Source organism: Rosettibacter sp. KY25 (assembly GCF_057554405.1).
On sequence record NZ_BAAJAO010000012.1, the window covers coordinates 1 to 57,671 of the forward strand.

The window sequence follows — 57,671 nt, forward strand, 5'->3', positions numbered from 1 at the left end:
CCAAAATTTTTTTACAAAACAAATTTACATTTTATGGATTATATCATAAAGAAATTTTTAAACAAGTTTATTTAAAAGGTTTTCTTAATTTTGTAAATAAAAATTATTGTTAATAACAATTAAGGATTAAATATGAGTATTCTTCTTGATAAGAAAACAAGAGTGCTGGTTCAGGGTATTACTGGCAGCGAAGGTTCTTTCCATACACGACAAATGATTGAATATGGAACTAATGTAGTTGCTGGTGTTACTCCTGGAAAAGGTGAGCAAAAGTTTGAAGATACCGACATTCCAATTTTTAATACTGTATCTGAAGCTGTTAAAGCTACAAAAGCAAATGCTTCTGCAATTTTTGTCCCGCCAGCTTTTGCTGCAGATGCAATCCTCGAAGCTGCAAATTCAGGAATTAAATTGATTGTGTGTATAACAGAGGGAATTCCAACTAAAGATATGATTGCAGTTTATAATTCATTAAAAGGAAAAGATGTTAGATTGATTGGACCAAATTGTCCAGGGATAATATCTCCAGGTAAAGCTAAAATAGGAATAATGCCAGGATTCATTCACAAAAAAGGAAAAGTTGGGGTTGTATCTCGTAGTGGAACTTTAACTTATGAAGCCGTTAAACAATTAACCGATTTAGGAATTGGACAATCAACATGTGTTGGGATTGGCGGTGACCCTGTAATTGGTTCTCAATTTATTGATATTATAAAATTGTTTAATGAAGATCCTGATACCGAAGGAATTGTAATGATTGGAGAAATTGGAGGAAGTGCAGAAGAAGAAGCTGCTGCTTATATCAAAAAATATGTTAAGAAACCTGTTGTTGGTTTTATTGCAGGAAGAACTGCTCCTCCAGGAAGAAGAATGGGTCACGCAGGAGCAATAATTTCGGGCGGTAAAGGAACTGCAGCAGAAAAAATGGCAGCAATGAAGAAAGCAGGAATTTATGTAGTTGAAAGTCCAGCTGAAATTGGTATTACAATGAAAAAAGCACTTGAAGCTCATAAAAGTAAATTGTCATCTAAAAAAACTCTTTCTAAAAAGAAAGGATTGAGTAAAAAAAATAAATCAACAAAAAGACAAGTCAAGAAATAAATAATTTCGAAACAAATTAAGGAGATAAAATTGAACAACAGAACACTTGCAATTCTAAAACCGGATTGTGTGAGAAAAAATTTAATTGGAAAAGTAATAACACACATACAAGAAGCAGGATTTAAAATACTTGCAATGAAAATGGTTAAATTAACACCAGATGCAGCAAAAGGATTTTATGAAGTTCACAAAGAACGACCATTCTTCAATGATTTAATTGCATATATGACATCTGGTCCTTGTGTACCAATTGTTCTCGAAAAAGAAAATGCAGTTGAAGAATTCAGAAAATTAATTGGAGCAACAGACCCTGCAAAAGCAGAAGAAGGAACAATAAGAAAGTTGTATGCAGATAACATTCAGGAAAATATTGTGCACGGTTCTGATTCCAATGAAAATGCAGCAAAAGAAATTTCTCACTTTTTTTCAAGAAAAGAACTTCTTGAAATAAACGGCTGGAATAATTAATATATTTTTTAATTAAAATAGAGTTGAAATGAAAAAAACATATTTATTATTGATAATAATTTCCATAAGCTTAATTTTTTCTTGCGGGAAAAAAGAAGAAAAACAAAATGGAGAAATCGCAAAGTCAAAACTTGAAAGTATCGACTTGAAAGGGGAGAAAGTTTTTTTGCGTTATAAATTTGAGAAAGGGGATAAATTCAAATATAAGCTTACAACAATTACATCCTCACAAGAAAGTGTTCAGGCAGATTCTCTTATGCAAGCTAAATCAATTCAAACAACTACTTATGTTTTTGATGTAGAAGTAATCGATGTTGATGCAGATAAAACTGCAGAACTAGGCATTACTATATCTTCTCTTAAACTTGATGCAGATATTAATGGACAAAAAATTAGTTTTGATTCAAATAAACAATTGACTGATGAAGAAAAACAAAAATTTGGTGATTACTTATCTCTTCATAATACACCATATCGTGCAAGAGTAAGCGAGCTTGGAGAAGTAGTAGAAGTATTTCGCCTGGATAAAATGATTGACAAATTAAATTCTTTGCAACCGCAAAAACAAAATTTAACGGCAGAACAAAAAGCACAATATGCAAAAAGTTTAGGCGATGCTCTTATTCGTCCAATGACTCAACTTTTATTCAGAGAACTTCCTCAAAAATCACTGGCTAAAGATTCCACATGGGAAAAAAATTATCCAGGTCAATTGAGTGTTTTCAAAATTGATAATACGATTACTTACAAAGTTGAAGATTTTGTAAAATTAAATGACCACAGAGCTGCAAAGTTGAGTGCAAATCTATCTTGTACTTGGACTGGAAATAAAAAGGGAGAAGAAAATGGCATCAAGTATAATTTTAGTGACCCTAAAATTACTGGAACAGGAAATATTTTGTTTAACATTGACAAAGGAATGTTAATTCGTGCAGAGACTGGAACAAGTGTAGAACTGACTGCCAATTTAGAATTGAAAGATGCAGCTCAAAAAGTCAAAAAAACTGTACGAAAAGATATTACTACAAATAAAAATATAATTGAATTGTTGTAGGATTTTGAGGTAGGGGACGCAGATTTCGCAGAGTTAAAATAATTTTTTAATCTGAGCAAATCTTAAATAATCTGCGTCCCATAATTAATCAGCAAAACGTTATTAGTTTTATTCCTTTTCAACACTTCTTGAAAAAATATAATCAATATTTTTGAGCATTAAATTTGGATTAAAAATTTCATCAAGTTCTTTTTCAGTTAAGTATTTCATTACAGTATTTGAAGTTAATAATTCATCTTTAAGATTTTTTGATTTATCCTGCCAGACATTCATCGCAGAACTTTGAACAATCTGATATGCATCTTCTCGAGTCATTCCTTTTTCAACAAGTTTCAATAAAACTGTTTGAGAAAAAATTAATCCTCTTGTGAGATTCAGATTTTTAATCATGTTTTCAGGATAGATAATTAATTTGTCAATTAGATTAGTTGCGAGATTTAAAATATAATCCAGAGCAATGCAGCTGTCAGGAATGATAATTCTTTCAACAGATGAATGAGAAATATCTCTTTCGTGCCAGAGAGCAACATTTTCCAAAGCAGCAATTGAATTTGCACGAAGAAGTCTTGCAATTCCGGTAATTCTTTCGCTGATAATTGGATTACGTTTATGAGGCATTGCAGAAGAACCTTTTTGTCCTTTTGAAAAATATTCTTCAGCTTCGAGTACTTCAGTTCTTTGTAGATGACGAATTTCAACTGCAATTTTTTCTAATGATGTTCCAATAATTGAAAGTGTTGTAAGAAATTCTGCATGTCTATCTCTCTGAACAACTTGAGTAGCAACAGGTTCAGGTTTTAGTCCTAACTTTTCACAAACATATTTTTCAACTTCTGGGGATAGATGTTCAAATGTTCCAACTGCGCCTGAAATTTTACCAACACTTATAACATCAATTGCTTTCTTGAGCCTTTCAATATTTCTTTTTGTTTCTTCGAACCATAAAGCGAATTTTAATCCCATTGAATATGCTTCTGCATGAATACCATGACTTCTTCCAACGCAAATTGTTCTTTTATGTTCAATAGCTCTTTTCTTCAAAACATTTTTCAATTCAATTAAATCATTTAGCAGAATTTCTCCAGCGGACTTCATTTGATATGCAAGTGCAGTATCAAGCACATCAGAAGAAGTCATTCCATAATGAATGTGGCGCGAAGCAGGTCCAACATTTTCAGCTACATTTGTTAAGAATGCGATTACATCGTGTTTAGTTGTTTCTTCAATTTCTAAAATTCGATTAATGTCAAATTTTGCTTTTGATTTAATTTCTTCAAAATCTTCTTTTGGAATTTGGCCAAGATTATAACGTGCTTCGCAGGCAAGTATTTCAATTTTAAGCCAGGTTTCGAATTTAAATTGGTCTTCCCAAATTTTTCCCATCTGGGGTCGAGTGTAACGAGGTATCATCTTCTCTCCAATTTCATTTTTTTTGTAATGTAATTGTTGTCTCTTAAGATTTTTACTTCGATTACGTCATCAGGTCTAAATTCTTGAAGAATTCCGATTAATGTGTTCTCGTCATTAACTTTGAAATTATTTATTCCAAGAATAATATCATAAACTTGCAGACCAGCTTTTTGTGCAGGAGAATTTTTTGCTACTTGTGTAATTATTACACCACGAGAACTTTTAAGATTGTAAGCCTTTGCAATTGAAGGGTCAATAGTTTGAACACTTAATCCAGTCCAAAAGTCTCTATCAATTTTTCCTTTTTCTTTTAACTCTTTTATGATTCTTTTGATTTTATTAACTGGAATTGCAAAACCTACACCTACATTACCAGACGAACCTTGAGCTGTATAAATTAATGTGTTCATTCCAATCAATTCACCATTGGCATTTACAAGCGGTCCGCCGCTGTTGCCTGAATTTATTGCAGCATCAGTTTGAAGCATATCAACATAATATCTGTTATTAGCTGCACCAAGATTCATCCCTTTTGCAGAAATTACTCCAACAGTTACAGTTGGCTGGTCATTAATATCAAATAGTCCAAAAGGATTTCCCAGAGCAATTACCCATTCACCAATTAAAATATCATCTGAATTTCCCAATTTTATATATGGAAGATTTTGAGCATCAATTTTAAGCAAACAAATATCTGATATTTGATCTGTTCCAACAATTTTTGCTTCGTATTGCGAACCATCCGTTAATGTAACAATTGCTTCGACAGCATTTCCTGCAACATGGTCATTTGTTAATATGTAACCATCAGGAGAAATTATTGCACCAGAGCCAAGTCCTCGTATTTGCTGATTATAAACACGGTCGCCAAAGAACTGTCTGAAAAATGGGTCAATAGAAAAAATGTCTCGATACTGTCGAATTTCAATAACATTAATTCCAACTACAGCAGGACTAACCTGAGCAACAGTTTTTGTAATAATTGTTTCTCTTCCATTTGAAATGTCATTATTAATTTTTTGAGTTTGCGAAATTGTAGTAGCATTAACATTGTTGTTTAGAATTGAACTGAGATAATCACCTTCTGAAAAATGTTTTCTCAACAGTAATGCATAAAGAGCAGAAGTTAATATTAAAGTAGTCAACGATGACAATACAATAATTTTAGTTTTATTCATCTTCATCTTTCCTTGATTTTATACTTTGTTGTAAAAAATATTCTTTAATTGGTTTAATATGTTTAATGAGAATTATTAATAACATTATTGAAACAAGTATACTGAATTCAAGATTTGAAGCAGCAGGTGGATTTGTATATTTATTCATAATTTCGGATGAAGAAAATGACAACGCACCTGTAAGCAATGTTGCACTGAAATTTCCAAAATGAATATTTCTTCTGAATGCATAAGAGATAAGCCATAATAAAATCCATATACCTAAAATTGGAATAGATAGAATTAGAGCTCCTCCGGCTGCAGTTGCCAATCCTCTTCCTCCCTTAAATTTTATCCAAAAAGAAAAACAATGACTCAATACAGCTCCAATAAGTGCAACCATCATTATTGAAAATTCATCTTCAAATAAAAACTTTGCTAAGTAGACACTTAAAAAACCTTTCAGTAAATCAATTATAAAAATCAACAAGCCAATTAATTTTGATTTCGTAATGTCGTAAGAATTCATTGCTCCAACATTCCCTGTGCCCTCTTGTGTAATATCAATGTTCTTTAATTTTTTTAGAATCACATATGCTGTTGGGAACGAACCAATGATAATTCCAATTAATGCACTTAAGATATAATTCATAATTTTATTCCATATTTTGAAAACAAATTTAATAAAAATTAGGTATTTAATTTTTTTTCAGGTTGATTAAACAACTTAATGCTGTCACATTAATTCTAAAATTTTATTTCTTCTTTTTAATAAATTGCAAAATATTACAATCAACTTTTATGAAATAAAAATTTCTTAATGAATATTATTTCTTTACAGATTAAATAAAATTATTAAATTTGATTTTACAAAAAATAAAAACGGAGTAAGTAAATGGTTAAATATATTGGCAGGTTTAATGTAATACCTTCGCTGCCTGCAAAATTAGAACCTCTTCGTGAAATAGTTTATAATTTATACTGGACATGGCATTATGATGCTATTGAACTTTTCAGAAGATTAGATTCAAAATTATGGGAAGAAACTTATCATAATCCTGTTTTGATGCTGGGAAGAATTAGTCAGGAAAGATTAAACGAAGTTGAAAATGACGATAGTTTTGTTTCTCATATGAATAGAGTTGCAGCTCAATTAAAAATTTATCGAGAAGAAAAAACCTGGTATCAAAAGAATTTTAATTACGATAAAGAAAATGTAATTGCATACTTTTCTGCTGAATATGGTTTAACAGAATCACTTCAAATTTACTCGGGTGGACTTGGAGTATTGGCTGGGGACCATTTGAAATCTTCAAGTGATTTGGGTTTGCCTTTAGTTGGTGTCGGTTTATGTTATAAAGAAGGTTATCTTCAACAATATTTGACTAATGATGGCTGGCAGCAGGAAAGATATGAAATCACAGATTTCTACAATCAGCCAATGACTTTGGTAATGAACAGTGATAAAACTCCACTCAAAATTGAATTAAGTTTTCCGGGAAGAACAGTTTATGTTCAAATTTGGAAGATAATGGTTGGAAGAGTCCCATTATTTTTGCTTGATACAAATGTTCCAGAAAATAATGAAGAAGATAGAAAAATAACCAGAACACTTTACGGTGGAACAATTGAAACAAGAATTCAACAGGAGATTGTTTTGGGAATCGGTGGTATTCGTGCATTACATGCTATGGGAATTAAACCTCTTGTATGTCACATGAACGAAGGTCATTCCGCATTTCTCGCACTTGAAAGAATTCGTATTATGATGCAACTTTATAATTTGTCATTCGAAGAAGCTCGTGATATAAATTTTTATTCTAATGTTTTTACAACTCATACTCCTGTTCCTGCCGGCATTGATATATTCCCAAATGAATTGATGGAAAAATATTTTGGTTCTTATTATCGAAATGAATTGAAAATAAGTGATAAAACTTTTTACAGTTTAGGAACAATCATTAAAGATAAACCACCAAGCAATTATAACATGGCACATCTTGCAATGAATATGGCTGGATTTGTAAATGGTGTAAGCAAACTTCATGGAAAAGTTTCGAAGAAAATGTGGCAGGCAGGTTTTGTTGATATTCCTTTTGATGAAATTCCAATTGATTATGTTACAAATGGAGTTCATACTCATTCGCATCTGTCAAATGATATGCAGGAATTATTGTATAGATATCTTGGCGAAAAATTTATGCGTGACCCCTCTGATAGTGAAATCTGGAAAAGAATAGATGAAATTCCAGATGAAGAATTGTGGCGAACTCATGAAAGAAGAAGGGAACGTCTTGTTGCTTTTGCAAGAAGAAGGTTAAGACAACAAATAATTGAAAAGGGCGGTTCTATTTCAGAAATAAATGCTGCCAAAGAAGTTCTTGATGCTCAATCATTAACAATTGGTTTTGCAAGAAGATTTGTTGCTTATAAAAGAGCTACTCTTATTTTCAGAGATATAGAAAGATTAGCAAGTATTTTATGCAACCCTGATTATCCTGTCCAAATAATTTTTGCAGGTAAAGCTCATCCAAGAGATGAAGAAGGGAAAAAAATTATTCAAGAAGTTATTGCAATGACTAAAGAACCACATTTAAGAAAAAAAATTGTATTCATTGAAAATTATGATATGAATGTTGCTCGTTACATGGTAGAAGGCTGTGATGTTTGGCTGAACAATCCAAGAAGACCACTCGAAGCAAGCGGCACATCTGGTATGAAAGTAATTGCTAATGGCGGATTAAACTTTAGCGTACTCGATGGTTGGTGGGACGAAGCTTACGACCACGATGTTGGCTGGAAAATTGGCAATGGAGAAGAGTATGATAATCCCGGCTATCAAGACGAAGTAGAATCAAGATTAATTTATGAAATTCTTGAAAAAGAAATTGTTCCGCTTTTCTATAATAGAGGCGAAGATAAACTTCCACGCGGATGGATTTCAATGATGAAAAATTCAATGAAAAAACTCGGTCCAATTTTTAATACTCATAGAATGGTTCAGGAATATGCTCGAAAATTTTACTTCAAAGCTTATGAAAAAAGAATTTACTTGATGTCTAATAACTGGAAAAAAGCAAAAGAATTTACTGCATGGAAACAAAAAGTAATTGATAATTGGAGTAAAGTAAAATTTGTTAGCATTTCTGAAGAGCAGAAAGGCATCGACTTAATGGTAGGGAATAAGTATCAAATTACAGCAGAAGTAGAACTTGGAGATTTGAATCCAAATGATGTAGATGTTCAAATCTACTACGGAAAAGTTGATAACGGCTCCGAACAATCTAATAATTATGTTAATATGACTTATGTGCCAAAAAAACAAAAAACAAGTGTCTATACTTACAAAGGTGAAATTGAATGTAAACATACTGGACAATTCGGATTTACTCTAAGAATTTTGCCTAAGCACGAATTGCTCATTAATCAATTTGAACTTGGATTAATTCGCTGGGCTTGATAAATATGCTGCTTGAAACATTAGACTTAAAAACAAAAGACATTTTAATTTATTCCAAGAACCAGTTCAATTTTAATGATAATTTCAAAATCATTTATAAAAATGAAAAAATAAAAAGACCTCATCCTATCAGCTATTTTGATGTATGCAATTATATTAAGGACCCTTCTCCAAAAAATTTGATTGTTTACAGATTATTGACAAATGTTCAAAATCTTGATGCTTATTCAACTAAGTATGGTTACTTCATAAAAATTGATGATAAAATTGAATTAATTTATTTCGACCCAATTTTTGCAATCAAGGATTTGCGGCATCTTCAGTTTAATTTTGACCCACACACATTTCGATTTAGAATCCAGCAAGTTGGATTAACTTCGATTACTAAATGGGAAAAAGAACCAAACTTTGCAGAAGTTTATAGCTTTGACTTAAAAGCAATCGAAGCTCAAAATCAAAACGATAAAATATTTGCTGATGCAATATTTGCACTTGACCCAAATTATATCGATGAAGAATATGTTGATTCTGATTTTGTTGTTAAACCAAAATCAAATTCAACAATTGAAACAGATTTAAGAAGAAATGAATTGAATAATATAAAAGAAGAAATTCAAGAAAGTGTAAAGCAACAAATTAAACCTGAAAATTTTAGTAAACCAAATTCTCCATCTCAAGATGAAGTGCATGCTTTGAGAGAAGAAATTATATCACTTTTAAGACAGGCACTTGTGATTCCTGAAAATCAACATAAAGGGAATAAATTTGAGAGTGATAAAACAATTGAAGAAAAAAACACATCGCCTCGCGTAGAAAATCTTTTTGATTTATTTAAAACTACTTTGAAATCGGAACAACTTGATAAACGCAAGCGGGAAAATATTATTCTTCGATTCGACAAATTATAATTTTTTATTGATAGAAAATTTTTTTATAATTCAACCACAAAAATGAAAAATATTCTGAAGGGCATACTTTAGAGTGAATGTTTCCCAAAATTAATAGCATTGTGAAGAATCATCCTCAGAGATTATTTTCTTTACAAAAAATTTTTTGAATTATATAAAACTATCTAAGTAGGGAACATTATGAACTACAAAAAAGAATTACTTAACAAAATTCAAAACAAAACTGCTGTAGTTGGAATTATTGGGATGGGATATGTTGGACTTCCCCTTGCATTAGCATTTGCCAACAATGATTTTAATGTTATTGGATTTGACATTGATGAAAATAAAATCCCGCTGTTAAATTCCGGCAAAAGTTATATTAAGCATATCGATGGCAAATTAATTAAAGCAGTTGTTGAAAAACAAAAATTTCAGGCTACCAGCGATTTTACAAGATTACCAGAATGTGATGCAATTATAATTTGCGTACCTACACCATTGGATGAACACAGGGAACCTGATATGACATTTGTTGAAAATACGGCATATACAATTCAAAAATATTTGAGAAAAGGTCAATTAATTTCTCTTGAAAGTACTACATATCCTGGAACAACAGAAGAATTGCTTTTGCCTTTATTTGAAATTGCACCAAGAGTTAAGTTGCCAGTAACAGATTCTGAAGAGTTTGTTAAAAATTATCAAACATTTAGTGTAGGAAAAGATTTCTTTCTTGCATTCAGTCCAGAACGAGAAGACCCCGGAAATAAGAATTTCACAACAAGCACAATTCCTAAAATTGTTGGAGGCGTTACAAAATCATGCCTTGAAGTTGCTGTTAAATTATATAGTCAAATTGTGACCAAAACTGTTCCAGTCTCATCTCCGCGAGTTGCAGAAGCAGCAAAGTTGTTGGAAAATATTTATCGCTCTGTAAATATTGCTCTTGTTAATGAACTTAAAATGGTTTTCGAAAAAATGAATATTGATATTTGGGAAGTTATTGAAGCTGCTAAAACAAAACCATTTGGCTTTCAGGCATTTTATCCTGGACCTGGTTTGGGGGGCCATTGCATTCCAATCGACCCATTTTATTTGACATGGAAAGCAAGAGAGTATGAAGTTAATACAAAGTTTATTGAGCTCGCAGGCGAAATAAACACATTTCAGCCTTATCATGTAGTTGAGCGGGCAATCGAAGTTTTAAATGAACATCAAAAAACACTTAAAGGAAGTAAAATTTTGATTCTTGGTGCTGCTTACAAAAAAAATGTTGACGACTTGCGTGAATCCCCATCATTGAAATTAATAGAAATACTAAGAGAAAAGGGAGCAGAAGTTGATTACAATGACCCCTATCTTCCAAAACTTCCTCCAACAAGAAAATATAAATTTGACCTTTATTCCGTTGAATTAAGAAAAGATTCACTTCGATTGTATGATTTAATAATTTTAGCCACTGATCATGATGATTATGATTATGATTTTATTCGCAAGCATGCAAAGTTAATTCTTGATACTCGAAATGCTTTTAAAGTTCAAGGATTAAGCGACGGAAAAGTTTACAAAGCATAATTAACAAATCTGATTTGAAATTTTTTTGATTAAATTGTTATTAAAAATAAAATTCAAAAAACATGTATAATTTTGCAATCACAGGAGTTGCAGGTTATATTGCTCCAAAACATTTGCAAGCAATAAAAGAAACTGGAAATAATCTTGTTGCTGCTTTAGACCCTCATGATTCTGTTGGTATTCTTGACCAATATTTTCCTAATGCAAGTTTTTTTGTTGAGTTCGAAAGATTTGAAAGGCATCTCGATTTGTTAAGACGAAAATCAGATTCTGAAAGAGTACATTATTTAAGTATATGTTCACCAAATTTTTTGCACGATTCTCATATTCGTTTAGCATTGAGAATTGGAGCAGATGCAATTTGTGAAAAGCCAATTGTTCTTAATCCTTGGAATCTGGATGCTCTTGAACAAATTGAAATTGAAACTGGCAAAAAAGTTTATACAATTTTGCAATTGAGAGTTCATCCAACAATTATTGAATTGAAAAATAAAATTGATGAAGAGATTAGAAAAAATCCTAATGCAAAGTTTAGTATTGTGCTAGATTATATTACATCACGAGGATTGTGGTATGATTTTTCATGGAAAGGAGTAATGGAAAAATCTGGAGGAGTTGCAACAAATATAGGTATTCATTTTTTTGATATGTTAATTTGGATTTTTGGTAATCCTGTTCATAGCACAGTAACTGAATCACAAAAAAGGTCAATGCAAGGCGAACTTGAACTAAAACATGCAAATGTAAAATGGCATCTTTCAATTAACTATGAAGATTTACCAGATGAAATTAAAAAAATAAATAAACGAACTTATCGTTTAATAAAAATAAATGAAGTTGAACTTGAATTTACTGAAGGCTTTACAAACCTTCATACAGTAGTTTATAAAAATATTTTAAATGGTAATGGTTTTGGAATAAGCGATGCCAGACCATCAATAGAACTTGTCCATAAAATCAGAAACGGCATTAATTTTTAATTTAAAAAACTTACACTAACATAAAATCTTCCTTGAAATTACATTGATAATCCCTTTAGTTTTATTTAAATTTGCCAACTAAAAATTACATTTCCTATGAAATTTCTTAATGATTTAAATGAAGAGCAGCGCAAAGCTGTAGAATATAACGCAGGGCCACATATGGTAGTAGCCGGGGCTGGTTCCGGTAAAACCCGCGTTTTAACTTACAAAATTGCATATTTAATCGAAAAAGGAATGGAGCCCGAGTCCATCTTAGCTCTTACCTTTACAAATAAAGCCGCTAAAGAAATGAAAGAGCGGATAAAAGAAATGATTGGTAAGAAAGCTGACCAACTCTGGATGGGGACTTTCCATTCAATCTTTGCTAAAATTTTGAGAAATGAATCTAAATATTTGAACTATAAACCTAATTACTCAATTTATGACCGTGAAGATTCTGTTTCTCTTGTTTCGAATATTATGCAGAATTTGAATATTAATCTTGAAAGCCTTACTCCTCATGGCGTGCAGCATAGAATAAGTCATCTTAAAAACCAGATGATTCTTCCAGAAGATTTCGAAAAAATAATGACTAATTCTCTTCCCGATAGAAAATTTCTTGAAATCTACAAAGAATACAATAAGCGTCTTTTTGAAAATAATGCTATGGATTTTGATGATTTATTGCTCAAACCAATTGAATTATTCAGACAATATCCAAAAGTGCTTCAAAAATATAAGAGAATGTTTAAATACATCCTTGTAGATGAATATCAAGATACAAACAAAGCTCAATATGAACTTTTGAAATTATTGAGTCCTGCTAAAGATAAAATTTGTGTGGTTGGAGATGATGCACAAAGTATTTACAGCTGGCGTGGTGCAGATATTAAAAACATGCTTAATTTCAAAAAGGATTTTAAGAATGCAAAAATTTTCCGACTCGAACAAAATTATCGCTCAACTAAAATTATTCTTGCTGCTGCTGATTCAATTATTAAAAACAATACAGAACAAATTGCAAAGACATTATGGACAGAAAATGATAACGGTGAAGAAATTACTTTGATTAGAGCTTCTGATGAAAAAGACGAAGCATTTCAAGTAGCAAAAAGAATTAAGAAAGAAGTTTTAACAAGAAAAATTTCATTTAGTGATGTTGCTGTTCTCTATCGATTAAATTCTCAATCTCGAGTACTTGAGGAAATTTTTAGAAGAGAAAGCATTCCATATAAAATTGTTGGCGGAATAGAATTCTACAGAAGAAAAGAAATTAAAGATATAATTGCATACTTGAGAGTTCTCTCCAATCCAAATGATGAAGAAAGTCTGCTTCGTATAATGAACTTTCCTCAAAGAGGAATTGGAAATACTTCTATTACAAAAATGATTGCATTTGCCCGCAAGTTGAATATTTCATTGTTTACAACAATGGCTCGAGTTTTTGAAGTAATAGAAGTTAAAGAAAGAATTCAAAAAAATGTAAAGCAATTCAAATTATTACTCGATAAGTATATCGATTTGAAAGACAAACTTTCTATTGGAGAATTAACTTCTGCATTGATTGATGAATTAGGTATTCTAAAAATTTATAAAGAAGAAAATACACCGGAATCACTTGCACATTATGATAATGTTCAAGAATTAATTTCAGCAGTTCAGGATTACAGTCGTCAGCATCCAAATGCAACACTTGATGACTTTCTTGCAGAAGTTTCACTTGTTACAAGTGTTGACCAATATGATGAAAAATCAAATGCAGTTACATTGATGACCGTTCATAGTGCAAAAGGACTTGAGTTTCCGATTGTATTTATTACTGGCCTTGAAGAAGACATATTCCCGCTTAATCCAAGATTCGATTCCGATTCTAAATTGGAAGAAGAAAGAAGATTATTTTATGTTGCATTGACTCGTGCAAAACAAAAAGTATTTTTAACCTACGCACGTTCTCGATATCGTTTTGGAGAAGTTGCATATCAAAGCCGTTCAAGATTTATTGATGAACTGGATAAATCAACTTACAGTGAATTATACGGACCAGGCAGCAGAAGAGCTGGAAGACGCAAAGCCGGCGCCGAAGTTGAATTTGATGAATATTATCAAGAAAGTTATGATGATTATGATCAGGAAAGAAGGTCGCTTCGTGTTGGTAGCAGAGTTTCACATTCTGTATTTGGCGTTGGTAAAATTTTAGCAATCAATGGAACAGGGGATATGCAAAAAGTTACAATTGCATTTGAAGAATATGGAACAAAACAATTGCTTACAAAATTTGCTAATCTCAAGCTGATATAAAAATGAAGAATGATTACCTAATTAAAAAATAATTGGAGTAAAAAATGAAAATAGGAATACTTACAGGCGGGGGCGATTGCCCGGGTCTTAATGCAGTTATAAGAGCTGTTGTTAGAAAATCAATTCAATATGGCCACGAAACAATTGGAATTCGTGAAGGCTGGAGAGGCATTCTTCAAAAAAATTTTATGACCTTAGACCTTGATGCAATCTCTGGAATTTTACCAAGAGGCGGAACAATTTTAGGAACATCCAGAACAAATGTTTACAAAGAAAAAGACGGCGAAGCAAGAGTAATTAATAATATGAAAGAATCTGGCATTGATTGCCTTGTTGCAATAGGCGGCGAAGATACTCTTGGTGTAGCCAATAAATTATACAAAGCAGGAGTTAAAGTTGTTGGTGTTCCTAAAACTATTGACAACGATTTAAATGCAACTGATTATACTTTTGGATTCGATACCGCAGTTAATATTGCAACAGAAGCTATTGATAGACTTCATACAACAGCTGAATCTCATAATCGTGTAATGGTTGTTGAAGTGATGGGTCGTCATGCTGGTTGGATTGCAGTTCATGCAGGTATTGCAGGCGGTGCAGATGTAATCTTAATTCCAGAAAAACCATTTGACTTAAATGAAGTTTGTGAAATAATAACAAAAAGACATTCACGCGGGAAAACATTCAGCATAGTTGTAATTGCAGAAGGTGCAAAAATTAAAACAGAAGAAAGTGTTGATAAAGACGGCTCTTTAGTTTTAAGTGATATGGAAGTTGATTCATTTGGACATGTAAAACTTGGCGGCATTGGAAATGTTATTGCAAAAGAAATTGAAAAAAGAACAGGCTTTGAAACAAGAGCAACTGTTCTTGGTTATATTCAAAGAGGCGGAAGCCCAACTGCTTTCGATAGAGTATTAGGAACAAGACTTGGAGTGTTTGCAGCTGAGTTAGTTAATAATGGACAATGGGGTTACATGGCTGCTTTAAGAGGCAAAGATATCGTTGCTGTAAAATTAGAAGAAGCAGTTGGTGAATTAAAAACTGTTGATATGGAACTTTACAAAGTTGCCGAAACATTTTTTGGTTGATATATAATTTTGGAACGCAGCAATGTAATTTTACTTAGCATTGCTGCGTTTTTTTATACCTGCAAAATTTAAAAAAAGATTGCTGTATTACCAAGTTAGAAAGATTGTATAATTGCAGGGTTAAAAAATTGCAAGATTACAAGATTATAATACCTTAACGATTTTATGGAGTTCTTAGCGGTAAGTAATAATGAAACCGCTAAATTTACCAAGATTATTAGTTGATAGTTATAATTAACAATTTTTAATTCATTAAGAGCACACAAGTCTAAATTTATTTTTTCTCTTTATCCCAAGCAGTTTTTACCATCCAGAATAATATTCCTAAAAGAATTATCATAAAAACTCTTGCACCCCAAATGTATGGCACATTAGCAGGATTAACATCTTTTAGCAACAGAATAGGAATAGCATCATTAATCAACCACCAAATCATTATAATCGATAAAAGTGTGGGTGTCACAAATTTCATAATGTAAAAGAAAAATTTTGGGATTTGCATATCTCCGCCTTCATTCATTTCAGCCCAGGCTTTTTCTGCACCAAATACCCACATAAATAATATTGATTCAATTAATGCAAATAACACAAGACCAAATGTTCCTGCCCAATAATCTAACTCACCTAAGTAACCATATTGGAGGAAGAAAACGACAAATTGAATTGAAATAAATATTCCGAGTCCTAAAGTTGTAACAGCTTTTTTTCGGTCCATTCCAAATTCATCCTCAAGAAATGCGATGATTGGTTGTCCCATTGCAACTGATGAAGTAATACCAGCAAAGAATAAAAGCAAGAACCACATAAATCCAAAAATTTCACCTAATGGAATTCTTTCGAACACAAGAGGAATAGATGCAAAGCCTAAATCGAATGGACCGCCTTTTGCCATTTCCATTGTTGTGGGAATTCCAAAAAATGCAACTGCAATTGGTATTGCAATTGAGCCGCCTAAAATAACTTCAGCAAATTCATTTGTAGCTGAAGTTGCTAATCCAGATAAAACTATATCATCTTTTGGTTTCAGGTAACTTGCATATGCTTGAATTGTTCCCATTCCTAAGGATAATGTAAAAAATATTTGACCAGCTGCAGCCAGCCAAATTTTTGGGTCGCCAAGTTTTGTAAAATCAGGATTCCAAATAAAACCAAAACCATTGCTGACTGAATTTTCCGGAACATTTGGGTCTGGTGTTCCCAGAGTAATTACTCTTATCGCAATAATTATTGCGAACAAGAATAAAGCTGGCATAGCAATCTTCGCTAACTTTTCAATTCCTTTTGATATTCCTCGATATAAAATCCATAGATTTAATGAAAATGTTATCAGCATAAAAATGTAAGCAGTTAAAACACTATCAAAATATTGATTAGAAATTCTTCCTTGATATGCATAAAGAAAAGATTTCATTTCAGAAAAATTTTCTAAACCGAAGTAACTTTTTGTTATAGAAAAAAAGCTGTATCCAAGAGTCCATGATTCTATGTAAGTGTAATAAATTAAAATTATAGTTGATTGAAATAAGCCAAGAGCCCCAATGTATTTAGCAATTTTATTGTTCCAGAGAACATCGAACATACCGGGTGCACTTCCATGTTTGAATTTACCACCGTATCTTCCGATACCCCATTCCATCCACATTAATGGAATACCTAAGAGAAGGAAAGAAACAAAATAAGGAATCATGAAAGCACCGCCGCCGTTTTGTGCTGCTTGAACAGGAAACCGAAGAAAATTTCCAAGTCCGACCGCATTTCCTGCAACAGCTAAAATTAATCCGATACGGCTTCCCCATTGTTCTCTTGGTTTTTCTTTATTCATTGGTTCTCCTCTGAATTTAGAATAAAAGTTATTGCAAGTTATTAATTAATGTAATTTTATGCTATATGATAAAAAGCACTTCTCAAAATTTCTTAACAAATTATTTATAATAAATACTTGACATTTAATAAATTATAAAATAATTTACATTCAAAAACCAGCCGAATAAGTAAATTAGAAAGGATAGCATTACTCACTTATATTCTGCTTTATCTTCTAATTGAGAACCAGCCGAGTTTAATAAAATAAATAACCCGAAAGGAGGGTGTATGAAAAAATTATTTATTACATTTATTTTAATACTGAGCACTTTTATATATGCGCAACCTACTAATCCCGATCCTGCTGATGGAGCAGTTGGGGTTGGTGTGATTCATACGTTTTCATGGACATGGAGCTCTACTGCAGATCGAATTAGATTTGATATCAATGCAAGTATGAGTTCTCCTACAGTTTATAATATATCACCAGCAGCTAACTCATTTACAAATACAACACCTTTGACAAATTCTGTCACATATTATTGGCAGGTGAGTGATGATGGAGGAACTACATGGTATCCAACAACACCATGGAGTTTTACTACAATTCCACCTGCAGTTCCTTATCTTACTAATCCACTAAATAATGCTGTTATTGGAGACCAATTAATAACATTTTCTTGGTATTCTGGAACCATAGGAATACAGTATACATTAGAAGTTTCTACTACTTCTGATATGCAAAATCTTGTAGCAGCAGCAACTACAACAACAACTAATACTTATGTTACTCTTAATACATCAATATTCAATACTGGAACTGATTATTGGTGGAGAGTAACATCAAAAACTTTAGGCGGCGTTATTATTAATTATTCCAATGTTTGGAAATTTAGCATTGCAGGTTTACCCAAACCAATTGCCTCTTATCCAATAAATGGAATTAGTATTTATAACAATCCGCCAAATCTTTATTGGTATTTATTGAGTTACAATTCAAAAGTTACGAGCTATCGAGTAAAATATAGTACTACTTCGGGCTCATATACAGTTAGTTTAGGAACTACAAATGCAACAGAAGGCTATTTTGATACTGGTAATCCGAATTGGTTTACAACAATACCAACAGCTTTAACTCCTGGTCAAACTTATTACTGGAAAGTTGCATCAAGCGATGGAACAAGTGAATCAGCTTACTCTGATGAACAAAGTTTTGTTGTATATGGAAGTCAAACTTTTCTTGTTTGTTATCCAAGTTATCCAATTTTAGGTGCAACAGTAGATGCTTATCCAACATTTTATTGGTATACAAATGTTTATGCTCCATTATTATATTTCAAATTAGAAATTGATGACGACCCAGGTTTTGGTAGTGTTAATTTAACTGTCAATAATATTCCTTCAACTTCTTATACATTAACTTCTTCAGATTTGACAACCCTTAATCCAACACTGGGCGGAACTTATTATTGGCGTGTTAGCGGAGGATTTGCATTAAATAGTTTTGGTTCTCCATCAACTCCTGCAAGTTTTGTTTATCCAACATCAGTAAATAATACTGCAACTGTTCCTGTTCCAACATTAACAAGTCCTGTTTCAGGTTCTGTTGTATTTGTAACAAATCCAACATTAACTTGGTCATTAACTCATTCTAATCCATTGCAGTTTAAGGTAATTTATTCTACAGACCCATCAACAACAGCAGGTGTTCTGGACAATCCAATTGTGCCTATTGCATCAACACCATGGATAAATGGAACATCATTTGTATTAACTGGATTAACACCGGGAGCTACATATTACTGGCAGGTTAAAGCAAGAGAACTTCCATCTTTGACTGAATCTGCTTGGTCATCACTTGGATATTTCACAGTATCACCAGGAGCTTCGAGTGTTGTGCCTTTAGCAGGAAGCCCAATTAATGGTTATCCAGTAAATGCAACGAATGTAACTATATCCTGGATAATACCAGTCCCAAGTGAAAGTAAATTAACTTATGATTTTGAATATGCAGATAATAAACAATTTATAAATGCACATAAAATAACTGGATTAACTTCAAACAGTGTTACACTGGAGGGATTGGAAAAGAATAAAGTTTATTATTGGAGAGTTGCTTCGAAAACAGATAAAGGCGAAGTCTCAGATTATTCTGCACCTGCAGTATTCAGCACAGGAAGTGTTGTGAGTGTTTCAGAAACGACTTTACCAAATGAATTTGAATTATTCCAGAATTATCCAAATCCATTCAATCCATCAACTATAATTAAATTTACTTTGCAAGAATCTGGAATTGTAACATTAAAGATCTATGATGTATTGGGAAATGAAATTAAAACATTGATTAATAATGAATATTCAAAAGGAACATATGAAATTCAATGGAATGGAGATGATAATTTTGGAAGAAAAGTATCATCAGGTTTTTATATTTATAAATTGATTTCTGGAAAATATTCTTCATCTAAAAAGATGTTATTAATTAAATAAGCATAGAGAGTGAGGTTGATATGAAAAAATTAGCAGCTTCATTAATGCTTTTGTTTTTTCTGGCGGTAATTGGTTTAGCTCTCTATGCTTGCCATGTTACATATTTTTCATAATGCAATAACGGGGTATCATATTTTGATACCCCTTAATATAATTCAATAATGAGGGTGAGAAATGAAAAAATTTTTAATTGCTTTACTTTTTATATATAGCTTTTCGTGGTTATATGGCGAAACTCCAACTAATAATTCAACAGGTGTTTCAGTTACACCGAATTTTTCTTTTAATGCTGTAACAGTACTTCCAACAACACATTTGCAGGTTTCAACAACAACAGCATTTAATGCTGGTGATTTAGTTTTGGATGTAAACTTGTCAAATGGTGCAACAAGTTATACATTTAATGCGTCGGATTTAATTAATTCATTATTGGGGCAATCCAATTTAAATTACAATACAACTTATTATTGGAGAATTTATGATGTAGATGGTCCAAATGTTGTTGAACCATCGAGTGCACCGAACTATTATACTTTTACAACTACAACTATGCCCAATCCGACTTTATTAACACCTGCAAATAATTCATCAGGAATTTCAATAACACCCCAATTTACGTGGAGCTGGTCTGGAGCTGGTTCACCTACATATACAATTGAAATTGCAACAGACTTGGCATTTACACAAATCGTTTTTGGTCCACAATCAGTGACATCTCCATTTACATTAAGTGATATTGATGCTTTAGATAATGGAACTATTTATTATTGGAGAATTACTGCAACATTAGGTTCAGAGCAGTCATCAAGCATAGCAAAATTTAGCACTATACCACAGGGGAAACCAATTTTACAAAGTCCAATTGATGCAACAATTATAAGTGGTAATGTAATAAAGTTTCAATGGCTGGCTCCATATCAAGGATTGAAATATTCTGTTGAAGTTGATGATAACAACAATTTTTCGAGTCCAGTAGCAGGTTTTCCAACTTCACTTAGCAGTCAAACTGATTATAATTTTCAATTCACTATTAGCTCACTGCCAGCTGGAACTTATTACTGGAGAGTAAAATCTTACACAAATAATAATACACTTGTAAGCATTTCATCTGTTTGGACATTTATAATTCCAGGACCACCTACAGCAATTCCACTGTATCCAACTAATGGAGTAATAATTTATTCGGTTTATCCAACTATTTACTGGACTTTAAATAATAATTACAATAATGCACCTAATTATTGCAGAGTTAGGTGGGGAACAACTTCTGGTGGACCTTATCCAAATACAAGTATAACAACATTAAATAATTTTATTGTTCTTTCAGGATTTAATTTAGCAACAACTTATTATTACGTAATAGATGTATCACAGGATAACAGCTTTACAACATACACAACAAGTTCTGAAGAAAGTTTTGCAATTTATTATGCATCATTTGCTAGTGTTCCAGTTTATCAGACATACCCAACAACTGGAACTGTCGTTTACTCATTGACACCAACACTTTATTGGTTTCTTGGAATTCATTTACCTGGGGTAACTTTTGATTTACAAGTTGATGATAGCGGACCAACTTTTCCATCCCCAGAAATAAATGAAGTAGGAATTCCTGGTTATGAATATACTACAAGTCCATTGACAGCAGGAACAACTTACTGGTGGCGAGTAAGAATTAACGGTGGTGGAACATGGTATACTCAATCTTTTGATGTTGATGCAAGTGCAACTGTAACTTCAGGTAATTATGCGGTAATACCAACTCCAACTTATCCTACATCATCAACTGTTGTATACACACAAAGTCCAACTTTACAATGGACAGCTTATTCAACAAGTGCTTTAGAATATCAAGTAATATGGTCATCAGACCCAACATTAAGTTCTGGAGTTCTTGTTAATACTTCATCACCATTAGGTGGCCAATCAGGATGGTTGATTACTAATCAATATAATTTAACTGGTTTAACTCCCGGAACTACTTATTACTGGCAAGTGCGTTCAAGATTAGCCTCGAATCCTTCCAATGTTTCTAATTTTTCTTCTGTAGCTCAATTTACAGTTTCACCAGGGGCATTACCAGTTGTAGTGCTGCCAGCTAATCCAATTCTTGGGGCAGAGTTAAATTCTTCTAATGTAAGTTTATCATGGATAGTTCCAGCACAAAGTAACTCTCCATTAAAATATGATTTAGAATTATCTACGAATGAAGATTTGAGTAATCCTATTGTTATTAAAAATATTCATTCAACAAGCTATACAGTTGAAGGATTAAAACCTGGCAAATATTATTGGAGAGTTCAATCGAAAACAAGTAATGGAGAAAAATCTGATTATTCATATAAAAATGAATTTACTGTAAGTTCAATAACAAGTGTTGAAGAAAATAAAATTATAGCAAAAGAATTTTCTCTTGAACAAAATTATCCTAATCCATTTAATCCATCTACAACAATTAAATATACTTTGCCGGCTAAGTCTTATGTAACTTTGAAGATATTCGATATTCTCGGCAGAGAGATTAAAACACTTATTTCAGAAAATCAAAATGCAGGACATTACTGGATTGTATGGGATGGAACAGATAATTCAGGCAATAATGTAACAAGTGGAATTTATATTTACAGACTTGTTGCAGATAATTTTATTGCTTCTAAGAAAATGTTATTAATGAAGTAAATGAAAGGGGATAATTTGAATAAATTAATTTTTTCTTTGGGATTATTATTTTTTCTGGCAGTTGTGGGACTTGCAATTTATGCCTGTCATTTAACATATTTTTCATGATAGAATAATTCAAATGAATATTTCTCCGAAAAGGCTGCACTTAAAGCAGCCTTTTCTTTTATAAAGTAATTTTATTTATCGATTCACGAGTTGAATTTTATGATATTGTTTATTGTTATTTATGGAAAATTAAGAGGGAGGATTTATGCCAAAAAATTACATTTCTAATAAAGATGAAACTGTTCGCATGTTTGAAAATGATATTCTCGAAGCTCTTTCAAGAGTGCACTGGTCTGTACCTTTGTGGATTTATGTTCCCGTAATTTTATTTTTCTCTTATCGAACTTTTTTCATTTATTCATTTACATTTTATGAATTTATTAAATGGTTCATCATTGGAATTGTTATATGGACATTCACTGAATATACTTTGCATAGATTTGTATTTCATTATCAACCTAAAAGTGATTGGGGTAAAAGAATTCATTTTATAATTCACGGAGTTCATCATGATTATCCAAAAGATTCAAAAAGACTTGTAATGCCGCCGTCTGTAAGTCTGCCTCTTGCTGCATTGTTTTTTATTTTGTTTGTTAATCTTTTAGGCGAAAGAAATGTTAATCCTTTCTTTGCTGGATTTTTAGTTGGATATTTATTTTACGATATGACACACTATGCAGTTCATCATTCCAATATCCATAACAAATTTTGGCTTGCAATTAAAAATCACCATATGAAACATCATTACAAAGATTCAACCAAAGGATTTGGTGTAAGTCAACCAACATGGGATTATGTATTTGGCACTAATTTCCCAATTAAAGAAAAAAATGAAGTTATTGAAACGCAAGGGAAATGATTTCAAAAATTTTTTGATAAGCTAATTTCTTTTTTGCTGAATTTAAATATGATGCTCATTTATCTTTCAAACAAAAGAATTATTTTAGTATCGAATAAAATTAAAAAATTTGATGAGCTTAAAAACTATTATTTCTTTCTTGATTATCTTAATTGATCTTATTCCTTCATGTTCAAATAAACTTAATGCAGAAACAGATTTTTACATTCGGTTAAATCAAATTGGATTTTTACCTGATGATATAAAAACTGCAATTGTTCTTTCAAAAGTTAAACTTGATGGCAAAGAAGCAATTGTTAAAGAAATAAATAATGATAAAATAGTATTCAAAACTTCCTTACAATTGGTGCCAAAAAATTATGGCATCTTCCTGTATGTTTATAAAATTGATTTTTCTAATTTAAGAACTGAAGGCGAGTATGAAATTATCATTGAGAAAATAAAATCTTATTCATTCAGAATTAGGAAAAATGTTTTTAATGATGTTGCTCCTTCTCTTTTAGAATTTTTAAAAGTTCAGAGATGCGGCTATACAAATCCACTACTTCATGATGTATGTCATATTGCTGATGCAACTAATATAATTGATGGGAAAAATGTATTGAACAAAAGTATTGATGTAACAGGTGGATGGCATGATGCAGGTGATTATATAAAATTTCTAAATACAACTGCTTTTACTACTTACATGCTTTTGTTTTCCTATGAATTTAATCCGGAAAAATTTGGATTTGATAAAGATAAAAATGGTTTGCCTGATATTCTCGAAGAAGCTAAAGTGGGTCTTGATTGGCTTTTAAGATGCAATTATGAAGGGAAAAAATTCGTAACTCAAGTACAGGATTTGAAAGACCATGAATCTGAATGGAGAATGCCAGAAGATGATCAATTTGGTTTTGACAGACCAGCATTTTTGGGAATAGGAAAAAATTTAATCGGAATTTACTCTGCTGCTTTGGCTCTTGCTTCAAGAATATGGAAAGAAAAATTTCAGTATTATGAATTTGCTGATAAATGTTTAAATACAGCCAAACATTTTTACACAATTCGAAATAATGTTCCTGATGTTGATAGCAGCGGTACTGGGATGTATGTCGATACAGATTTTAATGGCAAATTGGCACTCGCAGCTATTGAATTATTTATTTCAACAAATAATAAAAACTATTATAATGATGCAGTAAATTATGCTGATTCTGCAAAAAATAATTTTTGGTGGAGCTGGGGCGATATTAATCCACTGGTTCATTACAAACTTGCAAAATATGACAATCGATATGCAGAACTTCTGAAAAAAAATCTTGAAGAATTTAATAAAAATAAAAACAGTAATGTTTTTGGTATTGCGTCATCATTAAACTGGGGGAGTAATAATACATTGCTTGGTATAACTCTGCAAAATATTTTATGGAAAAAATTAACAAACGATTCTTTTTTTGACACTCTGGCAGTTTATCAAAGAGATTTTATTTTGGGAAGAAATCCTTGGGGAATAAGTTTTATATTTGGTTATGGAAAAAATTACACTAAAAATTTTCATCATCAAATTTCATACTTCAAAAAACAATTGCCTGGAGGATTGGCTGCAGGTCCAGTTCCTAAAAAGTTATTAAATGATTTTAAAATTCAATTTGAAGGAACCGATACATTTTCATTATTTCAAACAGATGATATTTATTACAGAGATGATAGATATGATTATATTACAAACGAACCAACAATTACTTCAAATGCTACAGCAATTTTTGTTTTTGGTAATATGAGAAATTGAATGTATTAAAATGGAGCAGAAATTTCATTTTAAGAAAAATTATTTTATTCTATATTCATTTTTAGAATATAATTGATATTTTTAGTGGCATGTTAATTGGCTATTATTAAAAAAATTAGGATTTGCCATGCTCAGTTCTGTTAAAAAAGTTCCGTCAGGATTTTCTTTTATTGATAAAAATTGGGGCGGTGTTTACAGGGGAGGAAGTTATTTATTAATTGGTCCAAGAAAATCCGGCAGAACATTAATCGGTTTGCAGTTCGCACTTGAAAATGCAAGAAGCGGAGAGACATGTGTTTATTTTACTATCATGCGTCCTAAAGATTTAATGATTCAAGCAGCTTCAATTAATTTTGATATTCAATCTTACATGAACCAAAATTTAATAATTGTAGTTAGAGTAGCCCCACCGAATGAAATTTATGATATGTATAACCCTGATGATTATCTTGTAGAATATTTCAATGATATAATTACAGTTATAAATCAATATAATCCAACAAGAATTATTTTTGATGAAATTACTCCTTTTGTTGGTTTTAAAAATCTGGATTATTTAAGAAACACATTTCTCCATACAATTGAATCAATTGAAGAAAGAGATATCACAAGTTTATTTATAATTAGTGAACCAGCTACTCAAAAAGCTCATTCAATTGTTGAAGGATTATCACAATTCGTAACTGGATTAATTCAGTTGAAAAAAGAATCAGGCAAAGAAAGATTTCATGGAGGAATTGTAACAATTACGCCTAATGTCGGGCATACAGAAGGTGAGTTTAGTTCAGAATATAGAATTGTTCCAAATAAAGGTGTAACTACAGAATTTACAAAAGAAACTTATCCAACTGAAGAATATGATAATATTTATACTAAAACAAAAACAAGAAATTTCACTGCACCAACTAAAGTTGAAATCCCATCTGAACCTTATGCATTTTCTAATGTCTATAACTATCAAGATTTCTTATTAATACTTAACAATCAAATTGCTCTTTATAAAAGCACAGGACAAACATTTAATCTCGTTTCAATAAGATTAGACCCAGTTGCACAAGTAAGAGGGTTACTATCAATTAATCAATTGCAAAATGCTGTAAGATTATCAACAAGTAAAAGAGATAAAATTTGTGTCATAGAAAATAAAATTCTTGTGTTATTAGTAAAGGGGAGTTTGAAAAGCGTTGTTGATTTAATTACAAATGTTCAGAATAATTTACCAAGCAGCGATCCTGCATACTTAACTGCGGTTCTTGATTACATTACAATCTTTAATACAACTATTGATGAAAGATTTGAAAATGCTGAATCGATGATGGAATATGTTTTATCAGCAGAGACTTCATCAACGCATGCTTATCAGCCTTTAAATAAATTTATAGGGTAATGATTTACCGTGTTAAAATATTTTTTACATCTTTATTCTTAATCACATCAATTTTATATCCTCAAATAAAATCTGATGGTTTAAAGCGTCAAGCTCAATTTTTGATGAAGGAAGGAAGATACGGCGAAGCAATTGACCAGTTAAACAAATTTATTTCTGCAAATCCTCAACTTGCTGAAGGTTATCATCTTAGAGGACTTTGTTATGAAAAAACAATACAATATCAATATGCAGTGCTTGATTTAAGAAGGGCTGAAAGACTTGACCCCAAAAATGAACAAATAAAAATAGATTTGAATCGAGTTATTGCAGTTTGGCATCAACAGCTTTATCAAAAAATTGAAGGGCATAAAAGAGACATTGCAATCGACCCAAATTATCCATTCAATTATCTTGAAATTGGCAAAGCTTACAGATGGCTTGAAGAGTGGGATAATGCCGAACAATGGTATGATGAATATTTGAAAAGGGATGATAATGCCTCGCCAGATGAAATAATTAGATATACAGAAATTCTTGCTAAAACTGGTTCAATCACAAAAGGTGAAAGAATTTTGAAAAAATATGTAGAACGATATCCTGACGATTGGAGATTATGGAGCCGTTATGGTTATTTTACACTTTGGTTAGGGAAGTATAAAATTGCAGAAAATGCTTTTCAAAAAGCACTTGATATAAAACCTTTTTTTAAGGAAGCTCAGGACGGATTGGATATAACAAGAAATCAGGCATATTTGCTTCAATATCAACCAAGGTCTTTTGAATATGTTTATCCAATCGATAGATATTATAGAGAGTTAAAACGAAATCCAAATGACGATAAAATTAGATTTGCTTTAATTAAGGAATTAATCTCAGCCAATCGATATGAAGAAGCATTCCAGCAGCTTCAATATCTTCAAAACAAATATGCTGATGATGAGGAATTTAAATCTCTTTATCAAAAAGTAACTGCGTATCGTGACAGCACTTACAACTCAAATATCGAACTTTATACGGGAATGCTAAAAGAAAATCCTAATAACAAAGAAGCTGTTATTAAACTCGCTCAAACTTATGCAAATCTTCTTTATTATGATAATGCAATTGAAGTATTAACTGAATATCTTAAAGATAAACCTGAAAATGAAGATCTTGATGTAAGGTTCTTATATGCAAAATATTGTGCATGGAATTATGAGTGGGAAAAAGCAATTGCACAAATTAACAAACTTTTGGAACTTGACCCGGAAAATTTAGATTATCAATTATTAAGAGCTCAAATTGCAGTGTGGACAGTTCTTGATTTAGACCTTGCAGAAAAATATTTATTGAATGTAATTAAAAGTAGACCTAAAGAATTGCCTGCATATTTGTCGCTTGTGTCTTTGTATGCATGGAAAAAGAATTTTCCGGAAGCAAAAAAGTACCTTGACATTGCAAAAGAAATTGACCCAAATAATCCAGAAGTTGTTAGTGCAGAAAGTAATTATGAACTTCATTTATCTGCTTATGAAGAAATAAAAGTATTTGAAATTCGTGCTGAAGCTGAAAAACTTTTTATGGAAGGAAATTGTAGTGATGCAAGAACTAAATATGAAGAATATTTTTCTAAAAGAACTGGACCATCGAGAGATGAATTAATCGAATATGCAAATATTTTAACATGCGCAGAAGATTATCCCAAAACAATTGAAATATATGATAAACTGCTTTCAGAAGAATTTGATTTTAAAATTGCACTCCAACGAGCTAATGCTTATTTCCTTAACAAAGATAGCTTAAAAGCAGTTGAAGAATTAGAAAAATTAAGCAGAATTGATTCAATCGATATTAATTCAAAAATGGATTTAGCAAATGCATTTAGCATTGTGGGATTACCTGGCAAAGCTGATTCAATTTATCAATCACTGAAAGATAGTCTAAAAACACCGGAAGAACTAAGTCTTCTTGATGAAAAACTAATCACATTAGGAAGCTCTTACATAAAAACAAAAGAATTAGACCGTGCAGAAAAAATATTTAATGAATTATTGAAAAAGATTGATGATGAAGCAATGATAAAAAAAATAAATCAGCAAAGATTATATCTTGCAGATGCATATGCAATGCAGAACAGATGGGGTAAAGCTGAGGATATTTATGATGATTTGCTTGAGGTGACTAAAGATACATCAGATATAAAAATTATTAAGCAGCGGTTAAGCTGGATTCCGCCTTATGGTTTTAAAAAAGGAATTTATGTTATTAAAAATATTTTAATCCCGACGAATATTGGCTTATCGCCATTTTCAAATTTTTATGGTGATAATCAAAGTTTTAGATTATGGAGTTATGGCTTAAACATGGATGGAGGATTTATTGGATTTTTAAGTCTTGGCGGTTCATATCAAAACGTAAGAATTAACAATAAAATTGTTACAAAAGATTTTAATGCATTAAAAGGAATTTTATCATTATACATAATAAAAAATTTATCAGCTTCGCTTAGCTATGGAATCTTAAATATTCTTGGAGAAAAAAATAAAAATATTGGAACTGCCACTATTAAATATGAAAAACAGGACGAATTATTGTTGAGTGGATATTATGAAAATAACGATGCAAGATTAATTTTGTATTCACCTTATCTAATGAATACAAGATTGAAAGCTGAGCTCTACAGAATTAATGCCTCTTATCTTCATAACAATCAGCTGCAGTTTATAATTAATTATAGTTATTATAATGTGTCAGATAAAAATGAAGGCAATGATTTGCTCTTGAGAGTTGGAAGAAAATTTTTTGAGAACGGTATTATTGGATATGAATACTACTTTGCAGATTTTGCTTACGTTTCTTCTTTATACTATTCTCCCCAAAATTTTATTTCTCACAGTCTCTGGGGTGAATATAAATGGCTTCATAAAAGCGGGTTGAAATTAAATTTATTTGGAAAAATTGGTTATGTACCTGCAATTGATTTTTTTGTGAGCGAATATTTTATCGATGCGACTTATAGTCCTATAAAGAATTTGAATGTTAACGGAAGAGTGGGTTTTTCCAATAGCTATCGTTTCGATTCTGTCTATCAATCGTTTTCAACATCTTTTTCATTATACTGGAATATTTTTTAATTTATTTTCTAAACAGAAAGGGTTTATATGTTGAATAAATTCTTAATTGTCGTAATATTAATTCTAATCTCACTGAACACTTATGCAATTGATAATTACTATTTTAAAATTTTTGATGCAGAAGAAAATACAGATAACACATTTGTATCGTCACAAAAAACATTAGGTAAATTTGTCCCACTGAGCGGGAATGTAGAACAACTGAAATATTTTTTTAATGCACTAAAGAATTCTAAAAATCAAGTTATTAGAATTGCACATTATGGCGACTCTTTAATTCAAGGTGATATTATTACAGAATATTTAAGAGAATATTTTCAAGAAAAATTTGGTGGCAAAGGAATTGGATATTTATCGATTGTATCGAATGACATTAAAATGAGAACAAGCATCAATCATTCTTATTCTGATGATTGGACTTATGCATCAATTATAACAAGAAATCCAGATAATTTACCTCTTGGTATAAGCGGAGCCGTTGCAATTCCTAAAGTCAACAGCTGGGTTAAATATGAAACCACAGATAATCTAAAATCTACAAATAGTTTTAATATAGTTAAAATTTATTACAGCAATGCAAAGAATTCTGTTATTCAATACAGAATTAATAACGGTAAAGCTGTTGATGTAAGTTTAGAAGAAGGAAATTCTCTCAAAGAATTAAGAATAGATTTGAATGTTGCTGGAAAATCTTTTGAAATGAAATTTATTTCCGGCAAAGCTCCATACATTTTTGGAGTTAGTTTAGAAAGTGGAAACGGTGTTTATGTTGATAATTTCCCAATGCCAGGAAATTCAGGTGTATCTTTGTTAAATATTTCTGAAAATGTATTGAAAGATTTTAAAAAATATTCTGAATACTCATTAATCATCTTAACATATGGTGCAAATGTTAATGCACCAAACAAAGAAATCTTTAATTATTATGAAAATAAAATGATTTCAGTTATAGATTACTTAAGAAAATGTTTTCCAAATGCAGGTATAATACTGGTTGGAGTTGGTGACAAGACAATGAAAATTGGGAATAAGTTTATTACTAATCCAGATGTATCACTTTTACTTTCAGCACAAAAACGAATTGTTGATAAATCAAAAATTGCATTCTGGAATTTATGGGAAGCAATGGGTGGTCAGAATTCAATGAGTGAGTGGGTCAATTCAAATCCTCCAATGGCATTGAAAGATTTTTCTCATTTTACTCAAACTGGCGGCAAAAGAGTAGCTCAACTTCTTTTTGATGCAATAATGGATGCATTCAATAAAGAAAAATAAATTTGTAAATATTATCATTATTCACTTACGAACTAATTTCATTCACTTACACCAATCTTTTAAGTTCTTCTAATAACTTATTTCCTTGCAATAGTTTAAATAATCAATTATATTCAACTGCCAATTGTATGAATATGAGGCAGCTTAGCTTAATGTGTATTTTGTTGAGATAATAAGAAAATCTTTTTATTTGAAAATTGAGTGAAATAAAAGTTTTTTAGCTGGCACTTGTTTTGTTTATTAATCTATGCTAATAATAGATTTTTTATGGACAAAGATTTATTAAAATATCAGATTGCCTTAGATAATCGTGAGCTAAAACCTCCAAAGAGAAACGAAGCTAAGGAAAAATTAAGAACTATAATTGTATCTGGTTTTTTGTCTGTATTATTGATTATCACAATTATTGTAACAATGCCTCTTACTATTTTGACCTGGAGCGGATTATTTGTTTATTCATCCATAGTTTCACTTGTTATTTTCTTGTTTGTGCTTTTGTTTAGATATTTTGGAATTTTGTTTATGGCATATTTTTATAATACAAGATATACGGTTCTTAGCAAGCCAGGTTATTATCCATTTGTATCGATTATTGTCCCAGTTTATAATGAAGGGAAAATATTAAAGAATTCAATTGAATCACTTCTTAATCTTGATTATCCTAATTATGAAATTATTATAGTTAATGATGGCTCAACTGATAATACAGCTGAAGTTGGGGAATCACTAGTAGGCTACCATAAAGGAAAAACAAGTTTGGTAAAAATTTCTTTAATCAATAAACCAAATGGTGGAAAGGCTAAAGCATTAAATGCAGGCATTCAATATTCTGAAGCACAATTTGTTTTATGCATGGATGGAGATTCTCAATTAACACCTGATACTTTACGAGCAGCTATGAGACATTTTGTTGACCCGACTGTTGGAGCTGTAGCCGGCAATGTAAAAGTCCAAAATAGAAAAAAAATTTTAACAGATTTACAGGCGCTTGAATATTTAGAAGGATTAAATCTAGCAAGAAGTGCACAGGGATTTTTACAGATGGTGAATATAATTCCAGGACCAATTGGAGTTTTTCGAAAAACAGCATTACGGGATGCTGGCTTTTATTCAAGCGATACTTATGCAGAAGATGCAGATATAACACTTAAAATACTTGCTAAGGGCTGGAAAATTATTTATGAGCCTAATGCTATAGCTTATACAGAAGCACCGGCTACAATTTATCAGCTCTTGAAACAAAGATACCGCTGGACGCGTGGAATTTTGCAGGCAATTCGAAAACATAAAAGATATTTATATAATCCAACACTTAACTTTGGGAATAGTTTTATCTTATGGTCAATGTTTTATGAAGCTTTAATCTGGCCCGCAATGAATATCTTTGTTAATCTTTACTTCATAATTATTGCATTGATTTATGGAATTCATATTACTTTGTTTTTATGGTGGGTTGGTATAGCAGTTCTCGATTTAATGTCTGCAGTATATTGTGTAGCAGCTGAAAGAGAAGAATTTCGCTTGGTCCCATTTGCAATTATTTACAGGATATTTTTTATTTTGCTGATAGATGTAACAAAAGCAATGGCAACTATAGAAGAATTTATAGGAATCAGAATGACATGGGGAAAATTAGAAAGAATAGGAACACCGGCTTTAGAATCAACACAAGGTATCAAAGCATTTAAGTAATATTTTATGAGGTAGAAAAATGGAATTAATTCCAATATTATCATTAATAATTCTCGTTGCCACAGTTTCGACATTTATTCTGGCAGTAGGTGCATATATTCTATATAAAGTGAGAGAAAGAAAAGGAATAACAGCTCAGGCTCCACAACCAGCTGCTATACCTGCAGAATTAATTGCACCCGCTCCGTTAGGAGCAGAACAAAGAGCCGCAGCTCCTGGTAGAAGAACCTATGAAGTTGTTCAACCTCAACAAGAATTTGGCTATGAATATCAGAGACCTTCTCCTTATGAACAAGAAGAATCAAAAGGTCCTGAACTGCGCCCAACCTTTGTTGGCTCATCTCCTCGTCAATATCAAGGTGAAGAATTTCAACGCAGAACAGATGAACAAATTTCAGGTTCAGTGGCAGAACGCTTTTCTCCAAAAAGAAAATTTGTTAGGTATACAGGTGAAGGTTATGAAGAACCTGTTAAACAAGAGAAAAAACAAGAGGATAATCTTAGGTGGCGGTAATTGAAAACAGAGGTTTGAGAGTTAATTATTTGATAATCTTTTTAAGTGGTCTTGTCCTTCTTATTACAGGAATACTCGTTTTTTTGCTTATTGTAAAAAATATTTATGGAAGTTATGAACTAAAAGAAATACTACCTACCAAAGAAAACTTAAAATTAATCAGCGGTGATTTAAAAACTAAAAAAGTTGCAATTCTCTATTCTCAATACACAGAAAATATGTTGCCTGCCGGCAGCACTTGGCTTAAAGATAATATTGATACTTGGAAAAGATTTATTAAAAATTCCAAAATGAATTATGATATTATTTCCGACCAAGTAATTGAATTAGGTGAACACTTAGATTACAAATTAATTGTTCTTCCAGGCTCCAAATCTTTGAGCGATAAACAACTTGTTCAGTTAAAAAAATATTTAGAAAATGGTGGGAGTTTATTTGTAACTGGTGGACCAGCAACTTATTCTGACGAGGGCAAATGGCGCGGCTGGGATTTTTTCACAGAAGTATTTGGCTTAAAATTCAATAAAGAAATTAAACCAGAGGAAACTTATAAAGTCCATACACTAAGAGGAAATTTACCACTTACTGCTGGAATACCTACAGGTTATGCTCTTAAAATTGCAACATGGGATAGACCAATTTATGCTGAAGTTCTCGAACCTCGCACAACTCAAGTTAGTTTCTGGTATGATTTCAGAAGAGAAGCGGGATTGGTTCGAGAAGAAATTCAAAAAAGTGCTGGAATTGCATACGGAACTTATGGAAAGGGAAGATTTGTCTGGTTTGGATTTGAATTGAATTCAGTTTTAGGAGTTCAAAAAGATTTTGTTTACTTCGAAAAATTATTTAATAATTCTTTGAACTGGTTAACTTATCAGCCTACTGCCTATGTAAAAGATTGGCCCCTTGATTATGATGCTGCATTAATCTTTATTCCAACTTTAACACAAAATATTAGTAATATAAATCTTCTAAAAAACATAATTGATTTGAAGCAATTTCCTGCAACATTTTTTGTTGACCCAAATTTAGCTGCTAAAAATGCTAATCTTATAAAATCACTGGCTAAACTTGGGGATATTGGTGCTATAGTTGATATCGGTTACATAGAATCACCAGAAGATACAGTGAACGAACTTTTTAATAAAGAAACTCAATTTCTAAACTTAAAGATTGCCAAAGATACTTTGCAAAAAATTTCTGGTAAAGAAGTTAAAGCTATTATGCCATTGTATGGTTATTATAATGATAATACACTTCAAGCTATGGCAGCATATAATATTGATTTTCTTGTAACTGATTCTCTTACTGATAGGTCTGTTCCGGAAATGAGAGTAAGAAATAATAAACAAATTATGATAATTACTAAAACTGCAAGAGATGATTATGAAGTAGTCAAAAAATATGGGCTTACGAATGTTGATTTTCAAAGATATACTTATGAGGAAGATGTTGATAGAATTTTATTTGAAGGCGGATTATATGTTTTCAAAGTTCATACAGAATATCAACTACAACCTGATTATATTTCGGTTGTGAGAGATATTTTAAGATATGCAAAAAGTAAAAAAATGTGGATAACTACACTTTCAGAACTTCAATCATGGTGGAAAAAACGTCAGCAAGTAGAAATTCGATACGAAGCAAGAAGCAAAAGAAGAATTTCTGTTGAATTCACTAATCCAAGCGACATAAAAGCAGAAAATCTTGTTGTTGAAGTAAATCTGAACAAAAAAGTTAAGAACATTGATATTTCTACAGATATCATTAATACTCCAATTCCCAAATACGAAATAAGCAAAGATGGACAAGTTATTAATTTTTATCTCGATAAAATGGAGCCGCACGAAACTCGCTCTTTACTTATAGATTTTGAAAACGTAGATTGAATATTGAAAGAAATTTTAGTTAAAATAAAATGCTATGAAAGATTTTCTTCAAAATATTTTTATACAAAATAAGACAATGCACATATTGGCTGCTTTGTTTTTTGTTGCAATGATTTTTATTAGCTGTGTTGAGCCTTTAACTGATTCATCACAAAGTGCAACACCTACAATAGAAATTATAAAACCTGTTACTGGTGATTCTGTAATGATTGGAAAGAATGAGGTTGATTATAAAGCAGCAGATGGAACAGGTGGACAAGGTTTATCATTTTATGAAGTTTATGTAAATGATAAATTCACAAAAAAATATGTTCAAAATGATGACGGCACCAATCCTAAAATTTATCTTGAAATTGATTCTACATTATTAGGAAGCAGAATTAAATATTTTATAAAAGTATACAATAAAGCCGGTAAAGCTAAGGAAAGCAAAGTTCAAGAAAATATTTATGTCAAGGATAAACCTCCAGCTGCCCCTTCAAACTTGATAATTAAAAAAACAAGTGATTATTCAGCAACATTATTATGGAATGATAATTCGAATAATGAAAAAGGTTTTGAACTATGGCGTAAAGATGGCGGAGGAGGAACTTATAGAAAAATTAAAACTCTTCCTGCGAATACAATCAGCACAATTGACGACGGAATTTCTCCATTTGTAGATTATTTTTATAAAGTAAGAGCTTTTAATGATACGGGCACTTCAGATTTTAGCAATGAAGTTGGAACTTCAAGTTTGCCTGGCGGACAATGGAATCTTCAAGCAGAAGCCATTGGTGCAAGTTTAGTAATTTTGAAATGGAACGACTTTGCTGTAAATGAACTCGGATTTAAAATTGAAAGGACAAATCCTTATACAAATAACTGGGAAGTAATTGATATTGCAGCTCCAAATCAAACTGAATATGAAGACAGTAATGTTCAACCAAGCACAGCGTATAAATACAGAGTAGCATATTTTACCTCAAATTCAATAAGTGGATATTCAAATGAAGCATCAATATCAACATTTTATACCGATGTAGAAGGTCCAACAAATCTTACTGGATATTATTCATCAGGAGTAATATTGCAGTGGACAAATAATGATAAATTGCAAATAGCCAAAGGAACAATAATCGAAAGAAAGATTGGCAGTGATGGTAAATTTAATGAAATCAGCACAATCGAAGCCGACGCAACTACATTTAATGATAGTAATGTTCAATCCGGCAAAACTTATTATTACAGAGTACGACAAAAATTAGCTAACAGAATTTATACACCATATTCCAATACAATTTATATTTCAATACCTTGATTGGTTTTTAGAATGGAAGAATTGAGACATAGCAAAACATCATCAAAAGTTCATAAAGAACTTTTGAATATGATAATAGATAAGAATGGAAAGATAATTGCATTAAATCCAGCAATCAGAAAGATTATTCCTGATGCTGTCCCTCAAAAAAATCTTTTTGATTTATTTGACGAAGAAACTGTAATATCACTTCAAAGAATATTTTTGGATGCTCGCAAGTATGAGATAACAGGAAGAGATTTTGTTGAAATCAAAACAGGTGATACAAAAATTACTTATGAGTTTGTATTTTCACCTCTTAAAAGCGAAAGCAACATTTATTTTTATGTTGATATTTTAGAACAAGAGCAAACTGATTATAAACAAAATGTTGATAAATTTTTTATTGCAACTTCTGAAATTGAAAAAATTTGCAGCGATAAAAAAATACATTCCATAATTAACAGAATTAAATTAACCTTTCCATTCACTTTCATTGAAAAAGCAAAAATTCAGAAAGAAATAAATGAAATTGATGAATTTTTCTGGTTAAAAGACCCTGCTGGTAAATTTATATTGATTAATGAAAAATATGCCTCCTCGCTTGGTTTTACTTCATCACAACTCGAAAATAAAAGAGAAGAAGATTACCTGCCAAAATATTTAGTGCCTCTTTATCATAACATAAATAATTACATTTTAAATTCATCTAATGCTGTAATTATCGAAGGAAGTACCCCGGTTACAAGCAGCTCAAATAGAAATATTAGCATAATTCAATTTCCTATATGTGACCTTGAAAATAAAGTTGTAGCTATTATCGGTTTCTCACAAGAAACTGAAAGGAAAGTTAAACCTTCTGAAAATTTCATTGGTGACTTATTAATTAAAAATTTACCTGTCCCTGCTTTATTCTTAAATCCAGATAATGTTATTGCCTCATTTAGTGATAGTTTTTTATCATTTTTCGAAGTCAAATCAGATATATTGAATAAAACTTTATTACAAATATTTCCCAAAGATTTTACTGAACAGATTCATAATTATATTTTATCACCTCAAAAAAATGCTTTGAAATTTCAATACAAATTTAGTAATGATGAAAAACATAGTTCAGAAATTACAGCTCAAAAAATATTTTCAGAAGGAATCTTATCAGGCACAATTATATTATTTATCAAAAAAGAAGTAAGTGAGATTTCTCCTGCACAACAACCCAATGTAATAGATTCCTTAATGCAAAATATTTCTGAGGCAATGTACATTTATGATTTAGAGAATTTAAAATTTCTTGAAGTGAATGATTCTGCATTAAAGTTGTATGGTTATAAGCGAAATGAATTTCTTAATATGGATTTAACAGATTTATTTGCTCCAGAAGATATTCAAACATTAATACAAAGCAGCGAAAGCAAAACTTCAATCTCTTTGTCAGGTCCTTGGAGACACAAAAGAAGTGATGGGTCTTCGATATTAATAAATATTAATCGAATCCCAATCGATTATAAAAATAAAAAAGCTCATCTCAACATAGTTAGAGATGTTACCAAAGAATATGAAGAAAAGAAAAGAATTCAGCTTTTTCAAAGTGTTTATGAAAATACAAGCGATCTAATTATTACTACAGATAGAGATGGGTTTATAATTGATATTAATGATAATGTACCTAGAAAAATTGGTTATTCTAAAAAAGAATTAGAGTCAAGACCGCTTATTAGCCTCGTATCTGATGAAGATAGAGCAAAGGTTAATAAAAGTATTTTTCATTCTGGAATTCTAAAACCAATTACACTTGAAGTAAACTTAAAGAGACAATCCGGAGATTTTAGTAAAGCAAATTTCATTGCTGTGCCAATAAAAAACTATCAGGGAGAAATAGAAAGTTATTCAATTTTAATTAAGATAATAGAGGAGCCAGCAAGGGAGCAAGAAATAAAACAATTAGGTGAACCAGCTGCTGGAATTGATTCTGCTTTTCTTTCAAGTATGTTCCATGAAATATTAACTCCATTAAATGTAATTATTGGGTTTACTCAAGAATTATGGGAAAGCATAGGTTCTCCTTCAAATGAACAAAAGGAAGCTATTGATATTATTAAAGATAACCAGAAAATTCTAATGCAAATTATGGATAATGCTATTGAGTATTCAGGTTTACTTCAAAAAGCTGTTAAATTAAAACCCGAGCAAATTAATCTTGCAGCAATATTAGAGGAAATTAAAAATAATCTGATTAAAGAAATAGAATCGAATAAAAAGGAAATAATTTTTGATAAAATTTCATCTCAGTTAGAATTTGAAAGCGATAAGCAAAAATTCATTACATTAATTGGATTAATAATAAAATTTGCTTTAAGCATTACAAAGGAAACTAGTTTATTTATTTCTACTTATGAAAGAGATATTAATAACTTAGTAATTGCAATTAGAGATACAAAAAATTCTATTAATCCTTTGTTATTAAAAGGAATGACAGAAGTATTTTCTGAAGAAGAAACAACAAGTCGAAGGAATTACGGCTTTTCAAGATTTTCAATGAGATTAGCTAAAAAATTAATTGAACTACTTTCCATAAATATTGAAACTATAAAAAAAGATGGGAATGATTATGAATTTGCTTTAGTATTTCCGAAAAAATTTGTTTTGAAAGAAAATATTGGTATCGACCTTGAAAAACCTGTTATATCAGAACAAAAACCAGTAATACAAGCAGCTGAAAAAATTGAAAAACCAAAAGAAAAAGTGCAAAAAGAATTGGATTTATCTCAGCTTTCCTGTTTGTATTTAGAGGACCAGATTGATTCACAGATTTTATTTAAAAGCCAAATGAAAGAACTAAAAAGCATAGAGGTTGCTCCGAGTTTGGAAGCAGCTATGCCACTATTAAAAACAAAGAGATTTGATTTTTTGATTATTGATATAAATCTTCAAGGTGAATATAACGGTCTTGATGCATTAAGGATAATTCAAAAAATCCCTGGTTATAAAAATGTTCCTATGATTGCCTCAACAGCTTATATGCAGCCTGGAGCAAGAGATAATTTTATAGCAGCAGGATTTACTGATTTCATATCAAAACCGCTCCTCAAAGAAAAAATTGTTGAAATTTTAAAAAGAATTTACCAATAAATCTCTTTTTAGTATTTTGCTTGCGAATTAAAACTATTTACAAATTTTACCAACGAGAACAATATGACAAACAAATATATTGCATATTATGATTCTCCTATTGGTAAAATTAGAATTACTGCTGATGAAGATTCCATTACAACTCTCTACTTTATTCTTGAAATGGATGGAATAGAATTGGAACCAATGTTGATTAATGAACCATTAGAAAAATGTCTTGAACAACTTGACTTATATTTCAAAGGAGAGCTGAGAGAATTTGATTTGAAGCTTAATCCCTCAGGAACTGAATTTCAAAAAAAAGTATGGAATGAAGTATTAAAAATTCCTTACGGCAAAACAAAATCATATCTTGAATTATCTCAAATGTTGGGAAATGAAAAATCTATTAGAGCAGTAGCAAGAGCAAATGGAGAAAATAAAATTGCAATAATCATTCCCTGTCATAGAGTAATTGGTTCTGATAAGAGTTTAACAGGTTATGCTGCTGGAATCTGGCGAAAAAAATGGCTTTTAGACCATGAAGCAGCTGTTGTAAGTAATGAACGGCAGCTGAGTTTATTCTAATATTATCAAAAAATTTTTTTCAAAAAATTATTTCATTGATTAAACTTGTTCAATTTTTTTTGAAGCTTTTATAGCCAGTTTATTATAAATGAGCATTAATATTGTTGCAAGTAATCCAATTCCTGCCATAATTAGAAAAATAATTTGTGGTTGATGTTTTATAGTAGAAAAAGTTTGATATACCCAGCCACCAAAAGCACCACCGAAACCCCATGCAATTGCAATTGGCAAGAATGCATATCCTTGAAAAAGTGCTGCTTGACCCTTTGGTGCTAAATCTGCAACATATTCATAAAATCTTGGTGCTTGAGTCTGCTCTCCAATTGAAAAAATAAAAATTCCAAGAACAATTACAGGAATGCCCATTGGAATTTTTGTCCCAAATAAATCAATGAAATTGCCATTTGTTAATGGTAAAATAAAAAACCAAATTATCCAAGAAGTAGTTGCAAGTATAAAACCAATAATAATTGCTTTTTGAGTTGAAATGTTTTTTGTTAATCTGTTAACAGGAATTTGAAACAAAATAATAGTCCATGCCCCAGTAGATAAAATTAATTCTATTGGAGCCTGAGATGAAATATAATCTGAAATATAGAATGGAATAACAATAAAAAATTGCCAAAATAAGACCCAGTATAATCCAAATATTAAAAGAAATGTGATGAATCTAAAATTTCTCAATACTTTGAATAAATTAATAATCACAGTTTTTAATTCCTGCTTAGAATTTTCTGACTGAGCTGGAGGATTTTTGTAAAAAATTCTTGTTGTTAAAAACATTAATCCACAGCTGATTGCAGAAACTAAATATACGAATTCAATTCCAAAAATATCTCTAACAAAAAATGCAAGAAGGGGACCAATAGCCGCTCCAATATTAACAAGCCAATAATAAATTGCATATCCAAGTGATTTTGTTTCGTTGGTAGTACTTAAAGCTACGGTTCCTAATACACTTGGTTTAATGAATGAGCCGCCAATTGCTGTGAAAATTAAAATTACTGCAAGAAGCCAGTATAAATCTATATTAGAATAGATACCTGAAAAAATATTCATCCCAGTTGAACCAATTAAAAAATATCCTATTGCTAAAACGCCAAATGCAAATGAAAATGCCTTCTTGAATCCAAACTTATCTGCTAATGCACCAGCAAAAATTGGGAGTAAATAAATTAATCCTCCAAAAATTGATGAAAGCTGCCCAGCTTGCAATTCACTGAATTTTAGGTGGTCTCTTAAAAAAATGCTTAATATTGTTGCCTGTCCATAATAGGCAAGCCTTTCAAATAGTTCCATTCCATTTGCAACCCAGAATGATGGATGAAAACCTTCTTTGAGTTTTTGAACTGATGCTGTTAAGTTCATAATATTAACCTTATATTGATTAATAACTTTATAATGAAAGCAAATTTATATTAATTCAAATAAATAATAAAAACTTTTTTATTTCATTAATTTTACGGAAGAAATTCAATTAGTTCAGATTTGCTATTACAAGGCAGTCTGATTAAGTTTAACTGTCAATTTATTTATTAGTATAAAATAAAAATAAATCAATAGAAACTATGAAATACTTCAAACATGAATCCGCATACATTGATGATAATGTAGAAATTGGAGAAGGAACTAAAATCTGGCATTTCACACACATTCAATCTGGGGCAAAAATTGGCAAATACTGTGTCTTGGGTCAGAATGTTAATATTGGAAATAATGTTACAATAGGTGATTATGTTAAAATACAAAATAATGTTTCTGTTTATGAAGGTGTAACACTTGAAGATTATGTTTTTTGTGGACCTTCAATGGTGTTTACAAATATTATTAATCCCAGAAGCAAATATCCTCAAAAAGGGAGTGAACATTACATTAAAACTCTTGTAAAGTACGGTGCAACACTTGGTGCAAATTGCACAATTTTGTGCGGCATTACAATTGGAAGATTTGCATTCGTTGGAGCTGGTGCAGTTGTAACAAAAGATGTTCCTGATTATGCTTTGGTTGTTGGTAATCCTGCAAGAATAGTTGGATGGATGAGCGAAGCAGGAGAAAAATTAGTGTTTGATAATAATGGTTTTGCTTTTTGTAAAAAATCAAATAAAAAATATCAACTTCAAAATGGAATTGTAGTGGAGGTAAATTTATGAAAGTTCCTTTGCTGGATTTAAAACCACAATATCAGTCAATTAAAAAAGAAATTGATGAGGCTGTTCAAAGAGTAATTGATTCTCAATACTTTATCATGGGTCCTGATGTTGCTTTGCTTGAAGAAGAAATTTGTAAGTATCTGAATTGTAAATATGCTGTCGGAGTTTCATCTGGAACTGATGCATTGTTGTTAGCTTTAATGGCACTTGATATAAAAGCTGGTGATGAAGTGATTGTGCCAACTTATTCATTTTTTGCAACTGCTGGTGTTGTTGCAAGATTAAATGCAGTTCCAGTTTTTACAGATATTGACCCTGTTACATTTAACATTAATCCTTCCGATTTAAAAAAGAAAATCACATCAAAAACAAAAGCTATAATTCCTGTTCATCTATTTGGTCAAAGTGCAGAAATGGATGAGATATTAGAAATTGCAGAAAAGTATAATTTGAAAATTATTGAAGATGCTGCACAGGCAATTGGCACTCAATATAAGGATGGAAAATTTGTTGGCACAATTGGAGATGCTGGATGTTTCTCTTTTTTCCCGAGTAAAAATTTAGGAGGGTTTGGAGATGGTGGTATTATTGTAACAAATAACGAAGAATATTATCATAAAATGAAAATTATGCGTGTTCATGGAATGGAGCCCAAGTACTATCACAAATATGTTGGGGGAAATTTTAGATTGGATACACTTCAAGCTGCTGTGTTAAGAGTTAAGTTGCCTCATCTTGATATGTGGTCAGAAAAGAGAAGACAAAATGCCACTTTGTATACAAAATTATTTATTGATTCAAATCTTGCTGAAGAAGAAGGGAAAATTTCATTTGATGAAAAGAATAGAGTTTTACTTCCAAAAGCTGTTTACAAAAATTCAGGTGTGAAGAATTATCACATTTATAATCAATTTGTAATTCGTGTTCAAAGAAGAAATGAATTAATGGATTATTTGAAAAAGAAAGAAATTGGATGTGAAATTTATTATCCTGTTCCATTTCATCGTCAGGAATGCTTTAATTATCTTAAGTATGATGATAATGATTTCCCAGTTGCAAATACAGCAGCAGAAACTTCTTTAGCATTACCAATTTATCCTGAGCTTTCAAGTGAGCAAATTAATTATGTTGTTGAGACAATTAAGAATTTTTTTGTGAGGTGACATTATAAAAAAGAGGCTGATTTATTGATTAGTCTGTTAACAGCCTCTTTCATTAAATTTTATCTTCGTCCCCTACTTTTTCTATCGCGTCTTGGACGAGCTTCGTTTACAACAATCTTTTTCCCCTTTATTTCATAGGTATTTAATTGTTCTATTGCTTTTTCAGCTTCACTTCTGTTGTTCATTTCAATAAATCCAAATCCTTTAGATTCTTGAGTGAACATATCACGAATAATTTTTACACTACTGACTTTGCCGTAATTGCTAAAAATATTTTCTAAGTCAGCATCTGTTACTTCAGATGATAAATTTCCAACATAAATATTCATTGCTTTACTCCTTTATGTGATTTTAGAAAATCCAATCTATAATAGGCAATCACTAAAAACAGATAAGCTTAATATAGAATTGTAAAACGCAGGCTTAATACTTTGGATTAATTAACCAAATTATTTTTTAAGCATTTGAAAGGTAATGTTAATTTTATGTAAATACAAATTTTGTTTTATTAAAGTAAATTAATCTCATTTAGATATTTTTCTGATAAACTTTCTGCTTCTTTTTTTGTTTTTGCTTCAACTATGCATCTTATTATTGGCTCTGTGTTTGATTTTCGGAAATGAACCCAGTGGTCATCAAAATCAATTCTTAATCCGTCTTCCTGATTAATTTGGTATGAAGAATATTTTTCGGCAAGCTTTGATATAACTTCATCTCCATTTCGATTTCCAAGTTCAATTTTTTTCTTTGAGATGAAATATTGAGGCAAAGAATTTTTTAATTCACTTAATGTACCACCAAATTCAAGTAAATGCTGAAGCAGGATAACAGTTCCAACCAGTGCATCTCTTCCAAAGTTGATTTCAGGAAGAATTACTCCGCCGCTTCCTTCACCACCAATTACAGCACGAACCTCTTTCATTTTTTTAACTACATTTGCTTCTCCAACTGGAGAACGAAAAACTTTACAACCATAACTTTTTGCAACATCATCAACTGCTCTTGTTGTAGATAAATTTACTACAACATTTCCTTTCTTTTTGGATAAATAAAATTTCACAGCTTGTGTAATGGTATTTTCTTCATTAAAAGGTTCTCCCTTTTCTGTTATTAGAACCAATCTGTCAACATCAGGGTCAACAACAATTCCAAATTCAGCTTTATATTTTTTAACTGCTTTCATTGTGGATTTTAAATTTTCTGGAATTGGTTCTGGTAATCGAGGAAAGATTCCATTTTTTTCACAATTAATTTCAATTACTTCACAGCCAAGTTTTTTAAGTAAAAGAGGCATTGAATATGCACCAGCTCCATTAACACAATCTAAAACAACTCTGAATTTTCTTTTACGAATTTTAGATAAGTTTATGTAGTCCATTTTTAATACGGCTTCAATATGATTCTTTAACCCCTCATCATACTTGACTATTTTCCCTAATCTGTTCCACAAAGAATATTTTTTTTGGGATTCTTCAATTAAGCTTAGCATAGCTGTATTTTCTTTTGGACTTAAAAATTCTCCTTTGCGGTTTATTAATTTTAATGCATTCCATTCGTTTGGATTGTGACTTGCAGAAATTTGAATTCCTCCAGATGCTTTTAAATTTCTTACATTGAATAAAACAGTTGGAGTTGGGCATATTCCAATGTCAATAACATCATTTCCTTTGGCAATTAATGTTCCGACAACAATATTTTTAACCATTTCACCAGAAATTCTTCCATCACTTCCAAGAACTATTTTACCTTTGCCACAAAATTCTGCAAAGGCAGAAGTATATTTAACAATTGTCTGCGGGTCTAAACCCTCGCCGATTATACCGCGAATTCCCGACACACTTACCATTAAAGTTGGCATAGAATCTCCATTTGCTTTAATCAAATTTACTTAATTCTATTGAGCTGTTAAAATTAAGCTATAAAAAAAATAAATTTTTTCGATAATAAATCGTAAAAGTATGCAGGTTGAATAATGAGTAATTCCACAATTACAGACTCAAAAATAATTAGTGATAAAATACCTGAAAGGCTTGATTACAAAAATCTGCTTGTTTCCTTAATGGATATCAATAATGATTTTATCTGGTTTATTGATAAAAACTTTCGACTAATTTTATTCAACCAGAATTTTAGAGAATTCTTTTCAAAAAGATATTCCAAAGAAATTAATATTAACGATGACTTTCTTTCAATTATAGATAATAAAGAAAGAAAACAATGGGAAGATAGTATTATTCTTGCTCTGAATGGAGATAAGTTTTCCATAGAGTATTCTTTTGATAATTACCAGAATGATTATTATAGAATTTATTTCAATCCTGTTAGAAATAGTGAAGAGGAGATAACAGGCGTTTCAATTTTTGCTCAGAATATTTCTGAAAGCAAACTTGCTGAAGAACAAATGCTAAAAAGTGAAATGCTTTCCCAATCAATTTTGGCAACTTCTCCAGATGGTATTGTTACAACAGAATTAGATGGAACAATTTCTTTTGCTTCAGATAAGTTTATGGAAATGGTTGGTAATGTATCAATTGAAAGTTTGTTTGGGAAAAAGTTAAGTGAATTTGTTTTTCAGGATGATTTAGAAAGATTTACAGAAAATCTTAAAAGTTTGTCTGAAGGAAAACATTGCACTTCTTACACTTTTAGATTGAAGCGTAATGACAATTCATTTTTTTATGTTGAATCAAAAATTGATGTTATTCGTAATGAAGAAAATAAACCAATTCTAATATTGTTTATAATGAGAGATATAACTGACCGCATCGAAGCAGAAATTGAAAGAGAAAAATTATTACAGGATATTGCATACTCACGCGACCAAATTGAACAGGAAGCAGCTCGCTATGTTGAACTTAACAATCAGCTCTATGAATCAGAAAGAAAGCTGGAAGAATTAAATTCAGCAAAAGATAAATTGTTCTCAATCATTGGACATGATTTGAAAAATCCATTTATCACTTTGCTCGGATTTTCAGAAATTTTAGTAGAAGATTATAATGAATTGAGTGATGATGAAAAGAAAGAATATATTAAAACAATTTATAATACAGCACGAAATACACAAAAATTACTAGAGAATTTATTAAGCTGGGCACGAGCTCAATCTGGAAGGCTTCAAATTAATCTTGAACCATTGTCAATTAAAAATATTATTAAGGAAACTGTTGAACTTGTCAAACCTCAAGCTGAAAAGAAAAATATAAAAATTACTGTAAGCATGAACTCTTCGTTAATGGTTTATGCAGATAAAAATTTACTTGATACTATAATTCGCAATTTGCTTACAAATGCAATAAAGTTTACTGGTGAAAATGGTTCAGTAAAAATTATTACTAAAGATGAAGATGATTTTGTTAAAGTTTGTGTTGAAGATACCGGAGTTGGTTTAAGTGAAGATGATGTCAAAAAACTTTTTAGAATTGATGTTAATGTAAGAGAAATTGGGAACTCGACAGAAAAGGGAACAGGACTTGGATTAATTCTTTGCAAAGAATTTTGTGAAAAACAGGGAGGCAAAATTTGGGTAGAAAGTCAATTGGGCAAAGGAAGTAAATTTTATTTCACAGTTCCAATCTATCATCCTTCAAAATAGAATCAATTATTTACTTTTAATTTAATATCCATTCAAATTAATCTTATTGATTAATGAACAATTCTTATGAACTTCTTGTTAAGGAATCAGGATTTATTTTATTTTAGTATAGAATTAAGAAATAATGTTGATTTTTTTATAAAATTCATTGTATTCGGTTAAAAACAAAAAAGATTTTCAAAGTGAAATCAGAAAGAATTCTTGAATATTGCAATCTCGGATTTATTGATTATAAAGAAGCATGGGATTTGCAAAACAATATTTTTCAGAAAAGATTAAAAAATGAAATAGAAGATACACTCTTCCTTTTGGAACATAATCACACATATACTTTGGGAAAAGTTGCAAATCCAGACCACCTTTTAATTAATAATCGTCAATTAAATGAACTTGGAATAAAAGTTTACGAAATTGATAGAGGAGGTGATATAACTTATCACGGACCCGGACAAATAGTAGGATATCCAATTATAAAATTATCAAACTGGAAAGAAGATACTCATGAATACCTTCGTGCACTTGAAGAGGTAATTATAAATACATGTTCACATTATGGATTAAATGCAGAAAGAAATTCAAAATATACTGGAGTATGGATACAGGATAGAAAAATTGCTGCAATAGGAATTAAAGTAAGCCGATGGATAACAATGCATGGATTTGCTTTTAATGTTAATACAGACCTGAATTATTTTGGCGGAATTGTCCCTTGTGGAATAAGAGATTATTATGTTACATCATTGCAAAAAGAATTAAAGAATAAAATTGATATTGAAGAAACAAAAAAAATTCTACTTGATGAATTTGTAAAAGTATTTGGGTATTCTGATGTTATTGTTAAGAAGAAAGATTTTTATTTGTTAAAAGAAGAAAAAGTTGAATAAGTCCTAATCAGCCTATTATTTTCTAAAAAATTGGAAGGAAATTAAATGAATAAAAAAAATAATTCTGCTTTAGAAAAAAATGTTCTTGAAATTACAAATGAAGTTGAAACTCTAATACCCAAAGAAAATCTTTTAGATGCACTCCGATTAATGCTTTTATCCCGCGAAATCGATAATAAACAAATGACACTTATAAAGCAGGGTAAAGCATTTTTTCATATTGCTGGGGCAGGTCATGAGGCTGTTCAAATTGCATTTGGCAAAATGATGAATAAAGGAATTGATTGGGCTTATCCATATTACAGAGATTTAGCATTCGTACTTTCATTAGGCATAACACCTGAAGAGATTTTTCTAAATTTTCTTGCAAAAGCAGATGATTTAATGAGTGCTGGACGACAGATGCCTTCTCACTGGGCTTCGAAAAAATTAAATATACCTTCTCAATCAAGTCCAACAGGCACTCAGTATCTTCAAGCAGTTGGAACTGCTCTTGGATTAAAAAAGCTTAAAAAAGATGGAGTAGTTTATGTAAGCAGCGGCGAAGGGGCAACAAGTGAAGGCGAATTTCATGAAGCTGTAAATTGGGCAAGCCGCGATAAACTTCCAGTGATTTTTTTAATTGAAAATAACAAATGGGCAATTTCTGTTCCTGTTGAAAATCAAACTGCCGGCAAAAATGGTTCTATTTATGAAATGATGAAAGGCTACGAAAATTTATATCGAATTGAAGTTGATGGGACAGATTTTATCCAATCTTATCTTGCTGCACAAAAAGCTTTTGATTATGTAAGAAATGGTTTTGGTCCTGTTTTAGTTGAAGCTCATGTCGTTAGATTATTTTCACATTCATCTTCTGATGACCAAAAAAAATATAGACCAATTGAAATTCTTGATGAAGAATCCAAAAAAGACCCAATCAATATTTTATCAAATTTATTGGTGCAGAAAGAATTAATAACCGAAGAGTTTTTAGAAAATCTTAAAAATGAAATACATGAAGAAACTAATCGAGCTGCTGATTGGGCTTTAAAACAAGCAGAACCTAAACCAGAATCTGCAATAAAATTTGTCCTTGATGAATCAAACAGACGGAATGAGCTTGTTTATGAGAAGTCTGAAAATTTTTCTAAGAATATTGTTATGGTCGACGCAATTAATCATGCTCTGAAAGAAGAAATGGAGTTTAATGATAAAATTTTTCTTTTTGGTGAAGATGTAGCTGACCCCAAAGGCGGAGTATTTACAGCAACAAAAGGTCTATCAACAAAATTTGGGAATAACAGAGTTTTTAATTCTCCATTAGCTGAAGCAAGTATTGTTGGTGTTGCAATTGGAATGTCTCTCACAGGAATTAAACCATGTGTCGAAATTCAATTTGGTGATTACATCTGGCCCGCATTTATGCAGATTAGAGATGAACTTGTGATGTATCGTTATCGCTCAAATAATTTATTTGAAACTCCTGTGGTAATTCGTGTTGCAGTTGGTGGTTATATTCATGGTGGAATTTATCATAGTCAAAACATTGAAAGCTTTTTTGCACATATGCCTGGTTTATTAATTGCATATCCTTCTAATGCTGCAGATGCAAAAGGTTTGTTGAAAACCGCACTTAGATTAAATGACCCGGTTTTATTTCTTGAACATAAAGGTTTATATCGACAAAGTTATGCATCTTCGTTGGAGCCAGATACAAATTATCTCTTGCCATTTGGGAAAGCAAAAATAATCAAGGAAGGAAATGATTTGACAGTTGTAACTTATGGTGCAATGGTTCATGAATCAAACTTTGCCGCAAAAAAATTAGAACAGGAAGGTTATTCAATTGAAATTATTGACATAAGAACAATTCAACCACTTGATATTGAAACAATATTTAACTCTGTTAAAAAAACAGGTAAAGTAGCAGTTATTCACGAAGATACATTAACAGCCGGCTTCGGAGCAGAAATTTCTGCATTGATAGCAGAAAATTGTTTTGAATATCTTGATGGTCCAGTAAAAAGAATTGCAGCTAAAGATGCTCCAATACCATATTCATCTATTCTTGAAAAATTTATCCTTCCAGATAAAAATAAAATTTACGAAGGTCTCAAAGAATTATTAACTTATTAATCATATTTCATTTAATTAATGGAGAATGAATGAAAGTAGAAATAATTATGCCTCAAATGGGAGAATCGATAACTGAAGGAACAATTATTAAGTGGCATAAGAAAGTAGGTGACAAAATTAAAAAAGATGAAATTATTTATGAGATTACTACCGATAAAGTTGATACAGAAATTCCTTCTCCTTGCGATGGAATTTTAACCGAAATTCTAGTTAATGAAAATGAAACTGCAAAAGTTGGAACTGTTGTTGCAATCGTTGATACTCAAGAGGAAAGTGGTAGCAATTTTAAAATTATTGAACAAGAAGAGAAAAAATTAATTGATATTGTTATGCCTAAAATGGGGGAATCAATAACATCAGGAACAATAATTAAATGGCATAAAAAAATTGGTGAACATGTTAAACGCGATGAAGTTATTCTTGAAATATCAACAGATAAAGTTGACACCGAAATTCCTTCGCCCGTTGATGGTGTAATTAAAGAAATACTTTTCGATGAAAGTCAAACAGTAGAAGTTGGTGCAGTTATAGCAAGAATTCTTACAGATGAAGAATTAATCATACAGAATTTTACAGAACAAAAACAAATAGATGAAATTGAATCATATGTTGCAAAGGAAGTGAAGCTTGAATCAAAATCAAAAAGATTTTATTCACCAGCAGTATTAAATATTGCACGACAGCATGATATATCCATTGAAGAATTAGAAAAAATTGAAGGCACAGGAATTAAAGGCAGAGTTACCAAAAAAGATATTCTTGATTATGTTGAAAAAAGAAAATCCAAAGAAAAAATTATACATGAAGAAAAGAAAGATTTAGAAAAGAAAATTTCATCACCTGAAAAAGTTGAAATAATTCCTGTTGACCATGTTCGAAGAAAAATTATGGAGAACATGGTTAAAAGTCGGGATACTGCTGTTCATGTTACTTCGGTTACAGAAGTTGATGTAACAAAGATTCACAATTTTATTAATAATAAAAAAGAGCAATATGCTAAAGAAGGAGTTAAACTTACATATCTTCCCTTTATTGCTTATGCAGCTGTAAAAGCTTTGAAAGAATATCCATTGATGAATGCTGTTATTGAAGAAGAAAAAATTATTGTAAAAAAATATATAAATCTTGGAATTGCAATTGCACTCGAGCCGAATGGTCTGATAGTTCCAAATATTAAAAATGCTGATGAAATGAACATAATTGGAATTGCCAAGGCTATTGCAGAATTAAGTCAAAAAGCAAGAACAAAAAAATTAACTTTTGAAGATGTTATTGATGGAACATTCACAATTACAAATTATGGAGTGTTCGGAACATTAATTGGAACGCCAATAATCAATCAACCCGAAGTTGGAATTTTAGGTGTTGGAAGTGTAATAAAAAAGCCAGTTGTAATTGAAAATGAAGGTATTGAAAGTATTGCAGTAAGAGCAATGATGTATCTCTCATTAAGTCACGACCATCGTTTGATTGATGGAATGCTTGGCGGTAAATTTTTGAAGTCAATAAAAGAATTTTTGGAAAACTTTGATGAGAATCTTGTGTAACGAATTAACAATTTTGTAACACGAAACGAAGCTTCGTAAAAAAAGCGAACACAACATAGGTAACACAAAACAAAGTTTCGTGAATTAATAACATTTAATAATAATTGAATGACATTGGAGATTACATGAAAATCAATCAGCATCAATTGGCATTTAAGGAAGAAATAGAAAAAAAGATAAATCCAGGGAAAAGGCCAGAATGGTTGAAAGTCCGATTGCCAAGCGGAAAAAATTACAAAGATGTTTATGAATTGATGCGTAAATCAAAATTGAATACTGTGTGTGAAGAAGCAAAATGTCCAAACATTGCCGAATGCTGGAACAGAAGAACTGCAACTTTTATGATTTTAGGTGATACATGCACAAGAAGCTGTGGATTTTGCAATGTTAAATTAGGAATCCCAAATGAACTCGATTTGGATGAACCAAGAAGAGTAGCAGAATCTGTTGAAGCTCTTAAACTCAATCATGTTGTTATTACATCAGTAAACAGAGATGAGCTGAAAGATGGAGGTGCATCAATTTTTTCTGAAACAGTAAGATTGATTCGTGAGAGAATGCCAAATACAACAATAGAAATATTAATCCCCGATTTTAAAGGTGAAGAACATGCATTCGAAATTATCATGAAAAATAAACCAGATATTCTCAATCACAATCTTGAAACTGTTAAAAGATTGTATCATGCTGTTAGGCCTCAAGCTAAATATGAAAGAAGTTTGAATGTAATTAAATGGTTTAAGGAAAGAGGTCTTAAAACTAAAAGTGGAATTATGGTAGGAATAGGCGAAACTAAAGAAGAAGTTATTGAACTAATGAATGATTTGTATAACAGCGGTTGTGATATTTTGACAATAGGACAATATCTGCAGCCAACCAAAAATCATCTTCCTGTTCATCGTTATGTCACATTAGATGAATTTAAATTCTACAAAGAATATGGATTAAAATTAGGATTTAAGGCAGTTGAATCTTCACCACTCGTAAGAAGTTCTTACCATGCAGATAAACATGCAGCATTGTAAATATTTTCTTAAAAACTGTTATGCATTTCTCATAAGTGGAAAAACTGAATCCCAATTTGAATTAGAAGAATTTTAATAAAATTATCCCCCTTTGTTTTTGAATAATAATTATTATTTTTCAAACAAGAAAAATGACTAAATTGTAATTAAAGACTGGCATATTAGTTTTATACATTTAAGCTCTTTTACGGTTTTTAAAATGAAATTTATTCTTGTGGAAATACTACTATTAAATTTTTATTAACTGAAGAAAAGGTTATAGCAAAACTATAACCTTTTTTTATTTTAAATAATCTGAGGTTTATATGGCAAAAGTTAAAGGTGATATCATAATTGATATTGAAAAATGCAAGGGCTGCGAACTTTGTGTTGCTGCATGCCCTCAAAAGACTCTTGAACTTTCCCGCAAAATCAACTCTAAAGGTTATCATTACATTGTAAAGATAAAAGATAATTGTACAGGTTGTGTTAATTGTGCACTTGTGTGTCCCGAAGGAATTATTAAAGTATATCGAAAGACAGATAAAAAGAAAGAACCAATTGCAACAATTTCAAATGTCAAAAATGATATAACAGTTACGGTGAGACAATGAAAAAAGAATTAACATTAATGAAAGGCAACGAAGCACTTGCCGAAGCAGTTATTCGTGCTGGTTGTGATGGATACTTTGGTTACCCAATTACACCTCAATCAGAAATCCTTGAATATCTGACTCGCGAAGCCAATGCAAGAACTGGAATGGTTGTTCTTCAAGCAGAAAGTGAAGTGGCTGCTATTAATATGGTTTATGGTGCGGCTTGCACTGGCAAAAAAGTTATGACTTCATCTTCTTCACCTGGAATTAGTTTAATGCAGGAAGGAATATCTTATATCGCATGTGCTGAACTTCCATGTTTAATTGTAAATGTTGTAAGAGGTGGTCCAGGGCTTGGCACTATTCAGCCTTCTCAAGGTGATTATTTTCAAGCTGTCAAAGGTGGGGGCCATGGAGATTATAAATTGATAGTTCTCGCTCCTTCATCGGTTCAGGAAATGGTTGACTTTGTTCCATTAAGTTTTGATTTGGCTTTTAAATATCGTAATCCTGTAATGATTCTTGCTGATGGAGCTTTAGGCCAAATGATGGAAAAAGTAGAATTGTTTGAACCAATACCTCGCAAAACTAATATTGAACCTTGGGCTACTGTTGGTAAACCAAAAGAAAGAGAAAGAAATATCATAACCTCACTTCACATTGAACCAGAAAAAATGGAACAAATTAATTTGCACTTGCAGAAGAAATACAAAGAAATTGAGAAAAATGAAGTTAGATTTGAAATGATTAATTGTGAAGATGCAGATATAGTTTTGGTCGCTTTTGGATTAGTAGCAAGAATTTGTTCAAAAGCTGCTGAACTTGCTCGTCAAAAAGGTATTAAAGTGGGAGTATTTAGACCAATAACTTTGTTCCCATTTCCATATCAACAATTAAATAATCTTGCAGATAAAGTCAAAAATTTTCTTGTAGTAGAAATGAATGCAGGCCAAATGCTCGAAGATGTTCGTCTTGCTGTCAACGGAAAAACTCCAATTGAATTTCATGGAAGAATGGGAGGAATAGTTCCATCTCCAGATGAAATTCTTCAAAAGATTGAAGAAATATTTATAGGAGAAAAAGTATGAGCAATCAAATTTTAACAGATGAAGAAAAACACTTTGAACAAATGATAGAAGAAGAAAATATTTGTGTAAATGAAAATCTTGTTTATGAAAGACCAAAAACACTTATCGATATTCCAATGCATTATTGTCCAGGCTGCGGACATGGTGTAGCGCATCGTTTAATTGCAGAAGTAATTGATGAACTAGGTATTCAGGATAAAACAATTGGAGTGGCTCCAGTCGGTTGTGCAGTTTTTGCATATAATTATCTTGATATTGATATGACAGAAGCAGCTCATGGAAGAGCTACTGCAGTTGCAACAGGAATTAAAAGAATGTTACCCGATAAATATGTTTTTTCATATCAGGGTGATGGCGATTTAGCAGCAATTGGAACTGGTGAAACAATTCATACTTGCAACCGCGGCGAAAATATTTTGATTATATTTATCAATAATGGAATATATGGAATGACCGGCGGACAAATGGCTCCAACTACTCTTGTTGGTATGAAATCTACAACTACACCATTTGGACGAGATGTTTCTGTTATGGGTAATCCATTAAAAATTACAGAGCTAATTGCACAACTTCCAGGGGTTTATTACTGCACTCGTGTTGCAGTTAATACTCCAAATAATGTTAGAAGAGCCAAAAAAGCTATAATGAATGGTTTCAAATTTCAGGAACATAAAAAAGGATTGTGTTTTGTTGAAATAGTATCAAATTGCCCATCTAACTGGAAAATGACTCCTGTAGAATCCAACAAATGGCTTGAAGAAAATATGCTCAAGTTTTATCCACTTGGTGACTTGAAAGTACCTGATTTATCCAAATCTGAATAAGGAGAAAACCATGACAGAAGAAATTATAATTGCTGGTTTTGGTGGACAGGGAGTTTTGTCTCTTGGACAAATTTTATGCTACGGCGGCGTTCTTGAAGGCAAAGAAGTAAGCTTTATGCCTTCGTATGGACCAGAGATGCGCGGCGGTACAGCAAATTGTATTACAATAATTAGTGATTCGAAAATAAGTTCACCAATCATTAGTAAATTTGATACACTTATTGCACTCAATCAGCCCTCACTCGATAAATTTCAAAATGCAGTTAAACCTAATGGTTTAATAATTTATGAGTCCAGTACAATTCTAAATCCTCCTACAAGAAATGATGTAGAAATAATTCCAGTTGAAGCAGCAAACGAAGCTGCGAAGTTAAAAAACACAAGAGTAATGAATATGATTATTCTTGGTGCATATCTTAAAAAGAAACCAATAATATCATTTGAGACAGCTCTCGAAGCATTAAAAAAAGTTTTACCAGAAAGATATCATCACCTCATTCCATTGAATAAAGAAGCAATGGAAAAGGGAATGGAACTGGTAGAAAAAATTCCATCTACATGAAAATTGTTTTAACGAGAATTTATTTTTTTACTTTTTTATGATTGATATGATTTTTGGAAATCACTTTCATCTTTCATAATTTTGCACAATAATTTTATTAAAACAGGTAGAAAAATGGCATCAAATGAAGGTGTAATTGTTCAAGTTATTGGTCCTGTCGTCGATATTGACTTTCAAGACGGCTACTTACCAAAAATTTATAATGCAGTTAAAATTCCAAGAGTCAATTTAGAAGGAAAAGAAGAAGAATTAGTTGTTGAAGTTCAACAGCACTTAGGAGAAAATCGTGTTAGAACAGTTGCAATGGATACAACAGATGGTTTAGTGCGTGGAATGAAAGCTTACGATACTGGTGAACCTATCACTGTTCCTGTTGGTCCAGAAACTCTCGGTAGATTAATCAATGTAATTGGTGAAGGTATAGATGGATTAGGTGAAATTAAAGCAAAGAAACGATATGCAATTCACCGCCATGCACCAAAATTTGATAATCTTGCAACTAAACAAGAAATGTTTGAAACAGGAATAAAAGTAATTGACTTACTTGAACCATATACAAAAGGTGGAAAAACTGGTTTGTTTGGTGGTGCTGGTGTAGGTAAAACAGTTATTATTCAGGAATTAATTCATAATATTGCTAAACAACACGGCGGATATTCTGTATTCGCAGGAGTTGGAGAAAGAACTCGTGAAGGCAACGACCTTTGGCTTGAAATGAAAGAATCTGGAGTGTTATCAAAAACTGCTCTTGTATTTGGTCAAATGAATGAACCTCCCGGAGCTCGTTTAAGAGTTGGTTTGACAGGTTTGACAATTGCTGAATATTTCCGCGATGAAGAGGGAAGAGATGTATTGTTGTTTATTGATAACATATTCCGTTTTACTCAAGCAGGTTCAGAAGTTTCTGCTTTGCTCGGAAGAATGCCATCTGCTGTAGGTTATCAGCCAAATCTTGCAACAGAAATGGGTGAACTTCAGGAAAGAATTACATCAACAGATAAAGGTTCAATTACATCTGTTCAGGCAATTTATGTTCCTGCGGACGACTTAACAGACCCTGCACCTGCAACAGCATTTTCGCACCTTGATGCTACAACAGTATTAAGCAGACAAATTGCAGAACTTGGCATTTATCCAGCTGTTGACCCGCTCGATTCTACATCAAGAATTTTGCAGCCAGATATTGTTGGCTGGGAACATTATAATGTTGCTAAACAGGTAAAAGAAATTCTCCAGGCATACAAAGATTTACAAGATATTATTAATATTCTTGGTATGGACGAACTTTCTGAAGAAGATAAAATTATTGTTAGAAGAGCAAGAAGAATTCAAAGATTTTTGAGTCAACCTTTTCATGTTGCAGAACAATTTACAGGCACACCTGGAAAATATGTTAAGCTTGAAGATACAATTAAAGGATTCAAAGAAATTCTTGAAGGCAAACATGATGATTTGCCTGAACAGGCATTTATGTACGTAGGCACAATTGAAGAAGCAGTTGAAAAAGCAAAAAGATTAGCACAATGATAAAAGAACTTAACTTAGAAATTATTACACCATCAAAAATTGTTTATTCTGGAAAAGTTAAATCTGTTACTGTTCCAGGTACACTTGGAAGTTTTCAGGTTTTATTTAATCATGCACCATTGCTCAGCACATTCGAAATAGGGAGAATTAAGGTAGAAGAATTAAACGGAACAGTTACTGAATTTACAACTGGCGGCGGCAGTATTGAAGTTCTCAAAAATAAAATTTTGATTCTTGCTGATAGTGTTGAAAGAAGAGAAGAAATAGATATTGAAAGAGCAAGAAAATCATTACAACGTGCAAAAGAAAGATTATCTGCTTCAAGAAAAGAAAAAATTGATGTTGAAAGAGCTGAAGCTTCACTTCAAAGAGCAGTTAATAGATTAAAATTTGTTGGAGCAGATAAAAGTTAATCGATTTTAAATTGTGCTGTTGCCGCCTGAAGTTCGTTTGCCATTTCCAATAAGTTTGAGGCTACTTTTCCAAGTTCTTCTGCTTCATTTTTGGCATTAACAGTCTTTTCAGAAATTTCATTTATCATACTTGCATTAAATTCACTTATCGTTGAAATATTGTTTATCATTTCAACTGTATGTTTAACACTATGGCTGCATTCTTCTGTTGCACTCATGTTTTGCTGAATAACAGTCGAAATTTTTTCTGTTGATTC

Annotated in this window: 43 protein-coding genes (1 of these 43 running past the window's edge); 35 read left to right on the top strand and 8 right to left on the bottom strand. The window is 31.3% G+C overall.

The genetic code is table 11. The features are described 5' to 3' along the window. Window positions 1–132: 132 nt before the first annotated feature. From sucD to AC27L2_RS08580, 3 genes are read left to right on the top strand one after another with little or no spacing between them, the layout of a single operon-like run. Window positions 133–1,101, top strand: a complete 969-nt coding sequence (gene sucD / locus AC27L2_RS08570; RefSeq protein ID WP_487211353.1) for a succinate--CoA ligase subunit alpha — start codon at window positions 133–135, stop codon at window positions 1,099–1,101. Between the two features lie 30 nt (window positions 1,102–1,131). Next, window positions 1,132–1,569, top strand: coding sequence for a nucleoside-diphosphate kinase (ndk, locus tag AC27L2_RS08575; RefSeq protein WP_487211354.1), 438 nt, complete (start codon window positions 1,132–1,134; stop codon window positions 1,567–1,569). A 28-nt stretch (window positions 1,570–1,597) separates the two neighbouring features. Next, on the top strand, window positions 1,598–2,623 hold the full coding sequence (locus AC27L2_RS08580) for a DUF6263 family protein (protein ID WP_487211355.1): 1,026 nt from the start codon (window positions 1,598–1,600) through the stop codon (window positions 2,621–2,623). A gap of 108 nt (window positions 2,624–2,731) precedes the next feature. On the opposite strand, the gene purB is transcribed toward AC27L2_RS08580, so the two are convergent. Genes purB through AC27L2_RS08595 form a run of 3 tightly spaced genes read right to left on the bottom strand, consistent with a single transcriptional unit; the run spans window position 2,732 to window position 5,842 of the window. Continuing rightward, window positions 2,732–4,033 (bottom strand): adenylosuccinate lyase, encoded by a 1,302-nt coding sequence (purB, locus tag AC27L2_RS08585; RefSeq protein WP_487211356.1) that lies wholly within the window; start codon window positions 4,031–4,033, stop codon window positions 2,732–2,734. Beyond that, complete coding sequence (locus AC27L2_RS08590) at window positions 4,030–5,211, bottom strand: S1C family serine protease (RefSeq protein ID WP_487211357.1); 1,182 nt, start codon at window positions 5,209–5,211, stop codon at window positions 4,030–4,032. Before AC27L2_RS08590 ends, purB begins: the two co-directional genes overlap by 4 nt. Beyond that, window positions 5,204–5,842 (bottom strand): glycerol-3-phosphate acyltransferase, encoded by a 639-nt coding sequence (locus AC27L2_RS08595; RefSeq protein ID WP_487211358.1) that lies wholly within the window; start codon window positions 5,840–5,842, stop codon window positions 5,204–5,206. The genes AC27L2_RS08590 and AC27L2_RS08595 overlap by 8 nt, the downstream gene beginning before the upstream one ends. 243 nt (window positions 5,843–6,085) lie before the next feature. On the opposite strand from AC27L2_RS08595, the gene glgP reads away from it, so the two are divergent. The 6 genes from glgP (at window position 6,086) to AC27L2_RS08625 (ending at window position 15,466) form a co-directional block, all read left to right on the top strand. Beyond that, window positions 6,086–8,650, top strand: coding sequence for an alpha-glucan family phosphorylase (gene glgP, locus AC27L2_RS08600; protein ID WP_487211359.1), 2,565 nt, complete (start codon window positions 6,086–6,088; stop codon window positions 8,648–8,650). 5 nt (window positions 8,651–8,655) lie between these two features. Next, window positions 8,656–9,558, top strand: coding sequence for a hypothetical protein (locus AC27L2_RS08605; protein ID WP_487211360.1), 903 nt, complete (start codon window positions 8,656–8,658; stop codon window positions 9,556–9,558). 180 nt (window positions 9,559–9,738) lie between these two features. Next, on the top strand, window positions 9,739–11,115 hold the full coding sequence (locus AC27L2_RS08610) for a nucleotide sugar dehydrogenase (RefSeq protein WP_487211361.1): 1,377 nt from the start codon (window positions 9,739–9,741) through the stop codon (window positions 11,113–11,115). 62 nt (window positions 11,116–11,177) lie between these two features. Continuing rightward, window positions 11,178–12,095 carry a Gfo/Idh/MocA family protein gene (locus AC27L2_RS08615; protein ID WP_487211362.1) on the top strand — a complete coding sequence of 306 codons (918 nt, stop codon included), beginning with the start codon at window positions 11,178–11,180 and terminating at the stop codon, window positions 12,093–12,095. Between the two features lie 96 nt (window positions 12,096–12,191). Then, on the top strand, window positions 12,192–14,375 hold the full coding sequence (locus AC27L2_RS08620) for an ATP-dependent helicase (protein ID WP_487211363.1): 2,184 nt from the start codon (window positions 12,192–12,194) through the stop codon (window positions 14,373–14,375). Between the two features lie 44 nt (window positions 14,376–14,419). Further along, window positions 14,420–15,466 (top strand): 6-phosphofructokinase, encoded by a 1,047-nt coding sequence (locus AC27L2_RS08625; protein ID WP_487211364.1) that lies wholly within the window; start codon window positions 14,420–14,422, stop codon window positions 15,464–15,466. A 274-nt stretch (window positions 15,467–15,740) separates the two neighbouring features. Here the strand turns inward: AC27L2_RS08625 and AC27L2_RS08630 are convergent, their stop codons facing one another. After that, window positions 15,741–17,288 carry a sodium-dependent transporter gene (locus tag AC27L2_RS08630; protein ID WP_487211365.1) on the bottom strand — a complete coding sequence of 516 codons (1,548 nt, stop codon included), beginning with the start codon at window positions 17,286–17,288 and terminating at the stop codon, window positions 15,741–15,743. 269 nt (window positions 17,289–17,557) lie between these two features. Between AC27L2_RS08630 and AC27L2_RS08635 the strand changes: the two genes are divergently transcribed. The 13 genes from AC27L2_RS08635 (at window position 17,558) to AC27L2_RS08695 (ending at window position 39,943) form a co-directional block, all read left to right on the top strand. Beyond that, the gene (locus tag AC27L2_RS08635) at window positions 17,558–19,759 is read left to right on the top strand and encodes a glycoside hydrolase family 78 protein (RefSeq protein ID WP_487211366.1); all 2,202 of its coding nucleotides are present in this window, start codon (window positions 17,558–17,560) and stop codon (window positions 19,757–19,759) included. A gap of 174 nt (window positions 19,760–19,933) precedes the next feature. Then, a complete protein-coding gene (locus tag AC27L2_RS08640; protein WP_487211367.1) occupies window positions 19,934–22,438 on the top strand; it encodes a fibronectin type III domain-containing protein in 2,505 nt (834 codons plus the stop codon). Between the two features lie 253 nt (window positions 22,439–22,691). After that, window positions 22,692–23,345 carry a sterol desaturase family protein gene (locus tag AC27L2_RS08645; protein WP_487211368.1) on the top strand — a complete coding sequence of 218 codons (654 nt, stop codon included), beginning with the start codon at window positions 22,692–22,694 and terminating at the stop codon, window positions 23,343–23,345. A gap of 112 nt (window positions 23,346–23,457) precedes the next feature. After that, complete coding sequence (locus AC27L2_RS08650) at window positions 23,458–25,116, top strand: glycoside hydrolase family 9 protein (protein WP_487211369.1); 1,659 nt, start codon at window positions 23,458–23,460, stop codon at window positions 25,114–25,116. A gap of 127 nt (window positions 25,117–25,243) precedes the next feature. Further along, entirely contained in the window at window positions 25,244–26,503 is a 1,260-nt protein-coding gene (locus AC27L2_RS08655; protein ID WP_487211370.1) for an RAD55 family ATPase, read from the top strand. Then, complete coding sequence (locus tag AC27L2_RS08660; RefSeq protein WP_487211371.1) at window positions 26,503–29,598, top strand: hypothetical protein; 3,096 nt, start codon at window positions 26,503–26,505, stop codon at window positions 29,596–29,598. The genes AC27L2_RS08655 and AC27L2_RS08660 overlap by 1 nt, the downstream gene beginning before the upstream one ends. A 27-nt stretch (window positions 29,599–29,625) precedes the next feature. Beyond that, the gene (locus AC27L2_RS08665) at window positions 29,626–30,873 is read left to right on the top strand and encodes an SGNH/GDSL hydrolase family protein (RefSeq protein WP_487211372.1); all 1,248 of its coding nucleotides are present in this window, start codon (window positions 29,626–29,628) and stop codon (window positions 30,871–30,873) included. A gap of 267 nt (window positions 30,874–31,140) precedes the next feature. After that, entirely contained in the window at window positions 31,141–32,565 is a 1,425-nt protein-coding gene (locus AC27L2_RS08670; protein WP_487211373.1) for a glycosyltransferase family 2 protein, read from the top strand. Between the two features lie 19 nt (window positions 32,566–32,584). After that, window positions 32,585–33,079 carry a hypothetical protein gene (locus AC27L2_RS08675; RefSeq protein WP_487211374.1) on the top strand — a complete coding sequence of 165 codons (495 nt, stop codon included), beginning with the start codon at window positions 32,585–32,587 and terminating at the stop codon, window positions 33,077–33,079. Beyond that, complete coding sequence (locus AC27L2_RS08680) at window positions 33,070–34,968, top strand: hypothetical protein (RefSeq protein ID WP_487211375.1); 1,899 nt, start codon at window positions 33,070–33,072, stop codon at window positions 34,966–34,968. The genes AC27L2_RS08675 and AC27L2_RS08680 overlap by 10 nt, the downstream gene beginning before the upstream one ends. Before the next feature lie 34 nt (window positions 34,969–35,002). Then, complete coding sequence (locus tag AC27L2_RS08685; RefSeq protein WP_487211376.1) at window positions 35,003–36,268, top strand: fibronectin type III domain-containing protein; 1,266 nt, start codon at window positions 35,003–35,005, stop codon at window positions 36,266–36,268. A 12-nt stretch (window positions 36,269–36,280) separates the two neighbouring features. After that, window positions 36,281–39,376, top strand: coding sequence for a PAS domain S-box protein (locus tag AC27L2_RS08690; RefSeq protein ID WP_487211377.1), 3,096 nt, complete (start codon window positions 36,281–36,283; stop codon window positions 39,374–39,376). Between the two features lie 63 nt (window positions 39,377–39,439). Further along, a complete protein-coding gene (locus AC27L2_RS08695; RefSeq protein ID WP_487211378.1) occupies window positions 39,440–39,943 on the top strand; it encodes a methylated-DNA--[protein]-cysteine S-methyltransferase in 504 nt (167 codons plus the stop codon). A gap of 39 nt (window positions 39,944–39,982) precedes the next feature. Here the strand turns inward: AC27L2_RS08695 and AC27L2_RS08700 are convergent, their stop codons facing one another. After that, window positions 39,983–41,311, bottom strand: a complete 1,329-nt coding sequence (locus tag AC27L2_RS08700) for an MFS transporter (RefSeq protein ID WP_487211379.1) — start codon at window positions 41,309–41,311, stop codon at window positions 39,983–39,985. Window positions 41,312–41,511: 200 nt separating this feature from the next. Between AC27L2_RS08700 and AC27L2_RS08705 the strand changes: the two genes are divergently transcribed. Together AC27L2_RS08705 and AC27L2_RS08710 are read left to right on the top strand one after the other, a co-directional pair. Continuing rightward, a complete protein-coding gene (locus tag AC27L2_RS08705) occupies window positions 41,512–42,093 on the top strand; it encodes an acyltransferase (RefSeq protein WP_487211380.1) in 582 nt (193 codons plus the stop codon). Beyond that, a complete protein-coding gene (locus tag AC27L2_RS08710) occupies window positions 42,090–43,256 on the top strand; it encodes a DegT/DnrJ/EryC1/StrS family aminotransferase (protein ID WP_487211381.1) in 1,167 nt (388 codons plus the stop codon). The genes AC27L2_RS08705 and AC27L2_RS08710 overlap by 4 nt, the downstream gene beginning before the upstream one ends. Before the next feature lie 59 nt (window positions 43,257–43,315). Here the strand turns inward: AC27L2_RS08710 and rbp are convergent, their stop codons facing one another. Together rbp and glmM are read right to left on the bottom strand one after the other, a co-directional pair. Next, a complete protein-coding gene (gene rbp, locus AC27L2_RS08715) occupies window positions 43,316–43,585 on the bottom strand; it encodes an RNA-binding regulator (RefSeq protein ID WP_487211382.1) in 270 nt (89 codons plus the stop codon). Window positions 43,586–43,764: 179 nt separating this feature from the next. Then, window positions 43,765–45,114 (bottom strand): phosphoglucosamine mutase, encoded by a 1,350-nt coding sequence (gene glmM, locus AC27L2_RS08720; protein WP_487211383.1) that lies wholly within the window; start codon window positions 45,112–45,114, stop codon window positions 43,765–43,767. A gap of 114 nt (window positions 45,115–45,228) precedes the next feature. On the opposite strand from glmM, the gene AC27L2_RS08725 reads away from it, so the two are divergent. From AC27L2_RS08725 to AC27L2_RS08775, 11 genes are all read left to right on the top strand, one after another. Next, a complete protein-coding gene (locus AC27L2_RS08725; RefSeq protein WP_487211384.1) occupies window positions 45,229–46,851 on the top strand; it encodes a sensor histidine kinase in 1,623 nt (540 codons plus the stop codon). A 182-nt stretch (window positions 46,852–47,033) separates the two neighbouring features. Then, window positions 47,034–47,735, top strand: a complete 702-nt coding sequence (lipB, locus tag AC27L2_RS08730) for a lipoyl(octanoyl) transferase LipB (protein WP_487211385.1) — start codon at window positions 47,034–47,036, stop codon at window positions 47,733–47,735. Between the two features lie 45 nt (window positions 47,736–47,780). After that, on the top strand, window positions 47,781–49,853 hold the full coding sequence (locus AC27L2_RS08735) for an alpha-ketoacid dehydrogenase subunit alpha/beta (RefSeq protein ID WP_487211386.1): 2,073 nt from the start codon (window positions 47,781–47,783) through the stop codon (window positions 49,851–49,853). A gap of 29 nt (window positions 49,854–49,882) precedes the next feature. After that, on the top strand, window positions 49,883–51,400 hold the full coding sequence (locus tag AC27L2_RS08740; RefSeq protein WP_487211387.1) for a dihydrolipoyl dehydrogenase family protein: 1,518 nt from the start codon (window positions 49,883–49,885) through the stop codon (window positions 51,398–51,400). Between the two features lie 125 nt (window positions 51,401–51,525). Continuing rightward, the gene (gene lipA, locus AC27L2_RS08745; protein WP_487211388.1) at window positions 51,526–52,425 is read left to right on the top strand and encodes a lipoyl synthase; all 900 of its coding nucleotides are present in this window, start codon (window positions 51,526–51,528) and stop codon (window positions 52,423–52,425) included. Window positions 52,426–52,730: 305 nt separating this feature from the next. Next, window positions 52,731–53,018, top strand: coding sequence for a 4Fe-4S dicluster domain-containing protein (locus tag AC27L2_RS08750; protein WP_487211389.1), 288 nt, complete (start codon window positions 52,731–52,733; stop codon window positions 53,016–53,018). Then, window positions 53,015–54,088, top strand: coding sequence for a 3-methyl-2-oxobutanoate dehydrogenase subunit VorB (locus tag AC27L2_RS08755; protein WP_487211390.1), 1,074 nt, complete (start codon window positions 53,015–53,017; stop codon window positions 54,086–54,088). Before AC27L2_RS08750 ends, AC27L2_RS08755 begins: the two co-directional genes overlap by 4 nt. A gap of 41 nt (window positions 54,089–54,129) precedes the next feature. Continuing rightward, window positions 54,130–54,912, top strand: coding sequence for a thiamine pyrophosphate-dependent enzyme (locus AC27L2_RS08760; protein ID WP_487211427.1), 783 nt, complete (start codon window positions 54,130–54,132; stop codon window positions 54,910–54,912). Window positions 54,913–54,922: 10 nt separating this feature from the next. Then, the gene (locus tag AC27L2_RS08765; RefSeq protein WP_487211391.1) at window positions 54,923–55,474 is read left to right on the top strand and encodes a 2-oxoacid:ferredoxin oxidoreductase subunit gamma family protein; all 552 of its coding nucleotides are present in this window, start codon (window positions 54,923–54,925) and stop codon (window positions 55,472–55,474) included. Between the two features lie 114 nt (window positions 55,475–55,588). Further along, window positions 55,589–57,001 carry a F0F1 ATP synthase subunit beta gene (gene atpD, locus AC27L2_RS08770; RefSeq protein ID WP_487211392.1) on the top strand — a complete coding sequence of 471 codons (1,413 nt, stop codon included), beginning with the start codon at window positions 55,589–55,591 and terminating at the stop codon, window positions 56,999–57,001. Then, a complete protein-coding gene (locus tag AC27L2_RS08775; RefSeq protein WP_487211393.1) occupies window positions 56,998–57,414 on the top strand; it encodes a F0F1 ATP synthase subunit epsilon in 417 nt (138 codons plus the stop codon). The genes atpD and AC27L2_RS08775 overlap by 4 nt, the downstream gene beginning before the upstream one ends. On the opposite strand, the gene AC27L2_RS08780 is transcribed toward AC27L2_RS08775, so the two are convergent. Further along, window positions 57,411–57,671 carry the final stretch of a methyl-accepting chemotaxis protein gene (locus AC27L2_RS08780; RefSeq protein ID WP_487211394.1) on the bottom strand. 2,223 nt of this gene lie beyond the right edge of the window, so the window shows 261 of its 2,484 coding nt (coding positions 2,224–2,484); its start codon lies beyond the right edge, outside the window; the stop codon is at window positions 57,411–57,413. The two genes, AC27L2_RS08775 and AC27L2_RS08780, sit on opposite strands and share 4 nt — an antisense overlap.

Bases quoted from the DNA above. Each gene is read 5' to 3' on its own strand.
- sucD (WP_487211353.1), top strand. From the start codon at position 133: ATGAGTATTCTTCTTGATAAGAAAACAAGAGTGCTGGTTCAGGGTATT.
- AC27L2_RS08580 (WP_487211355.1), top strand. From the start codon at position 1,598: ATGAAAAAAACATATTTATTATTGATAATAATTTCCATAAGCTTAATT.
- purB (WP_487211356.1), bottom strand. From the start codon at position 4,033: ATGATACCTCGTTACACTCGACCCCAGATGGGAAAAATTTGGGAAGAC.
- AC27L2_RS08590 (WP_487211357.1), bottom strand. From the start codon at position 5,211: ATGAATAAAACTAAAATTATTGTATTGTCATCGTTGACTACTTTAATA.
- AC27L2_RS08595 (WP_487211358.1), bottom strand. From the start codon at position 5,842: ATGAATTATATCTTAAGTGCATTAATTGGAATTATCATTGGTTCGTTC.
- glgP (WP_487211359.1), top strand. From the start codon at position 6,086: ATGGTTAAATATATTGGCAGGTTTAATGTAATACCTTCGCTGCCTGCA.
- AC27L2_RS08605 (WP_487211360.1), top strand. From the start codon at position 8,656: ATGCTGCTTGAAACATTAGACTTAAAAACAAAAGACATTTTAATTTAT.
- AC27L2_RS08610 (WP_487211361.1), top strand. From the start codon at position 9,739: ATGAACTACAAAAAAGAATTACTTAACAAAATTCAAAACAAAACTGCT.
- AC27L2_RS08615 (WP_487211362.1), top strand. From the start codon at position 11,178: ATGTATAATTTTGCAATCACAGGAGTTGCAGGTTATATTGCTCCAAAA.
- AC27L2_RS08620 (WP_487211363.1), top strand. From the start codon at position 12,192: ATGAAATTTCTTAATGATTTAAATGAAGAGCAGCGCAAAGCTGTAGAA.
- AC27L2_RS08625 (WP_487211364.1), top strand. From the start codon at position 14,420: ATGAAAATAGGAATACTTACAGGCGGGGGCGATTGCCCGGGTCTTAAT.
- AC27L2_RS08630 (WP_487211365.1), bottom strand. From the start codon at position 17,288: ATGAATAAAGAAAAACCAAGAGAACAATGGGGAAGCCGTATCGGATTA.
- AC27L2_RS08635 (WP_487211366.1), top strand. From the start codon at position 17,558: ATGAAAAAATTATTTATTACATTTATTTTAATACTGAGCACTTTTATA.
- AC27L2_RS08640 (WP_487211367.1), top strand. From the start codon at position 19,934: ATGAAAAAATTTTTAATTGCTTTACTTTTTATATATAGCTTTTCGTGG.
- AC27L2_RS08645 (WP_487211368.1), top strand. From the start codon at position 22,692: ATGCCAAAAAATTACATTTCTAATAAAGATGAAACTGTTCGCATGTTT.
- AC27L2_RS08650 (WP_487211369.1), top strand. From the start codon at position 23,458: ATGAGCTTAAAAACTATTATTTCTTTCTTGATTATCTTAATTGATCTT.
- AC27L2_RS08655 (WP_487211370.1), top strand. From the start codon at position 25,244: ATGCTCAGTTCTGTTAAAAAAGTTCCGTCAGGATTTTCTTTTATTGAT.
- AC27L2_RS08660 (WP_487211371.1), top strand. From the start codon at position 26,503: ATGATTTACCGTGTTAAAATATTTTTTACATCTTTATTCTTAATCACA.
- AC27L2_RS08665 (WP_487211372.1), top strand. From the start codon at position 29,626: ATGTTGAATAAATTCTTAATTGTCGTAATATTAATTCTAATCTCACTG.
- AC27L2_RS08670 (WP_487211373.1), top strand. From the start codon at position 31,141: ATGGACAAAGATTTATTAAAATATCAGATTGCCTTAGATAATCGTGAG.
- AC27L2_RS08675 (WP_487211374.1), top strand. From the start codon at position 32,585: ATGGAATTAATTCCAATATTATCATTAATAATTCTCGTTGCCACAGTT.
- AC27L2_RS08685 (WP_487211376.1), top strand. From the start codon at position 35,003: ATGAAAGATTTTCTTCAAAATATTTTTATACAAAATAAGACAATGCAC.
- AC27L2_RS08690 (WP_487211377.1), top strand. From the start codon at position 36,281: ATGGAAGAATTGAGACATAGCAAAACATCATCAAAAGTTCATAAAGAA.
- AC27L2_RS08695 (WP_487211378.1), top strand. From the start codon at position 39,440: ATGACAAACAAATATATTGCATATTATGATTCTCCTATTGGTAAAATT.
- AC27L2_RS08700 (WP_487211379.1), bottom strand. From the start codon at position 41,311: ATGAACTTAACAGCATCAGTTCAAAAACTCAAAGAAGGTTTTCATCCA.
- AC27L2_RS08705 (WP_487211380.1), top strand. From the start codon at position 41,512: ATGAAATACTTCAAACATGAATCCGCATACATTGATGATAATGTAGAA.
- AC27L2_RS08710 (WP_487211381.1), top strand. From the start codon at position 42,090: ATGAAAGTTCCTTTGCTGGATTTAAAACCACAATATCAGTCAATTAAA.
- rbp (WP_487211382.1), bottom strand. From the start codon at position 43,585: ATGAATATTTATGTTGGAAATTTATCATCTGAAGTAACAGATGCTGAC.
- glmM (WP_487211383.1), bottom strand. From the start codon at position 45,114: ATGCCAACTTTAATGGTAAGTGTGTCGGGAATTCGCGGTATAATCGGC.
- AC27L2_RS08725 (WP_487211384.1), top strand. From the start codon at position 45,229: ATGAGTAATTCCACAATTACAGACTCAAAAATAATTAGTGATAAAATA.
- AC27L2_RS08735 (WP_487211386.1), top strand. From the start codon at position 47,781: ATGAATAAAAAAAATAATTCTGCTTTAGAAAAAAATGTTCTTGAAATT.
- AC27L2_RS08740 (WP_487211387.1), top strand. From the start codon at position 49,883: ATGAAAGTAGAAATAATTATGCCTCAAATGGGAGAATCGATAACTGAA.
- lipA (WP_487211388.1), top strand. From the start codon at position 51,526: ATGAAAATCAATCAGCATCAATTGGCATTTAAGGAAGAAATAGAAAAA.
- AC27L2_RS08750 (WP_487211389.1), top strand. From the start codon at position 52,731: ATGGCAAAAGTTAAAGGTGATATCATAATTGATATTGAAAAATGCAAG.
- AC27L2_RS08755 (WP_487211390.1), top strand. From the start codon at position 53,015: ATGAAAAAAGAATTAACATTAATGAAAGGCAACGAAGCACTTGCCGAA.
- AC27L2_RS08760 (WP_487211427.1), top strand. From the start codon at position 54,130: ATGATAGAAGAAGAAAATATTTGTGTAAATGAAAATCTTGTTTATGAA.
- AC27L2_RS08765 (WP_487211391.1), top strand. From the start codon at position 54,923: ATGACAGAAGAAATTATAATTGCTGGTTTTGGTGGACAGGGAGTTTTG.
- atpD (WP_487211392.1), top strand. From the start codon at position 55,589: ATGGCATCAAATGAAGGTGTAATTGTTCAAGTTATTGGTCCTGTCGTC.
- AC27L2_RS08775 (WP_487211393.1), top strand. From the start codon at position 56,998: ATGATAAAAGAACTTAACTTAGAAATTATTACACCATCAAAAATTGTT.